The following is a 56418-nucleotide window of genomic DNA, read 5'->3' as shown; positions in this document are numbered from 1 at the left end:
GACCAGCGCCATCGTCAGGCGCACGACGAAGTCGATGCGGCGCTGCAGCGGCGTCGCGTCCGTCGTCGCCCGGCGGGCGTCGAGGGTCAGCCGGCCCGCGTAGCTGCCGGCGCCGACGGCCTCGGCGCGCTGCCGGGCCTCCCCGGCCACGCAGTGGCTGCCCGACCGGAGGACGTCGCCGGTCTCCTTGACGACCGGGTCGGACTCGCCGGTCAGCAGCGACTCGTCGGCCTCGGCCCGGCCGGTGAGCACCGGCCCGTCGACGACGATCTGGTCACCGGCCCGCACGAGGAGCACGTCCCCCGCGACGACGTCGGTGCCCGCGACCCGCTGCTCGGTCCCGTCCCGGACGACGGTGACACCGGCCTCGTCGAGCAGCTGGAGGTTGTCGAGCTTGCGCTTCGCCCGGATCTCCTGGACGGCGCCGATCACGGCGTTGATCAGGCCGAGCCCGACGCTGACCAGGGCGTCGTTGTAGCGGCCGAGCACCAGCAGGATGGCGCCGATCGCGAACAGGATCGAGTTGTAGAACGAGAAGACGTTGGTGCGCAGGATCGTCGCGTAGGTGCGCAAACCGCCCGAGACCGGCGCGTTCACCAGTCCGGCCCGGCGCTGTGCCGCCACCTGGCCGGCGGTCAGGCCGTGCTCGGGCGGTGCCTCGAGGATGCCGGCGGTCATGGTCCTCCCCAGCCGATGTGCCGTGCCGGGGGCCGATCATGGCAGGTGAGGCTGTGGCCCACCTGTGCGCGCACACGGACCTCAGCGGAAACCGGATGAACCGCTCGGATCGTGCGGTTAGGCTGCTCCCATGAGACGAGGCATCTGGGCCCAGAGGCTGCGCACCGCCTGCTGACGGCGGCGCCCTCTCCCCGTTCGATCCGCGCCCGCCGTCCCGGTCCCGCCGGGCGGCCGTCCCGTGCTGCCCGGCCCACTGCGAGCCGCGGAGCGATCGTTGCACCCCATCTCCGAACCCATCCTGTCCGCCCCCGCCGTCGAGGCGGGCGGCAGCGCCCACGTCCGCGCCGAGAACGTGTCCGTGACCCGCGGGTCCCGCCGCGTGCTCGACGACGTCTCCGTCACCGTCGCGGCCCGGTCCCGGATCGCCGTCGTCGGCGAGAACGGACGCGGGAAGACGACCCTGCTGCACGTCCTCGCCGGGATCGTCCGGCCCGACGAGGGCACCGTCCGCCGGGCCGGCACGGTCGGCCTCGCCCGTCAGGAGCTCCCGGCGGGAGCGGGCGAGACCGTCGGCACCCTCACCGGCCGGGCGCTGGCCGCGAGCCTCGGCGCGCTCGGCGCGCTCGACGAGGCGGCCCGTGCGATGGCCGCGGGCGACCCGGCCGCCGGCGACCGCTACGCCGCGGCGCTCGAGGCCACGACCCGGCTCGACGCGTGGGACGCCGAGCGTCGCGTCGACGTCGCGCTCGACGCGCTGGGCGCCTGCACCGACCGGGACCGCGAGCTGACGACCCTGTCGGTGGGGCAGCGCTACCGGGTCCGGCTGGCCTGCCTGCTCGGCGCCCGGCACGACGTGCTCCTGCTCGACGAGCCGACCAACCACCTCGACGCCGACGGCCTGCACTTCCTGACCCGGACGCTGCGCGCGCACCCCGGTGGGCTCGCCGTCGTCAGCCACGACCGGGCCCTGCTGCGCGACGTCGCCGACCGCTTCCTCGATCTCGACCCCACCCGGGACGGGCGGGCCCGCCTGCACGCCGGCGGCTACGACGCGTGGCAGGACGGCTGCCGCCGGGAACGGGAACGCTGGGAGCAGGACGTCGTCGAGCAGCAGGCCGAGCACCGGCGTCTCCGGGAACAGGTGTCGCAGGCCCGTGACCGGCTCAGCACCGGATGGCGCCCCGACAAGGGCACCGGGCGACACCAGCGCCAGTCCCGGGCCCCGGGCGTGGTGCAGGCCCTGCACCGCAGGCAGGAGGAACTGGAGGCGCACCGGCTCGAGGTGCCGGTCCCGCCGCCGGTGCTGCAGTGGCCCGACCTCGGCGTCCGGCCGGGTGCCCCGCAGCTCCGGGCGCACGGCGTCGCCGTCGACGGGCGGCTCGGCGGCCCGGTCGACCTGACCCTCGACGGCGGCGACCGGCTCCTCGTCACGGGCCCGAACGGGGCCGGGAAGTCGACCCTGCTGGCGGTGCTGGCCGGTGCGCTGACGCCGTCGTCGGGGGAGGTGCGGACGGCGCCGGGTGCCCGCGTCGTCCGGGTCACCCAGGAGACCGCCGCACAGGACCCGGACCGGACCGCCTGGGAGGCGCACCGCGCGCACGCCGGGCGGCTGGTGTCCCGCGGCGTGCTCGCCGAGTCCGACGTCGTCCCGCTCGGGTCGCTCGGCCTGCTCGACGCCGAGGCGGCGAGTACCCCCGTCGGCCGGCTGTCGGAGGGTGGGCGCCGCCGGCTCGACCTCGCGCTCGCACTGGCCGGACGGCCCGGGACGGTCCTGCTGGACGAGCCGACCAACCACCTGTCGGCGGTCCTCGTGGACGACCTGACCGCGGCGCTCCGGCGGACGGGCGCCGCCGTCGTCGTCGCGACGCACGACCGGCAGCTGCTGCGCGACCTCGCCGGCTGGCCGCGGCTGGAACTGCGCGCGGGAACCGGGAGAATCGGGCGGAGCACCGGTGTCCGATCCGGCCCGGCCCGTTCGTCAGCAGGGTGACCGCACCGAGAACGAGGGAAGGATCCACCGATGGCCCGCTACGTGTTCCTGATGTACGACGCCGAGGACTGGTACGACACCGCCGACGAGCAGGGTGTCGCCGACGAGGTCCGGCTGCACGAGGAGTTCATGGCGGCCGTGCGCGAGGCCGGCGCGGAGGTCGTCGGCGGGGAGGCGCTCGAGCGCTCCGCCACGGCGAGCACCGTGCGGCGTGCCTCCGGCGGCGACCCCCTGGTGACGGACGGCCCGTTCGCCGACACCAAGGAGGCACTGGGCGGCTTCTACGTGATCGAGGCGCCGGACCTCGACGTGGCGCTCCGGCTGGCCGCGGTGTGCCCGGCCGGGAACGTCGAGGTCCGCCCGGTCATGGACCTGCCCGACGACGGCGGCACCGGCTGACCACGGTGCCGGACGCCGCGACGGCCGTCCGGCGGGCGTACCGGGAGTCGTGGCGGGTGGTCGTCGCCGCCACGGCCCGGTCCGTCCGGGACCTCGACCTGGCCGAGGACTGCGCGCAGGAGGCGTTCGAGCGGGCGCTGCGCAGCTGGCCGGACGGGGTCCCGGAGAACCCGGCGGGCTGGCTCACCACGACCGCCCGCCGGATCGCGCTGGACCGGCTGCGCCGGGACACGGCGATGCGGCGGAAGCTCCCGCTGCTCGTCGAGCCCCCGCCCGGCGGCGGCGACGACGACGGCAGCGACGACGACGGCGCACCCACCGATCCGCTGCGCCTGGTGTTCACCTGCTGCCACCCGGCGCTCGCCCGCGAGTCGCAGGTCGCGCTGACCCTGCGCCTGGTGTGCGGGCTCGACGTCCCCTCGATCGCCGCGGTGATGCTGAGCGGGGAGGCGGGCGTCGCACGGCGGATCACCCGGGCCAAGCACAAGATCGCCGCTGCCCGGATCCCGTTCCGCGTCCCGCCCGACGACGAGCTGCCCGCCCGTCTCGACACCGTGCTGACCGTCGTGCACCTCGCCTACACCGCCGGGCACGCCGGATCCGGTGAGCGTCTCGCCGACACCGACCTGACCGGACGGGCGACCGGGCTGGCGCGGATGCTCGTCCGGCTGCTGCCCGGCGAGCCCGGCCCGCGCGCACTGCTCGGTCTGGTGCTGCTCACCGAGGCACGCGGCGGCTCGCGCACCGACGACGGCGGGGACCTCGTCCTGCTCCCCGACCAGGACCGGTCGGGCTGGGACCGGCGCCTGCTCGCCGAGGGGCTCGCGCACACCACCGCGGCGCTGCGGACGGGCCCGCCGCACGGCAGGTTCGCGTTGCAGGCCGCGGTCGCCGGTCTGCACGCGGTGGCCCCGACCTGGGCGGACACCGACTGGGCCCAGCTGGCACGGACCTACGACGCGTTGCTGGCGGTCTGGCCGTCCCCGGTCGTCGCCCTCAACCGGGCCGTCGTCCGCGGGCGCCTGCCCGATGCCGATCCGGCGGCGGTCCTGCGCGAGATCGACGGGCTCGCGCCGGGGCTGGCGGGCTACCCGTACCTCCCGGCGGCGCGGGCCGACCTGCTGGCCCGGCTGGGGCGGAGCGGCGAGGCCGCCGCGGCCTACGGGACGGCGCTGGAACTGACGACGAACCCGACGGAGCGGCGGTTCCTGGAGCGGCGCCGTTCCGCGCTCGTCGCCGCGAGCGACCCGGAGGTCCCGGAGGTTCCTGGAACGACGGGGTGACCGCTCACCGGCCCGCGCCGCACGGACGGTCCGGCTCCGCACCGTGAACCCGGCGGCGCCCAGCCGGTCCGCCGGCTCGTCCGGTCACGGTGCGGGCTCGACGGCGTCGAGTGTCCGGCGCAGGCCGCTGTCGAACAGCGGCTCCGCGCCACCGGGCCCGCGGACCGCCGCCCCGCCGAGCAGCCGCGCGAGCACCGGCAGCCCGTCGGACCGGCCGGAGCGTTCCAGGTCGTGGGCGGTGGGGAGCCGGTCCCCGGCGAGCGCGGCCGCACCGCGGACGTAGCCGTGCACCAGGTGCAGCACCTCCACCGCCTCGGGCAGTGGGCGGCCGCGGTCGACGGCGTGCGCGAGCAGCGCCTCCGCCCACCCGCACTCGGCCGGCCCCGCGGTGCGGTCGCCCGCCATCAGCGGCACCGCCCACGGGTGCTCGGCCAGCACGTCGCGCAGCGCCGTCGCCCACCGCTCGCAGCCCGCCCGCAGGGACCGTCCGGCCAGCTCGGGCGGTGCGCCGAGTGCCTCGTCCAGCACCAGATCGCCCAGGGCCTCCTTGCCGGGGACGTGCCGGTACAGCGACATCGGCGCGGTCCCCAGCTCGCGGGCGAGGCGGGGCATCGAGAGGGCGGCCAGCCCGTCGGCGTCGGCGACCGCCAGCGCCGTGGACACGATCGTCGCCCGGTCCAGCGACGGCCGGGTGGGGGCGGGCGGCGCGGCCCAGCGCAGGTCGGCGGTCACGAGATGATCATGACACGCAGTGCGTGGAGGGACCTACGCCTGTGGCGTACGCCTTACGCACGACCGGTCGTCCCGTCGCGCAACGGCCGCTTCGTAGGGTGGCGGTCATGGAGTGGTGGGAGGTCGCGGTCATCGCGCTGGCCGGGCTGTGGGCCGGGTTGATCAACACGGTGGTCGGCTCCGGGACGCTGGTGACCTTCCCGGTGCTCGTCGCGCTGGGCTTCCCGCCGGTCACCGCGACGACGTCGAACGCGGTCGGTCTCATCACCGGGAGCATCACCGGCGCGGTCGGCTACCGCGCCGAGCTGGCCGGGCACGGCCGGCGCCTCGCGCGCTACGCGGTGGCCTCGCTCCTCGGCGCGATCGTCGGTGCCGCGCTGCTGCTGACACTGCCGCCGGACGCGTTCGAGTCGATCGTCCCCGTGCTCGTCGGCCTGTCGGTCGTCCTGGTCGCGGTGCAGCCCCTCATCGCCCGGCGGCTGCGGAACCGGGAGCGGCCGGACCGGACCTCGTCGCCGCTGGTCTACCTTGCCGTGTTCCTCATCGGGATCTACGGCGGCTACTTCACCGCCGCCCAGGGGATCATGCTCGTCGGGGTGCTGGGGCTGCTCGTCGCGGACCCGCTGCAGCGCCTCAACGCCTTCAAGAACGCGTTGTCGTCGGTGGTGAACCTGGTCGCCGGGATCATCTACGCGGTCGTCGCGCCGGTGGACTGGGCGGTCATCGGGATCATCGCCGCGAGCTCGATCGTCGGCGGGCTGCTCGGTGCCCGGATCGGGCGCAGGCTCCCGCCCACCGTGCTGCGCGGGATCATCGTCGTGATCGGCGTGACGGCGATCGTGTTCCTGCTTCTGGAGTGACCCGGCGGTGACTGTCGGTGGCCCGTGCTCTGCTGGTCACCGGCACACCGAGCGAGGGGCCCGGCCACGTGGAGGACGAGCGGGCCGCCGAGCTGGCCGTCGCGTTCGCGGCGCTGGCCGGGCGGGAGATTGGTGGCGCCGAGGCGCGGGCCGCGGTCGCGCACGCCCGCGGGCTCGGCCCGGCCGAGGCGAACGCGATCTGGGCGCGGCACCGGCGCGCTCCCCGCACCGTCGCCCTGCGCGACTACCTCGCGATGACCCTGCGGTTCGTCGAGCAGGATCCGGCACAGCGCTGATCCCCGTTCGGGTCGTTCCGTGCGCCGCACCGCCCCGGTGGTGCGAGCATGATGCTCCGACCGACGACCCCCGCGAGGAGACCGCGTGACGCACGCCCTGCTCGACGCCGCGGAGGCGGCCCTGCCGTCGATGCTCGACGACCTGCGCGGCTACGTCGAGACCGAGACACCGAGCGACGACCGCCCCAGTCTGGAGAAGGGCCTGGCCTGGCTGGACGGCCTGGTCGCCGAGCGGTGCGGGCCCGCGTCGTCGTCGGAGTCGGTCGACGGCGGTCCGTACGGCGACGTCCGGGTGCTGGACCTCGCGGGCTCGTCCGCCGCGCCGGTGCTGCTGCTCGCGCACTACGACACGGTCTGGCCGGTCGGGACGCTGGCCGGCATGCCCTTCGCCGTCGACGGCGACCGGATCACCGGCCCCGGTGTCTTCGACATGAAGGCCGGCCTGGTGCAGGCGCTGTGGGCGATCCGGATCGCCCACAGCGCGGGGCTCGCGCTCCCTCCGCTGCGCCTGCTGCTGACCGGGGACGAGGAGATCGGTTCCCCGGCGTCGCGCCCGGTCATCGAACGGGCCGCGGACGGCGTGCGCGCGGCACTGGTGTTCGAGGCCGCCGGTCCGGGCGGTGAGGTGAAGACCGCGCGCAAGGGCGTCGGGATGTTCCGGGTCGACGTCGACGGCGTCGAGGCGCACGCCGGGCTCGACCCGACCGCCGGGACCAGCGCCGTCGACGAGCTCGCCCGGGTGGTGCTGGCCCTGCACGGCGCCCGCGACCTCGACGCCGGGACCAGCGTGAACGTCGGCGTGGTGGGCGGCGGGAGCCGGTCCAACGTCACGGCAGGGCGCGCCTGGGGCGAGATCGACGTCCGGGTGTCGAGCGCGGAGGAGATCACCCGGATCGAACGGGTGCTCGCGGAGCTGCGGCCGGCCGACCCGGCGGCGGCGCTGCGGATCTCGGGGGAGTGGAACCGGCCCGTGATGGAGCGGACCCCGCGGACGGCCGAGCTGTACGGGATCGCGCGGTCGGCGGCGTCCGGGATCGGGGTGGACCTGCCCGAGATCGCCGTCGGCGGCGCGAGCGACGCGAACTTCCTCTCCGTGCGCGACGTCGGCGTGCTGGACGGGCTCGGCGCGCTGGGGGCGGGGGCACACGCACGGCACGAACACGCACTGGTCTCCGGGATGGTCCGCCAGACGGCCCTGACCGCGGCGCTGCTGCACGCACTCGCCTGATCTCACCCGGCCGGGCGACCGGCGGCGGTGCTTTCACCGGCGTCACACGGGACGCGCGGTGGGATGGCACGGTGAGCACGACTGGGCCGAACGCCACCGACGACACCTCCGCGGCCGGTTCCCCGGCCACCCCCGCGCGGGACGCCGAGCGGCTCGAGCGCGCGGTGCTCGAGGTGAAGCGGGTGATCGTCGGCCAGGACCGCCTGGTCGAACGGATGCTCGTCGGCCTGCTGGCCAAGGGGCACCTCCTGCTGGAGGGTGTCCCGGGCGTCGCGAAGACCCTGGCGGTCGAGACCTTCGCCCGGGTGGTCGGCGGCAGCTTCTCCCGGCTGCAGTTCACCCCGGACCTGGTGCCCGCCGACATCCTGGGCACCCGCATCTACCGGCAGGGCCGCGAGGAGTTCGACATCGAGCTCGGCCCGGTCGTCGCGAACTTCGTGCTCGCCGACGAGATCAACCGTGCACCGGCGAAGGTCCAGTCCGCGATGCTGGAGGTCATGGCCGAGCGGAAGCTGTCCCTCGGCGGCCACGACCACCCCATGCCCGACCCGTTCCTCGTGCTCGCGACCCAGAACCCGATCGAGAACGAGGGCGTCTATCCGCTGCCCGAGGCGCAGCGCGACCGCTTCCTGTTCAAGCTCCTGATCGAGTACCCGGGCGTCGAGGAGGAGCGGGAGATCATCTACCGGATGGGGGCGACCCCGCCGGAGCCCACCCAGGTGCTCAGCCCCGCCGAGCTGGTGCGGCTGCAGCGCACCGCCGCCGACGTCTTCGTGCACCACGCCCTGGTCGACTACGTCGTCCGGCTGGTCGTCGCGACCCGGCTCCCGGGTGAGCACGGGCTCTCCGACGTGGCGTCCTGGATCGCCTACGGTGCCTCGCCGCGGGCGTCGCTGGGCATCGTGGCGGGCGCCCGTGCACTCGCGCTGGTCCGGGGCCGGGACTACGTGCTCCCCCAGGACGTGCTGGAGGTCGCGCCGGACGTGCTGCGGCACCGTCTCGCGCTGTCCTACGACGCCGTCGCCGACCAGGTACCGGTCGACCACATCGTCTCCCGTGTCCTGCAGACCGTGCCGTTGCCGCAGGTCAGTGCCCGTCCGGGCACGGCGCCCGCGCCCGCTGCGGCACCGGCCGGTCCGGCATGGCCGCAGGCAGGCGGCCCGGACCAGGCCGGTCCCGGCACCGGAGCGGCGAGCGGCCCGGCAGGTGGCCCGGCGTGACGGCGGGGGAGCCGGCGGGCGGTGCGACCGCCGATCTCGCCCGGCTGGAGGCGTCGCTGCGCACCCTGGAGCTGACCGTCCGCCGGCGGCTCGACGGCCTGCTGCAGGGCAACCACATCGGCCTGCTCCCCGGGCCCGGCAGCGAGCCGGGGGAGGCACGCGCCTACCAGCCCGGTGACGACGTCCGCCGGATGGACTGGTCGGTCACCGCCCGCACCACCAGCCCGCACGTCCGGGAGACCGTCGCCGACCGGGAGCTGGAGACCTGGGCCGTCGTCGATCTGTCCCGCAGCATCGACTTCGGCACCGCCGACACCGACAAGCGCCACCTCGCCCTGGCCGGGCTCACCGCCGTCGCCCAGCTCACCGTCGGCGGCGGGAACCGGCTCGGTGCCGTCGTCGCGAACGGGGCCGAGACGATGCGGCTGCCCGCGCGCGGTGGCCTGGTGCACGCCCGCGGCCTGGTCCGCCGGGTCGCCACCGCCCCGCCCGCCCCGGAGGGGGTGCGCGGCGACCTGACCGCGGCGCTCGACCAGCTGCGCCGCCCGCCCCGCCGCCGGGGCCTCGTCGCGGTGGTGTCGGACTTCCTCGGCGAGCCGGTGTGGGAGCGCTCGCTGCGGGCGCTGTCCGGGCGGCACGACCTGCTGGCGATCGAGGTCGTCGACCCGCGGGAGCTGGAGCTGCCCGACGTCGGCACCGTCGTGCTCGCCGACCCGGAGACCGGGCGCCAGCGCGAGGTCGCGACGACGCCGCTGCTGCGCCGCGAGTTCGCCGCCGCCGCGTCGGCGCACCGGGACCGGGTCGCGGCCGCGCTGCGCCGCTGCGGCGCCGCGCACCTGACGCTGCGCACCGACCGGGACTGGGTCGCCGACATCGTCCGGTTCGCCGTGGCCCGCAAGCACGCCTGGTCCGGCGGCGGGGCGACGCCGCGCGCGGGGAGGCCCGCATGACGTTCGCGAGCCCCTGGTGGCTGCTCGGTCTCCTCGCCGTCGCCGGGCTGGTCGCCGGCTACGTCTGGCTGCTGCGCCGGCGCCGCCGCGACGTCGTCCGGTTCACGAACCTGGAGCTGCTGGAGACGGTGGCGCCGGAGCGCCCCGGCCGGTGGCGGCACCTCCCGGCGATCGCGATGATCGCCGCGCTCGCGGTGCTGACGGTGGCGCTGGCCGGCCCGCAGGCGATGGCGAAGGTCCCGCGCAACCGGGCCACGGTGATGCTGGTGATCGACGTGTCGCTGTCGATGAAGGCCACCGACGTCGCCCCGACCCGGCTGGCGGCGGCGCAGGCCGCGGCCAAGCAGTTCGCCGACCAGCTGACCCCGGGCGTCAACCTGGGTCTCGTCTCGTTCGCGGGGACGGCCGCCGTGCTGGTCTCGCCGACGACCGACCGCAACGCGGTGAAGAACGGCGTCGACAACCTGCAGCTCGCCGAGTCCACCGCGACCGGCGAGGCGATCTTCACCGCCATGCAGTCGATCGACACGTTCTCCCGGTCGCTGCAGGGCGGGCCGGACCAGCAGGGGACGCCGCCGCCGGCCCGGGTCGTGCTGCTCTCCGACGGCACCCAGACCGTCCCCGGCCCGGACGGCGAGAACGAGCCCCGCGGCTCCTTCACCGCCGCGTCCGACGCCCAGCGTCGCGGCATCCCGGTCTCGACCATCTCGTTCGGCACCAGCTACGGCTCGATCGAGCTCGACGGCGGGCGCACCCCGGTCGCCGTCGACGACGCGTCGATGGAGCGCATCGCGTCGCTGTCCGGCGGCCGGTTCTTCACCGCCGCCACCGAGTCGGAGCTGCGCGCGGTCTACTCGGACCTGTCCGAGGAGCTCGGCTACGAGGAACGCGAGGTCGACGCGAGCAGACCCTGGATGATCGGCGGGGTGCTGCTGCTCATCGGCGGGCTCGGCGCCGGGATCCTGCTCGGGCGGCGGCTGCCGTGACGGGGTGAGCCATGTCCCGTGGTGATCTCCGCCGGTACCGGCCGGTAGTGCGTTAGGTTCTGCCCCCGTGGGACGCAGCGTGCTCGTGACCGGAGGAAACCGCGGCATCGGCCTGGCGATCGCCCAGGCGTTCGCCGCCCAGGGCGACCAGGTGGCGGTGACCTATCGCTCCGGCAAGGACGGGGTGCCCGACGGCCTGCTCCCGGTGCACTGCGACGTCACCGACGCCGAGTCGGTCGACGCCGCCTTCACCGAGGCCGAGGCCGCGCACGGCCCGATCGAGGTGCTCGTCTCGAACGCCGGGATCACCGACGACGGCCTGCTCATGCGGATGAGCGAGGAGTCGTTCACCGGGGTCGTCGACGCCAACCTGACCGCCGCCTACCGGGTCGCCAAGCGCGCCTCGCGGGGCATGCTGAAGGCCAAGGCCGGCCGGATGGTCTTCGTCTCGTCGGTCGTCGGGCTGTCCGGCTCGGCGGGCCAGGTGAACTACGCGGCGTCCAAGTCCGGGCTGGTCGGTCTCGCCCGATCCGTCGCCCGCGAGCTCGGCAGCCGGGGTATCACGGCGAACGTCGTCGCCCCCGGGTTCGTCGACACCGACATGACCCGCGCGCTGTCCGACAAGCGCCGCGAGGAGATCCTCGGTTCCGTGCCGCTGGGCCGCTACGCCGAGCCGGCAGAGATCGCCTCGGTCGTCACCTTCCTCGCCTCGCCCGGCGCGGCCTACGTCACCGGGGCGGTCGTCCCGGTCGACGGCGGCGTCGGCATGGGCCACTAGACACCCCGAACCCGCGCCACCACCCCGAAAGGACGACATGGGACTGCTCGACGGCAAGCGCCTGCTGATCACCGGAGTGATCACCGACGCGTCGCTGGCCTTCCACTCCGCCAAGATCGCCCAGGAGCAGGGCGCCGAGGTGGTGCTCACCGGGTTCGGCCGGATGCGCCTCGTCGAGCGGATCGCGCAGCGGCTGCCGAAGCCGGCCCCGGTGGTCGAGCTGGACGTGTCGGACCAGGAGCAGCTGGACTCGCTCGCCGACCGGGTACGCCCGCACCTGGGTGACGACCCGCGCCTCGACGGCGTCCTGCACTCGATCGGGTTCGCGCCGGCCGGTGCCCTCGGCGAGGGCGCGTTCCTCACCGCCGAGTGGGAGGACGTCGCCACCACGATCCAGGTCAGCGCCTTCTCGCTGAAGTCGCTGGCCATGGCGTGCAAGCCGCTGATGGGGCCGGGCGCCTCGATCGTCGGGATGGACTTCGACAACCGGCAGGCGTGGCCCGCCTACGACTGGATGGGCGTCGCGAAGTCGGCGCTCGAGTCCGTCACCCGCTACCTGGCCCGCGACCTGGGCAAGGACGGGATCCGGGTCAACCTGGTCGCCGCCGGGCCGGTGAAGACGATGGCAGCCAAGTCGATCCCCGGCTTCGGCGCGTTCGAGGACGTCTGGGACAAGCGTGCCCCGCTGGGCTGGGACATGAACGACCCGGTGCCGGTCGCGAAGACCGTCTGCGCGGTGCTGTCGGACTGGATGCCGACCACCACCGGCTCGATGGTGATGGCCGACGGCGGGGTGCACGCGGTCGGCGTCTGACGCCGGGCGCGCGGGCGCCGGGGCCGGGGTCGATAATCGGACCCGTGCCCGAACACCCCTGCACCGACCCCGACGCCATCCTGGTGCTCAGCTTCGGCGGTCCCGAGGCCCCCGACGAGGTCCGTCCCTTCCTGGAGAACGTGACCCGGGGCCGCGGGGTCCCGCCGGAGCGGCTCGACGCCGTCGAGGAGCACTACCAGCACTTCGGGGGCGTCTCGCCGATCAACGCCCGCAACCGGGAGCTCGTCGAGGCGATCGCCGCCCGCACCGAGCTGCCGGTGTACTTCGGCAACCGCAACTGGCACCCGTTCGCCGAGGACACCGTCCGTGAGATGGCCGGGGCGGGCGTCCGGCGGGCACTGGTGTTCGCCACCAGTGCCTACGGCGGCTACTCGGCCTGCCGGCAGTACCACGAGGACATCGCCCGGTCCCGCGACGCGGTCGGCGACGTGGCACCGGAGCTGGTGAAGCTGCGGCACTTCCACGACCACCCGGACTTCGTGCGGGCCAACGCCGACGCCGTCCGGGCCGCGCTGCTGGGCCTGGACGACGGCCGGCGCGAGCACGCCCGCCTGGTCTTCACCGCGCACTCGATCCCGAACTCCGCCGACGCGGCCGCGGGCACCCCCGCCGAGGGCGGGCACCGCTACTCCCGCCAGGTCGCCGAGACGTCGGCGCTGGTCGCGGCCGAGCTGGGTGTCGACGACTTCGACGTCGTCTGGCAGTCGCGCTCCGGTCCGCCGCAGGTGCCGTGGCTGGAACCCGACATCGTCGACCACATCGACGACCTGCACGCCAAGGGCGTCCCGGCGGTCGTCGTCGCGCCGGTCGGGTTCGTCTCCGACCACGTCGAGGTGATCTGGGACCTCGACAACGAGGCCGCCGAGCGGGCCGCGGAGCACGGCATGGGCTTCGCCCGCGCCGCGACCGCCGGCCCGGACCCGCGGTTCGCCGACATGGTGATCGCGCTGGTCCGCGAGCACACCGACGGCGCGGACGCGCCCCGGCTGGGCGTCGTCCCCGCCGCCGGGTGCACCCGCGACGGCGCGCCGTGCGCGGTGGACTGCTGCGTCCCGCAGCGCCGTCCGGCCCGGCCGAGCTGAACCCGGGCCGTCAGGCGCGCACGATGCGGGCGAGGTGCGCGGGCACGTCGACCCGGGTGCCCGCCGGCTCGCCGCAGGACGCCGCCAGGTCCGGGGTGACGACACCGCGGTAGGTGGTGCGGCCGACCGACACCACCGACCAGTCCGGCCCGGCGAAGGCGGTGCGGATCTCCGACTCGTCGATGACCGGCCCGAACTCGGCGTCCGCGCCGGTCCGGGCCAGCGCCAGGAGGTGCACGACGCCGCCCGGTCGCACGATCCCCGCGAGCGCGCGGGCGTAGCGGGCCTGGTCGCCGGCGTCGAACACGTGGAACAGGGCGCTGTCCAGGACCGTGTCGAACGGCCCCGGCCCGGCCGGGTCGAGGGCGTCGGCGACGGTGAACCGGGCGGTGACGCCGGCGGCCGCGGCGCGGGCCGCGGCCCGCTCGACGGCGGCGGCGGAGCCGTCCGCGCCGAGGACGTCGTACCCGCGGCGGGCCAGCAGGATCGTGTGCTCGCCGGTACCGCAGCCGAGGTCCGCGACGGCTCCGGTGAAGGCGCCCGCGTCGGCGAGTGCGACGACCGCGGGCTGCGGCTCGCCGATCACCCAGGGCGGGTCGCCGTCGCGGTAGGCCTGCTCGAACCGGGCGACCGGCGGGGTGACGTCCATGGTGTCCTCCTCCTCGAACGGATCCCGGCCAGCCTGCGAGCTGAAGCCGGGTCGAGGTCAAGTCGCCGGGTGACGACCGCGTAACCGTTTGCGCCTTCCATTGCCTTTTGTCCGTCTTTCGGGTGAGGTGCCGGATCATGACGACAGTGCTTCCCCCGGGTGCGGCCACGAGCTCTCCACCCGCCGACGTCCTCGCCGCCGCCCCGCCACCGGCCGGGGTCCTCGAGAGCATCGAGAACGCCGTGAACACCGTGTTCGACCCGATCTCCTCGGGGCTGTCGAGCATCGTGTTCTACGAGGTGACCGTCTTCGGGATCAGCTTCCCGTGGATCGTGGCCTGGCTGATCCTCGCCGGGATGATCTTCACCGTGTACTTCGGATTCGTGCAGTTCCGGAGCCTTGCACTCGCGGTGCGGATCGTGCGCGGCCGCTACACCCGCAAGGACGAGCCGGGTGAGATCACCCATTTCCAGGCGCTCGCGTCAGCGCTGTCCGGGACGGTGGGGTTGGGCAACATCGCCGGCGTCGGTGTCGCGGTGACCATCGGCGGCCCGGGTGCGACGTTCTGGATGATCGTCGCCGGGCTGCTGAGCATGGCGACGAAGTTCGTCGAGTGCACCCTCGGCGTGAAGTACCGTGAGGTGCACGCCGACGGCACCGTCTCCGGCGGACCGATGCACTACCTGCGGCTCGGTGTCGCCGAACGGATCCCGAACGGCTTCGGCCGGGGGCTGGGCAAGGTGCTGGCCGCGGGTGCGGCGGTCATGATCCTCTTCTTCGGCGTGGCCGGCGGGAACATGTTCCAGGCCAACCAGACCTTCGCCCAGCTGCGCGAGGTGACCGGTGGCGAGTCGGGGCTGCTCGGCAGCAGCGGTGCCGCGCTCGGTTTCGGCGTGCTGCTCGCGCTCGTGGTCGGCGCGGTCGTGTTCGGCGGGATCCGGTCGATCGGCGCCGTGACCGGCCGCCTCGTCCCCGCGATGGCGATCATCTACGTGGCGGCCTGCCTCGTGGTCATCGCCGTGAACATCGCCCAGGTGCCCTCCGCGATCGGACTCATCCTCGCCGGTGCGTTCAGCGCCGAGGGCGTGGTGGGCGGCGCGATCGGCGCGTTGATCGTCGGTTTCCAGCGGGCGGCGTTCTCCAACGAGGCCGGGCTCGGATCGTCCCCGATCGCACACTCCGCCGTGCGGACCCGGAACCCGGCGACCGAGGGCTATGTGGCGATGATCGAGCCGCTCGTCGACACCGTGCTCATCTGCACGATGACGGCGCTGACCATCGTGATCGCGGGTACACCGTTCTGGGCGGAGGCCCGGGCGACGGCGTTCGCGAGCGGCGGCGACGACGTGCCGGACGGCGTGCTCGTGACCTCGGACGCGTTCGCGACCGTGCTCCCGTGGTTCCCGTACGTGCTGGCGCTGGCAGTGCTGCTGTTCGCGCTCTCGACGATCATCACGTGGGGGTACTACGGCCAGAAGGCCTGGACCTACCTGTTCGGGAAGAGCCCGGTCAGCGAGCGGATCTACCAGACCGTCTTCTGCCTGTTCGTGATCGTCGGTTCGGTGCTGACGCTGGGCAGCGTGCTGGACTTCGCCGACGCCGTCCTGTTCCTGCTGGCGGTCTTCAACATCATCGGCCTCTACCTGCTGGCCCCGATCGTGAAGCGTGAGGTGCGCGCCTTCCGGGAGCGGCTGCGGCAGGGCGAGATCACCGAGGTGGAGCCCTCCGAACGTTCCATGCTGTGAGGACCCGTCACCGGTCCGGTCGCGGATCGGTGACGAGCCCGGTGACCAGGTCCGCTGCGCTCCCGGACCGGGAGCGCAGCGACCGGTCGTAGTGCCGGGTGGTGGCGATGCTGGCGTGCCCGACGTCGGCCTGCACGTGCTGGATCGGGGCGCCCGCCTCCAGGGCGAGGGTGACGTAGGCGTGCCGCAACGTGTGCGGATGTATCCGCTCGGCGACGTCGGCGAGCGCGGGCCCGGCCGCCCGGGCGATACGGCGCAGCAGATGGTGCAGGTCGTGGCGCGAGCAGCGCCCGCCGTCGCGGGTGGCGAGCAGCGGTGACCGGCGGTCCGCGGAGCCGCGGGTCGGGAGCGGGTCGCCGTACTCCCGGTCGCGCAGCAGCAGGTAGCCGGTGAGGGCGTCGATCGTGGCGTCGCCGGGGAAGACCTCCCGCACGGTGCCGCCCTTGCCCCGCACCCGCAGCACCCGTTCACCGCCGGAGACGACGAGATCGTCGCGGTCGAGGCCGGTGATCTCGGAGATCCGCAGCCCCAGGCAGAGCAGCGCGACGAAGGCGACGGCGCGGGCCGCGTACAGCTCGCGGTGCCGGGTGCGGTTCGGAAGGTCCGCGGCGGCCGTCCAGAGCTCCCGCACCTGGCCGGCGGTGAGCCGGATCGTCGGCGACGGGTCGCGGGACGTGCCCGCCAGTCCGAGCCGGCCGCGGTGCAGCGCGGCCGGGTTGCCGCCGAGCACGCCCTCCTGGGCGAGGAACGCGTAGAACGCCGACACCGTCGACAGCATCCGCGCGCGGGTGCGCTTGCCGGCGCCCGCCGCGTCCAGAGCGTGCAGCCAGGTCGTGACGTGTGCGGCCGTCACCGCACGCGGGTCGAGCCGGTGCCCCGCGCACCACCGGAAGAAGGCGAGACGGTGCAGCCGCCCGCGGCGGGCCGGCGGGGGAGTGCGGCCGTGCCCCGGCCGCTCCGGCCGCGGCACACCGGTGACGGCGTCGGCCCACTCCGGGGGCAGGCCGAGCGCGTAGGCGTAGGTGCGGCGGGTCTGGGCCGTCCCGTACCCGGCGAGCCAGCGGGCGACGAGTGTCCGGAGCTCCGCGGGGTCGTCGACGCCCGGCCAGTCGGCGCCGGTGCCGTCGTCGTGCGGGCCGGGGACCTCCGGGGCCGGACGCGCGGGCAGCGCGGCGGACGGGGTGGGATCGGCCATCGGAGGTGATGCTCCCACCGGTCGCGCGCCGGCCGGTGTTCCCACGCCAGGGCCGGGTCCGTGAGGACGGCGACGAGCGGGGTGATCGGACTTTCGGCCGAGCCCCCACGGCCCGTTTCCACCGGACGGCCGATCCGCGCGCCCGGACGCGCCGATCATGCTGCGCGGGTCCGGTCACCGTCCGAACGGGAGAGTCCATCGTGAGCCGCACCGCCGTCCTGCCCGTACCGGGGGTGGGCGTCCCGTGAGCGAGCGGCTGCGCGTCCTCGACGTCCTGCGCGGGATGGCGATCGCCGGGATCGTCCTGGTCAACGTGCCGGACATGCTCCTGCTCGATCCGCTCGGGGCCGGGTCGGCGCCGCTGCGCACCGGGCTCGACCTCGTCGTGCAGGGGCGCCTCGTCCCGATATTCGAGGTGCTGTTCGGCGCCGGGATGTTCCTCGTCGCCCGCTCCGCCCTCGACCGCGGCCGCTCGCCGTGGCCACCCCTGCTGCGCAGGCTGCTCGCCCTGCTCGGGATCGGTCTGCTGCACCAGCTCGTGTATCCCGGTGAGATCCTCGCGGTCTACGCGGTCGTCGGGCTGGTGGTCCTCCTGGTGCCCCGGGCGGTCCAGCTCGCCCTGGGGGTCGTGGCCACGGCCGTCGTCGTCGCCGTGGCGGGGAGCTCGGTGCTGGAGACCCCGGGCCTGTTCCTGATCGGTGCGGCCGGTGCGGCCTACGGGGTGCCGGCCGTGCTGGAGCGGGCCGGGCCCCCGGTGTGGTGGGCCATGGCGATCGCCGTGCCGGTCGCCGCGGTGGCGCTGTACCTGCAGATCCTCGAACCGGGCGACCCTCGTTTCACCGTCGCCGGCGGCCGGGCCGGGTTCGCGCTGGCGGTCGTGTACGTCCTGGCGGTCGCGCTGGTCCTGTCCGGTCCGCTGCGCCGGGCGGTGTCCGTGGTGTTCGCCCCGCTCGGCCGGATGGCGCTGACCTGCTACCTGACGGCGTCGCTGGTCGTGGTGCCGGTCGGAGCCCTGCTCGCGCTGCCGGGATCGGGGAACCTGCCCGCGGCACTCGGGCTCGCGGTCGCCGTCGTCACCGCGCAGTCCGTGGCCTGCCGGTTCTGGCTGCGCCGGGCGGACCAGGGGCCGGTCGAGTGGTTGTGGCGGGTGGTGACCTGGGGCTCGTGGCGGCGGACCACGGCGGCGCCGTCGTCGTCGTGAGTCCGGGTCTCAGACCGCCCGCCAGGCCCTGGCGATCAGTTCGGTGGACCGCAGCCGGTCCTCCAGCGTCGGCGCCACCGTCTCGACCACCAGCTCGTCGGCCTCGACGGCGTCGACGATCGCGGCCAGCCGCTCGGCCACGGCGCGCGGGGTGCCGGTGACCCGGGTCCGCAGCCGGTCCTCCAGGGCGACGGCGTCGTCGGTGTCCAGCGGCGGCATGAGGGCCCGCTCGTCCGCCGTCGGGTGGTAGGACGGCCCACGGTCCCGGTCGAGACCACGCAGCCAGACGTCGTACCCGGCGGTGAGATCAGCGGCCTCCGCCCCGGTGCGCGCGGCGAGCGCCGACACCGCGACGGCCACGTGCGGCCGGTCCCGGTACGGGCCGGGGGTGAACCGCGCGCGGTAGTCGTCGACGGCCTCGAGCGCCGTCGTCGGGCGGGCGAAGTAGGCGATGCCCAGCGGCAGTCCGGACCGCGCCGCGTAGCCGGAGCTCTCCCCGGCCGCCGTCGCGTGTACCCAGACCTGCGGCGGGACGGCGTCGAGCAGCCGCACCGGATCGCCGTGCAGCCCCGGCTCCTTCCCGTCGAGCAGCCGCAGCAGCTGGTCGCAGCGCCCGGAGAAGGTGCCCAGCCCGCGTTCCAGGAGCCGGGCCTCGACCCGGGAGCGGTCCTGGTCGCCACCCACGGTGCGCGGGATGCGGTCGGCGTCGGACCGGCCGAGCCCCAGGTCGGTCCGGCCGCCGGAGAGCGCGGAGAGGAGCAGCGAGTCCTCGGCGAGCCGCAGGGGCGGGTGGTGGGCGACCGGTGTCGCGGCGACGCCGAGGCGGATCCGCCCGGTGCGGGCGGCGAGGTGCGAGAGCAGGACCATCGGGCTGGTCGAACCGAGTCCGGGGGTGAGGTGGTGCTCACCGACCCAGTAGCGCAGCAACCCGAGCGACTCGGCGTGCTGGGCCATGGTGATCGCGCCGTCGACGACGTCGGCGGCGGACCCACCGGGCCGCACCGGGGACAGGTCCAGGCAGGACAGCGGGATCGTGGACAGCGGTGCTCCTCGGGCGGCCGGGCGCGGGGTGCGGTGGCACGGACGGCAGGCGAATCCTGGGCCCGCACCCCGGCGGGGTCAATCCGGCGGACGGAGCCACGTGGGTGCCGCCGGACGCCACTCACGGGGCGCGGCCTCACGGCCCCCGACCAGCATGGTCGCAGGGGCGGCCGGGTACGGCCCCGCCGGGGGAGCGGCCCGGACCGGCGCACGGTCTCACCCGCCGCAGGTGATCCGCCGACCCGGTGGGCCGACCACGATGACCTGCGACCGGACCGGGTTCGGCAGCGGAGGGGCCGGTATGGACGCGATCCCGAGCGGCCACGGCGACGTGGCCCCCGCCGGTGAACTCGGACCGCTCGCCCGGGCCAGGGTCCGGTCCCTGCTGACCGGGTCGATCTTCGCGATGGCGGTGCTCGTCTACCTCGGTGACCGGGAGACGACACTGGTGGCGGCGGTCGGCACGGTGGCAGGCACGGGTCTGGTGGTCTTCTTCGGGGAGGCGTACGCGGGTCTGCTCTCGGCCTCGCTCGCGTCGGTGCGTGCGGTCCCGTGGACCGAGGTGCGGGACGAGCTCGGTGCGAGTTCGGCGGCGGCGGCGCCCGGTGTCCTGGCGGGGGCATCCTGCTGCTCGTGGACCTGGCGGGTTCCACCGTGCAGACCGGCATCGACATCGCGTTGTGGGCGGGCGTCCTCACGCTGACGGTGTGCAGCGTCCTCGAGGGCCGGGGCTCGCACCGGCCACTGCCGGTCCGGATCGCGGCCGTCGCCGGCTCGGTCCTGCTGGGAATCGGAATCATCGTCCTGAAAGCCGCACTCCACTGACGGTGATCACGGATCGGGAAGCAGGGTGGCCGTATCCGGCCGGTTCCCTTCCCGATCCGTGATCACCGGGGTCCGGTCAGGCGGGGCCGAAGCGGAATGCGGGGTGGGTGCCGGTGGACCGGGCGGTGAAGGGGTGGAGGAGGCGGATCACCTCCGTGCGGGCCGTGGCGGGGTCCACCGCCCCGTCGCCGAAGGGGGCCAGGGCGTTCACCAGGTACGCCGCGTCGCGGCCCCGCACCGAGTCCGGGACCCGCGGGGCCCGGCCCGCCGCCCCGCCGAGGTGCCGGATCCCGGTCACCGCCATCGGGCCGGTGCGGGTCGCGACCCGGTCGAGGCCGGCCGGGTCGAGCCCGTCGACGAGGACGCAGTCGCCCAGGTAGACGTGCGGGAACTCCGGCTCGGCATACACCCGCGCGGAGTCGACGGGATCGAGCGGACCGACCGTGTCGTCGTCCCAGCCGACGGCCGCGCGCAGCGGCGCGAGCCACCGGTCGGCCTCGGCGGTCGTCCCGGTGACCGTGACGCCGGACCCGCAGCACCCGGCGCCCGCGGAGGTGCGGCGGCAGGAACGGCAGGTCCGGGTAGGGCACGACCGAGACGCCGGACGTCACCGCGTCGGGCAGCCCGGCCGTCCACGAGGCCCAGGCGTGCAGCGGAGCCGGGTCGCCGGGCTCGTCGGCGGGGCCGAGGACCGTCACCAGCCCGCCACCGGTGAGGGGGTCCGCGGGGAGCAGGCCGATCGTCACCGCGGTCACGACCTCCCCGGGCCGCAGACCGGTCCCGCGCAGCCGCGTGAAGACCTCCCCGCCCGTGACCTCGCGGACGCCGTCGCGGTCCACCACCTCGATCGACCGCACGTGGTCGGCCGCCCAGCCGTCGGACCGGACGGCGAGGCCGAGACCGCCGCCGGACAGGTACCCGGCCACCCCGACCGACGGGGCGCTGCCGCTCGGCGCCCGCAGGCCGTGCGGTGCCGTCGCGGCCGCCACGTCCGCCCAGGTCGCGCCGGCCCCGACCCGTGCCGACGCCGTCGCCGGGTCGACACCGACCCCGCTCATCGCCGAGGTGTCGAGCAGGACCCCGCCCGCGGCGGGGACCCGGAGCCCGTGGCCCGACGCGTGCACCGTCACCGGCGCGCCGTGCCGGTCGGCGACGTCGAGCACGGCGGCGACGTCCGCGGGACCGCCGGCGGCGACGGTGACCTCGGACCGGTGCGCCGTCCCGGTCTGGAAGCAGGTGCCCGGCGCGGCGCCGGTGACGACCCGGCCGGTGACGCGGGCGGAGAGAGCGGTGTGCAGGGACTGTGTCGTCGTGGTCATGGCAACGAGCCTGCGACGCCGAGCGACATAAGTCGAAGAGCTGGTTCATCTAGCCGCTAGCATTCTCGTTTATGGAACTGCGGCATCTGCGCTACCTGGTCACCGTGGTCGACGAGGGCACCGTCACTGCGGCCGCGGAGAGGCTGCACGTCGCGCAGCCCGGCGTGAGCGCGCAGCTGCGGCAGCTGGAACGGGAGCTGGGGGAGACCCTCCTCGAACGCGGTCCCCGTGCCGTCGTGCCGACCGAGGCAGGACGGGCGGTGCTGCCGCACGCCCGGGCCGCGCTGGCCGCCGTCGAGGGAGCCCGGGACGCCGTCGCCGCCCTCCGCGGGCTCGTGCAGGGCCGGGTCGCGGTGGGGATGGCCAGCTCGCTGCCCGACACCGTGCTCGCCGACCCGGTGGGCGACTTCGCCGCCGAGCACCCCGGGGTCGAGGTGACACTGCGCGAGGGCACCACCGACGAGCTCGTCACGGATCTGCGTGCCGGTCGCGTCGATCTGGCGGTCCTCGGGTTCCCCACCGCACCGCCCGACGGGCTCGACGGCCGGGTGCTGGTCGAGTCCGAGCTGGTCGCCGCCGTCGCCGCGGACGACGCCGTCGCCGGCGACGCGGTGCTCCCGCTCGCCGAGCTGGTGCGGCGCCCGTTGATCTGCCTGCCCCGCGGCCACGGACTGCGCACCGCGCTGGACGGCGCGCTCGCGGCGCACGGCCTGACCGCCCGCGTGACGTTCGAGTCCGGTGCGATGAACCTGCTGCTGCGCCTCGCCGCCCGCGGGGCGGGGACGGCCGTCGTCCCGGCACCGGCGCTGCGGGCCGCCGCGGTGCAGGTGCTGGAGCGGCCGCCGGCGGCGCTGGCGCTCGAACCGGAGGTGCGGACCCGGCTGCACCTGGTGTGGCGCTCGGGCGGGCCCGGGGGACCCGCCGCGCGCGCGTTGCTCGACCGACTGCTCGGCTGACCCCGCGGCCGCTCAGGTGCGGGGGACCGACACCAGCACCCGGACGGCCTCGGCGACGGCGGCGCGCCGTGCCACCCGGACCGCGGACGCGATCGGCCGCAGCGCGTCGGAGCGGGCCACCGCGGCCGACGCCGACAGCGCGCCGCCCGGGGCGTCGCCGTTCGCGGCGGAGAGGATCGCGTCGACCTCGTCGGCCTGCTGGAGCACCCGCAGCGCCTGCGGCGGCATGCCGTCCGGCCACAGTGCACGCGGCCGGCCGCGCAGCGCCGCGGCGATCTCCTCGCGCACACCCGGCCGGTGCCGGGCGACGCCCATGTCGGACAGCGCCGCCGCGGCGTTGCGGACCTGTCCGCGCAGGTCCCGCTCGGCCTCGTTCAGCGCCACGTACTCCGGCACCGGCCCGCTGTCGGGCACCGCGTGGACGGTCCAGCGGACGACGCCGTCGGCGATCGGGGACGGGACGACGCCGAGCCCGGCGTCCGGGAACAGGACGCCCTCGCCGGCCGTCGTCGCCTCGCGGGAGAACGGGCCGGGGCCGGGCAGCCCGCGCACGTCACCGGGGGCGGGCAGCACGACGCGGGCCGACCCGCGCGGCGCCGCCCGGCGGACGGCGGCCAGCAGCAGCGTGGTCGACGTCGGGGTCGTACCGGGGCCGGGAAGGTCGGTCAGGGCAGCCGTCCCGTCGTCGGCGGCCAGGACGTCGTGCGCCTCCGACCACGGCGCGAGCGCGTCGAGGACGTCGTCGGGGGCGGCGGTCCCGGCCAGCCAGGCCGAGGCCCAGACGGCAAGGGTCGCGGAGGCACTGGACACGGCCGTCAGGCTAACGATCGTGGGCGCCGTGCACACCCGGCAGGAGGGTGACGCTGAGTGCCCACGAGTCAGCGGGGTGTGACCACGACCGGGTGGGCGTGTCGTACACCGGTGACGGGCGGGTCCCGCGGCGATACTCGACGACCATGAGCCGGACCCACGACTACCGCGGCGCGTTCGACGCCGCAGGCACCCGTGCCGCGCGCCCGTCCCGCGTCGCGGAGGTCCCGGCCGAGCCCGGCCTCGTCGTGGAGGACCCGGCGAGCGGGTTCTGCGGAGCGGTCGTCGGGATCACGGGGTCCGAGGTGACGCTGGAGGACCGCTTCGGCGGGCGGCGGATCTTCCCGCTGCGGCCAGCTGCGTTCCTGTTCGAGGGCGCTCCGGCCACGCTGGTGCGCCCGAAGGCCGCGCCGGCCGGGCGGACGCTGTCGGCGTCGGGGTCGGTGCACGTCGCGGGCCACCGGGCCCGCACGGCCCGCGCCGCCCGGATCTGGGTCGAGGGCCTGCACGACGCCCACCTGCTCGAGCAGGTGTGGGGGCACGACCTGCGGGTGGAGGGTGTCGTCGTCGAACCCCTGCACGGCGTCGACGACCTGGCCGCCGCCGTCCGCGACTTCGCACCCGGGCCGCACCGCCGTCTCGGGATCCTGGTCGACCACCTCGTCGAGGGCACCAAGGAGACCCGGCAGGCGCGCGAGGCGTACCGCGCCACCCGGGAGGCGCAGCACCACGTGCTCGTCACCGGTCACCCGTACGTCGACGTGTGGCAGGCGGTGAAACCGTCCGTGGTCGGGATCCGGGAGTGGCCGGTGATCCCGCGGGGGACGGACTGGAAGACCGGGGTGTGTGCCCGGCTCGGCTGGGGCGAGCCCGCGGACGGCGCGCGCCGGGTGCTGGGCGCGGTCTCGAGCTACCGCGACCTGGAGTCGCCGATGATCGGGGCCGTCGAGCGGCTGATCGACTTCGTGACGGCGATCGAGGAACCGGACGCGAGGGCCTGAACCGGCTGCGCCCCAATAACGATCAGGCCAACCGACGGTGGATCCGCGCCGCCGAATGTCCGATTCTGGCACCCTGGACGCATGACACCGGCACTGATCTGGCTGCTCGTCGGGGTGGTCCTGGTCGGGGCGGAGTTCGTGTCCGGCGAGCTGTTCCTGGTGATGCTCGGCGGGGGTGCGCTCGCCGCGGCCGGGGGCGCCGCGCTCGGACTGGGGCTGCTGCCGAGCGCGGGACTGTTCGCGATCGTGTCCGTGCTGTTGCTGCTGGCCGTCCGGCCGGTCGCGAAACGGAAGCTGCAGGAACGGATGGGGTCGCTGGAACGCCACCAGGACCGGTTCGTGGGCTCCGCCGCCGAGGTCGTCCAGCGCGTCGACGGCGAGGGCGGCCAGGTCCGGATCGGCAAGGAGGTCTGGTCGGCCCGCGCGATGGACGGGCGCGAGGTCCTCGAGGCGGGCACGACCGTCACCGTCCTGCAGGTCACCGGCGCTGCCGTGCTCGTGACCGGCCGGGGGGAACTGCCGGCGTCCTGAGCGCCGGCGATCGAGCCCCGGGGACTCCGGGGCGTACGTGAGCGCCGGTCCTCCGGCGCGCATCGAGGGGAGGCCGGATGGATGCCGGTGTGATCATCGCGATCGTCCTGCTCGTCCTGGTCGTGACGATCGTCGTCAAGTCGATCGTCATCGTGCCGCAGGAGTGGGCGTACATCATCGAGCGGCTCGGCCGCTACCACAGCACCCGGGAGGGCGGCCCCGCCATCCTGGTGCCGTTCGTGGACCGCACCCGGGAGCGGGTCGACCTGCGGGAGCAGGTCGTGTCCTTCCCACCGCAGCCGGTCATCACCCAGGACAACCTGACGGTGAACATCGACACGGTCGTCTACTTCAAGGTCAACGACGCCAAGGCCGCGGTCTACGAGATCGCCAACTACATCGCCGGTGTCGAGCAGATCACCACCACGACCCTGCGGAACGTGGTCGGCGGGATGACGCTGGAGCAGACCCTGACCTCGCGGGACCGGATCAACACCGCTCTGCGCGGCGAGCTCGACGAGGCCACCGAGCGCTGGGGCATCCGGGTCGCCCGGGTCGAGATCAAGGCGATCGACCCGCCGCCGTCCATCCAGAACTCGATGGAACAGCAGATGAAGGCCGACCGTGAGAAGCGGGCCATGATCCTCACGGCGGAGGGCCAGCGGGAGTCGGCGATCCGCAGCGCCGAGGGTCAGAAGCAGTCGCAGATCCTCACCGCCGAGGGTGCCAAGCAGGCGTCCATCCTGGAGGCCGAGGCCGAGCGGCAGGGCGAGATCCTGCGCGCGCAGGGCCGCCGGGCCGCGCAGTACCTCGAGGCACAGGGTGCGGCGAAGGCGATCGAGAAGAAGTTCGCCGCGATCAAGGCAGGCCGGCCGACCCCGGAGCTGCTCGCCTACGAGTACCTCCAGACGCTGCCGGAGATGGCGCAGGGCGAGGCCAGCAAGATGTGGGTCGTGCCGTCCGACTTCGGCAAGGCCCTGGAGGGCTTCACCCGCATGCTCGGGGCGCCCGGCGACGACGGCGTCTTCCGCTACACCCCCAGCCCGGACGACGGCACGGTGTCGCGTCCCGCCGCCGACGACGACTCCGTCGAGGACTGGTTCGACACCTCCACCGACCCGGAGATCGCCCGGCAGGTCGCCGAGGCCACCGCGGCGGCCCAGGCGGAGGTGCCGCCGGTCGGCGACCGCCCGGCGTCCGGGGGCGACGGTGGCGGGTCCTCCCCGTCGCAGATCGAGGCGTCCCGCCAGGTCCCGGGACTGAGCACCACCCCGGGCGACGTGCAGCCGCACCCGAACGGTGAGCACCAGGGCTGACGCCCCGCTCCACCCGTCCCCTCAGCGGCCCGGGGAACCGCCGTCCGGCACCGCCGGACCGCGGCTCCCCGGGCCCGCTCATGCCAGGACGAAGCCGTAGGGCAGTTCGAGGCGGTGCCTCGCCAGCAGGGCATCGTCGGCGAGGAGATCCCGGGTCGGGCCGTCGGCGGTGACCACGCCGCCGTCGAGGACGACGCTGCGCGGGCACAGCTGCAGTGCGTACGGTAGGTCGTGGGTGACCATCAGCATCGTCACGTCCAGCCCGAGCAGGACCTCGGCCAGTTCGCGGCGGGCCACCGGGTCCAGGTTCGACGACGGCTCGTCGAGAACCAGGATCTCCGGGTCGCAGGCGAGCACCGTCGCCAGCGCCACCCGGCGCCGCTGGCCCCCGGAGAGGTGCAGCGGGGACCGGTCGGCGTGCCCCTCCATCCCGACCGCGCGCAGCGCCGTCCGGACCCGGTCGGTGAGCGCGTCGCCGCGCAGCCCGAAGTTCGCGGGCCCGAACGCGACGTCCTCGCCGACGGTGGGCATGAACAGCTGGTCGTCCGGGTCCTGGAAGACGATCCCCACCCGGCGCCGGATCTCCTGCAGGTTCGGCCGCTCCACCGCCAGCCCGCCGACCTCGACCGACCCCTCGCCGCCGCCGAGGATCCCGTTCAGGTGCAGCACGAGCGTCGTCTTCCCGGCGCCGTTCGGACCGAGGAGCGCGACCCGTTCCCCACGGGCGACGGTGAGGTCGACCCCGTAGAGGGCCTGGTGGCCGTCGGGGTAGGCGTAGGCGAGATCGTGCAGGCGCAGCGACGGGATCACGTCGGCAACCAGCCCGATCCGGCGAGCACCAGCGCGACGGCCGCCGCCGACAGCCCGGCGACCCACTGCCGGGCGGTGGTCCGGGTGCCGCCCAGCGGCGGCATGGTCCCGGTCCAGCCGCGGGACAGCATCGCTAGGTGCACCCGCTCACCACGCTCGTAGGAGCGGACGAACAGGGCTCCGATCCCGCGTGCCGTGGCCGCGGCCTGCCAGAGGAACCGCGGGTCGTGCCCGCGGGAGATCCGGGACAGCCGCATCCGGCGGGCCTCCCCGGCGATCACCTCGGCGTAGCGCAGCATCAGCGTGGCGATCGTGGTCACGATCGCCGGGGCCCGCAGCCGTTGCAGGCCGACGAGCAGGTCGCGCATCGGTGTCGTCGCGGCGAGGGTCAGCGAGGTCAGGACGCCGAGGGTCCCCTTGACGAGGATGTTCCACGCCCCGAGCAGGCCGGGCCCGGACAGTGCGAACCCGAGGACGTCCACCGACGGCGGCGGGCCGGTGAGCGGCAGCAGCACCGCCAGCACGACGAACGGCAGCTCGATCAGCGACCGCCGCAGGATCCAGCCCGGCGGGATCCGCGCCGCGGTCCAGACCGCCACGAGAAGCAGCGCGAACCCGCCGAACACCGCGAACGCCTCCCGCGGCGTGGCGACCACGCACACCACGACCAGGAACGCCGAGACGATCTTGACCTCGGGCGGGAGCCGGTGCACGGGGGAGTCGTGTCCGAGGTGCAGCGGGTGGGTGTGCCCCGCTCCCATCAGACGGTCCCCGCCGGCCGGCGCCCGGTCACCGGGACCGGCGGCGGAGCAGCAGGAACACCCCGCCCGCCACGACGACCGTCACCACCACTCCGGCGACGCCCGCGATCCCGGTGGTCCCGTCGGCACCGCCGACCGCGTAGCCGGCCAGCGGGCTCGACGCCGTCGCGTGCTCGCCCTCGTTCTGCGCGATGCAGCTGCCCTCCAGGCGCTCCTCGCCCTGCGGGGTCTCGACGACCGTGCAGCCGTCGCGGGCGACCGTGTCGAGGCCGTCGGGGTCCGGGGAGGCCAGGGAGGACAGCAACCCGGCGACGAGCAGCGACACCAGGAGGAACCCGGCGAGGAACACCGCGGTGCGCCGGCCGGTGGCGGGGGTGGTCATCGGGCCGTCCCTCCGGTCCCGGACGGGGACCGGCGCACGAGCGGCACCGACGTCCCCCTGAGCAGGTACACGAGATCGGGCCGCACCGCGGCGACCGCGCCGACGGTCGCCGCGGTGATCACGCCCTCGCCGATCCCGATCAGCACGTGCAGCCCGCCCATCAGCGCGAACACGGTGCCGAGCGTCGCGCCCCCGGCTCCGCCGATCGCGTACTCGGCCACGAAGCCCACCGCCGCGACGACGGTGTTGAGCAGGGCCGCCACGAAGGCGACGCCGACGAGACCGCCCCGGGACCGGAGGGCGAGCGGGCGCAGTGCCCTGGCGACGAGCCAGCCGACCGTCACGCCGATCACCGCCATGTTGGTGATGTTGAGCCCGAGGGCCGTGAGACCACCATCGGCGAACAGCAGGGCCTGCACGACCAGGACGATCGAGATCGAGATCATCCCGACCCACGGGCCGACGAGGATCGCGACCAGGGCGCCACCGAGCAGGTGCCCGCTGGCACCGGGCAGGATCGGGAAGTTGATCATCTGGACGGCGAAGACGAACGCCGTCACCAGCCCGGCCATCGGGGCCGTCCGGTCGTGAGGTCGGCGCGGGCCCGGACGACGGCCAGTGCGAGCGCGCCGACCGCCACCACGCCGAAGAGCAGCGCGGTCGGCCCGTTCACCAACCCGTCGCTCATGTGCATGGCGACCGCATGGGTCTGCATCGCGCCCCCTCGCCGGGTCCGGTGGACCGGCCGCCACCCGGCCGGGTGAGGGGATTGAACGCGACACGGGTGCTGCTGCACAGAGCTGGCAGCAGGTAAGGACCTGCATGTCCGGAATGTCCCCTCGGGACCTGCCGGAACGGAGAGTGCGCAGGGCCCTACCGGGCCGAGGCCGCCTCCTCCTGCTCGGCCATGAGCTTGTCGTCCTTACGGGCGGCGATCCGCGAGACCCGGAACAGCGCCTTGCGGCGGGCACGGCCGAGCGGGAGCGCGATCCGGCCGATGCGGACGTCGAGCGGGCGGACGTCGAAGGTGCCGGACTCGCCGAGCTCGTCGATCAGCTGCTGCTGCTCGTCGGAGATCTGCTGCTCGTACTCCGAGGACACCGAGCCGCGGGCGATGCGGAACGCCGCGAGGGTCTCCGGCACGCCGAGGAAGTCGCCGTACTGAAGCAGCCGCATCCAGAGGTCGAGGTCCATGATGAACCGCCGGTCGGCACGCCAGCCGCCGGCCGTCACGAACTGCTCCTGCCGGAACAGGACGTTGCCCGGCTCGCCGATCGGGTTGGCGCCGTTGCGGATGACGCGACGGGCCACCTCGCTGCCCGAGTGCAGCCCGACGAGTCCGGCGCCCAGCCCGCGCCGGGGCACGAGGACGCGGCTCTGCTCGTCGATCATGTGCCGGCGGGACGCGACGAGGGCCAGCGACGGGTCGTCGCGCATCGGCGGCACCTGCAGCTCCAGGCAGCGCGGGTGCAGCAGGTCGTCGGCGCACACGAGCTTGACCAGGGGAGCGCGGCACAGCTGCACCGCACGGTTCCAGTTCTCGCCCTGCGACAGGGTCTCGCGGTTGCGCTCCACCCGGATCCGCGGGTCGCGGAACGACGTCGCGATCTCCCAGCTGCGGTCGGAGCTGTTGTTCTCCAGCACGACGAGCTCGAAGTCCCGCCAGGTCTGCTCCAGGACGCTGCGGATGGTCTCCGCGAGGTAGCTCTCACCGTTGTAGACCGGGATGCAGACGGACACGCTGGGCAGGAAGCCGCCGGGCCTCATCGGGTACCTCGCGGGATCGGGGACAGGACACGGACCGATCACGGTACCCGCCGGGGGACCACGTCCGGACGGCGGCGGCCGGGAACCGGCGACGGTCGCCGGGCGGGAGACGAAGGTCGACCCACCGCCCGTCCGTTCGTCGTGATCGACTGGCCGTTCGTCGGTAATTCGGCGTACGGCCCGCTACGCAGCGGCGTACGGGCGGTCCCGGGGACCACCGAACGGCGCACCGTCCGTACTATGAGGCGCTGTGTCCACCGGGTCGGAGCGCCTGCGGACGGCTCGTCGCGCAGCGGCGCTACGCCGTCCGGATGACACCCGCTGCGGTACGGGTCACGTAACGCAAGCGGCGGGGGCGCAGATAAGCCCTATGCCCCCCGTTGTGGGGGAACGCCACGATCCGGTGCCGCTGACGCCGCCGGACACCACCACATGCACGCCGAACCGCGCGCGCCCAGACCGATCGATTCGGGGGAGAGACCGGTGAACAAGCGCCCTGACCACGGAACCCACCGTCCGGACAGACCACGGGTGTCGGTGATCGTGCCGACCCGTAACGAGGCCCGCAACCTGGAGATCGTCCTCCCGGCCATCGCCGCCGTGCGGCCCGCCGTGCACGAGGTCCTCGTCGTCGACGGGAACTCCAAGGACGGCACCGTCGAGACCGCCCGGCGCGTCCTGCCCGGTGTGCGGATCGTCCGCCAGACCCGCAAGGGCAAGGGAAACGCCATGGCCTGCGGTTTCGCCGCGGCCAACGGTGACGTCCTGGTCATGTTCGACGCCGACGGCTCGGCCGACCCGCAGGAGATCCCGCGCTTCGTCCAGGCACTCGTCGAGGGCGCCGACTTCGCCAAGGGCAGCCGCTTCGCCAAGGGGGGCGGCAGCGACGACATCACCCTGCTGCGCAAGAGCGGCAACGCCGGTCTGAACCTGGTCGCGAACACGCTGTTCGGCACCCGCTACACCGATCTCTGCTACGGCTACAACGCGTTCTGGGCGGACATCCTGCCGCAGCTGGAGCTGCCGGCGGTCGACATGCCCCCGCACCCCGACGACGGCATGTACTGGGGCGACGGGTTCGAGATCGAGACCGTCCTGAACTGCCGGGTCGCCGCCGCCGGTCTGTCGATCACCGAGGTCCCCTCGAAGGAGCGGGAGCGGATGTTCGGCGAGACCAACCTGCGGACCTTCGCCGACGGCACTCGGGTCCTGCGCACCCTGGCCGCCGAGCGCCGCCGGGCCGGGCGCGAGCCCGGTGCCGCCGCCGCGCTGCCGGCCGCCGTCACCCCGCCCGCCGGGCACCCGGTGGCGCCGCAGCCGGGCCGGACCAACGGTACGAACCCGGCACCGCCCGTCTCCGGAAGCGCCCCGCCCGCCGCTGCGCCGGAGCGTCCGCGCCCGGCCCCGCGGCCGGCGGAGGCCGACGCGCCGACCCTGCCGCCCTACCGTCCGCAGCCCTCGTCGCAGCCGGTCGCCCGTGATCGCCGTGGTCAGGAGGCCGGTGCGACCGGTCTGTCCGGCCGCGCCGCCGCGGCGCCGGGTGGCGCGGACCGGGACGGGACCGCGCGTCCCGACCCGGCCGGCGTGCGGTACGCATGGGGTGAAGAGGCGTCCTGAGGACCGGTCCCCGGGCCGGACCAGGCCCGGTGACCGCAGACCCGTGACCGTGCGGGTCCTACGACACACCACCGGCGCTCGTCCGATCGGACGAGCGCCGGTCATCGGAGGAAGGGGAGTGCCGCGGTGAGCGTGCCGTCCGCAGCAGAGCTGACCCGGGCGAGGACCGCGCGTCGCTACGTGGCGATCCTGCTCGTGGCGGCGGGGGTACTCGCCTGCGTGCTCAACATCGCGAACGTCAGCGGGGGCGGGCTCGGCGAGTTCCGGCTCCTGCTGACGATCGGCTTCCTGCTGCTCGGTCCGGGGTGGGCCGCCGCGGGCTTCCTGCGCCGCGCGCCCGCCGCACACGTGTGGCTGCTGACGCTGGGCGTCGGGACCGCCGTGACGCTGATCGGCGGGCAGCTGATGGTGAGCCTCGGGCTCTGGTACCCGAGCGTCGCCCTGTTCGTCGTCACCCTGCTCAGCATCCCGTTCCTGCTACGGCACGCGGTGGTCGCACAGTGAGGCCGGTCGGGCCGGCGCACACCCGCCTCGGTGCGGGTGCCGCCGGTCCCGGCCCGGCCTCCGGTCCCGAGCGGAACCCGGCGGTGCCGGGCCGGCACGCCTCCGACTCCGGGACCCGTGCGATGCCCTCCCGTCCGACGGGCGGCCCCGGCCCGCACGACCCGTACGCGGACCCGACGACGCGGGCGCTGCCCACCGCGGCGGGTGCACCGGGCCCCGACACCGGCCCGGACGCGCCGACCCAGCGCCTCGAGCCCGCCCGCGAACGCGTGCGGTCGCGCGAGCTCTCCGAGCAGCGCACCGAGTACATCCCGCTCGTGGGCCTGCGCGGCCCGGGCGAGAACCCGCCGCCACTCTCCGACCACGGCCCCGACACCGACGGCGACGACGGTGGGCACGGGAAGAACGGCGGGATCGGCGACGGGATCGCCCTCACCCTCTGCTCCGGCTTCGGCTCGGTCGCCGGCCTGCTCGGCGTCCTGATCGCGGCGCGGATCATGCCGCAGGAGGAGGTCGGCCGGGCCTCGGAGTTCGTGTCGGCGTTCCAGCTGATCGGCGGGATGGCCCAGCTCAACCTGGGTCTCGGCCTGATGCGCTGGCTGCCCGGGGCGGGCCGGAGATCGGTCCGGCTGACCTTCGGCGCGTTGCTGCTGATCATGCCGTTGTCCGGCCTCATCGGCCTGGTGTACGGCGTGATCGTGCCGCGCATCGCCGAGACCGCCGGTGGCGGGAGTCTCGGGCTCGGCCTGCTGGTTCTGGTGCTGACCTGCGCGGGCTGGGGCGTGTTCGTCGTCCACGACTTCGTCATGGTCGCGATCGGGAAACCCTGGGTCGCGGTCTGGCGGAACGGGACGTTCGCCGTCGTCCGGATCGTGCTGCTGCTCGCGCTCGGTGCCTCGCTGCACTCGCAGGCGATGGTCCTGTCCTGGGCGATCCCGGTCGCCCTCTGGGTGGCCGCCGGCACCGCGATGCTCTGGTACATGACGCGGCGGTTCGCCGCGGCCGGCGGTCCCGGCATCGTCCCGAGCCGTGCCGAGGCGATCGCGTTCCTCGCCCCGACGGCCCTGGCCCAGTGCGGGAACGCGCTGCTCTACAACCAGGTGCCGCTGTTCGCGAACATCCGCATGGGCAACGAGATCGGCGCGGTGTTCTTCATCTGCTGGCAGGCGGTGACGGTCATCGACCTCGCCGCCACGTTCTTCACGAACTCGCTGGCCGTGCAGACCGCGCGGGAGCCGCACCGGGCCGACGAGTTCGCCCGGCTCGCGCGGCGTCGCATGCTCCTGTTGTTCCTGCCCGCGCTCGGCGTGGGAGCCGTCCTCGGCTACCCCGTGCTGTCGCTGCTGGGCGAGGGCTACGCGGCCGGTGCGCCGGCCCTGGCCGTCCTGATGGCCGGCCTGCTGTTCCGGCTGCTCGTCGTGTTCGAGCTGGCCCGGCGCCAGGCCGACGGCGACGGCATGGGCTACGCGAAGATCCAGTTGCTCAACACCGGACTGGTCGTCGTCTTCGCCGGCCTGGTCCCGCTGCCCGACCCGGCGACCACGTCCGTCAGCATGGTCATGCTGCCGATGGTGCTGGGCTATGTCGGCGCACAGGTGCTGTGCGCCCTCGCTCTCAGATTCGTCCCGGCGTGGAACCGCCGGCCTTCCACGGAGGTGAAGTCGTGACGTCGGAGACCCGCCGGACGGGCGGCCCCGACCCGTCCGCCCGGTCCCGCGGCGAGCAGGGCCGGGCCGGTCGGACCACGCAGGTCGAGGAGAGCCCGAGCGAACGGACGCAGTTCGTCGCGCCGCCCGGGCCGGACTCGCCCACGACGGCCGTGCGCGGACCCGTTCCGCGCCCGGGTGGCGACGGGCCGGTCCCGCCGCCGCCTCCCGGCCCGGGTGGGCAGCCCCCGCCACCGCCCGGGCCCACCGGGCCGGTCGGCCCGTTGTGGACCTGGGCCGCGCCGGTGCTGGCTGTGCTGGCCGTCGTGCTGCTGCCGCTGGCCGCCGCGACGACCGACCTGTCGGACATGGGCGGCTGGGGTCTCGCCCCGGTCCTCAGCCCGCTGGCCTGGGTCGCGTTGCTCCTGGCGATCGCCTGCTGCGTGGTCGAGCTGTGGTCGCCGCGGCCGCGGATCCCGATGCTCGGCGCCGCGACGGGTGTGCTCGTCCTGTGCTCGACGGGCATGCCGTCGGTCGTGGAGCCGCAGGCCCGGTTCACCACCGCCTGGCTGATCTCCGGCTTCGTGGACGCGGTCTCGGCGAACAACGGCGTCCCGCCCACCGGCGTCGACGCCCGGTTCTACTGGCCGGGGTTCTTCGCCCAGTGGGCCTGGTTCCGTGACGCCGGCGGTGCGGACCAGCTGGACACGATCCTGCGCTGGTACCCGCCGGCCGTCACCGCGGTCTGGGCGATCGGCGTGTACGCGCTCGCCCGCTCGATGCTGGGCGGCACCCGCGCACCCTGGGTGGCCGCGTGGCTGTTCATCGGCCTCAACTGGATCGAGCAGGACTACTTCTCGCCGCAGGCCACCGCGATCGTGCTGCAGCTGACCGTCCTGACCTTCGCGCTCGGCCCGCTGGCGACCCGCCGGGTCGACAACGCCGGCATCGGCGGCTGGCCACGGTCGCACCGCGGTGCGCCACCGCTACCCCGGTGGCGGCGCTGGCTGGTCAGCGCGATGACCCCGCCGAACAGTCCGACGCTGCCGCCCCGGCAGCTGCTGCTGATCTTCTTCTGCGCCGCGCTCTGCGTGATCGCGGTCGCCCCGACGCACCAGCTGACCCCGTTCGCGATCATCGGCCAGCTCGTCGTGCTGGCGCTGGTCGGCCGGTTCCGGGGCCGGGGCCTGGTGTTCATCGCGATCCTCGCGGTCACGGTGTTCATCCTGATCGCGGCCCGGGACTTCTGGATGACCCAGATCAGCATGATCATCGGCAGCAGCGACGAGGGTGGTGCGCTCGCGGCCGGCGTCACGGACCGGCTGCAGGGCGACACCGGCCAGATCGCGGTGAAGTTCATGCGGGCCGGCATGACCGGCCTCATCTACCTCATCGGGTTCGCCGGGGCCTGGGTCTACTGGAAGCGGCGCCGCGACCTGGTGCCGATCCTGCTGGCCGTCATCCCGATGGGCATGGCCGCGGTGCAGAGCTACGGCGGCGAGCTCTTCCTGCGCATCCTGCTGTTCGGCCTGCCGATCCTGACGATCCTCGCGGTCGACGCGCTGCGGGCGTTCGTCCGGGTCGACCGCGCCCGGGAGAAGCTGCTCGCGGTCGCGATGGTCGCGGTCTTCGGGCTGCTGATCCTCATCCGTGGTGGCAACGAGGCCTACCTCGACGTCACCACCGAGGACGTCCAGATGACCCGGCAGGCCTACGACCAGGCTCCACCCGGGGCGACCGTGCAGCCACTGTCCACCATCGGCCCGTACGCGCTGGAAGGCGTCGGTGAGCACAACAACATGGCCTCCGGCGGTGAGGGCTGCGCGATCCTCGCGGCGGACGAGTTCCGGTGCATCGACCAGGTGCAGCCGCAGACGATCCTGTTCTACGGGTCGATCGAGAAGCAGGGGGTCGTGCTGAACGACCGTCAGCCGGGTTGGACGATCGCGATCCGCGACCAGCTGATCGCCTCCGGCCAGTACCGGGCGACCTACGAGAAGGGGTTCAACGCCGTCCTCGTCCGCAACGAGGTCGCTCCGGCCCCGGGTGTCCCGGCACCGGCCCCGCCGGCCGGGGACGCCCCGGCACCGGCTGCAGGGGAGGAGGTGCCGGCCCCGTGACCGGATTCGCACTCACCTGGATCGTGTTCGCCCTGGTGCTGGCCCTGTTCGGGGCCCGTGCCTGGGTGGTGGAGACCAACCGCGGTCGGCTGAGCACCGGAGGTGCGGCCCAGCGGAGCATGACCGTCGCCGTCGTGGGGTCGGTCGTGCTGCTGGCGGTGATGCTCGTCCTCAACGGCGGGGTCGAGCTGGTCCAGCTCGTCATGACCGGGCACACCGACATCACCGCCCCGGCCGAGCCCCTCCCGGGGCAGGACCCGGCCGTGCCGGTGCCCCCGGGCGGGGCGCCCGCTCCTCCGGCGAACTGACCCGCCGCACACCACGAGGCCCGTTACCCGAACTCGGGTACCGGGCCTCGTCGTCCCCGGGTCCGCGGACCCCGGGGGATCAGCCGGAGAAGCCGATCGCCACGTACTTGGTCTCGAGGAACTCGTCGATCCCGACGTTGCCGCCCTCCCGGCCGAGCCCGGACTCCTTGACCCCGCCGAACGGTGCCGCCGGGTTCGACACCAGGCCGGTGTTCAGGCCGATCATGCCGCTCTCCAGGTTCTCCGCGATGCGCAGCGCCCGGTTGATCTCACGGGTGTAGACGTAGTTGACCAGGCCGAACTCGGTGGCGTTGGCCGCGTCGAGTGCCTGCTGCTCGGAGTCGACGACCGTGATCGGCGCGACCGGCCCGAAGATCTCCTCGTGGTTGAGCCGGGAGTCGGCGGGCACGTCGGTGAGCACGGTGGGCGGGTAGAAGTAGCCCGGCCCGTCCTGGGCCTTCCCACCGAGTGCGACGCTCGCGCCGTTCGCGACGGCGTCGGCGACCAGGTCGGTGACCTTGTCCCGGCCCTTGGCGTCGATCAGCGGCCCGACGTTGACGCCGTCCTCGGTGCCCCGGCCGACCTTCAGCGCGCCCATCCGCTCGGCCAGCTTGGTCGTGAACTCCTCGACGACGCCGCGCTGGACGTAGAACCGGTTGGCCGCGGTGCACGCCTCGCCCATGTTCCGCATCTTGGCGACCATGGCGCCCTCGACGGCGGCGTCGACGTCGGCGTCGTCGAGCACGATGAACGACGCGTTGCCGCCCAGCTCCAGCGAGCTGCGCAGCACCTTGTCCGCGGCCTGCTCGAGCAGCTTCTTGCCGACCGGGGTGGAGCCGGTGAAGGAGATCTTGCGGGCGCGGCCGTCGCGGATGATCGGCTCGATCACGGCGCCGGCGTCGGTCGCGTTGATGACGTTGAGACCGCCGTCGGGCAGGCCGGCATCGGCGAGGACCTGGGCGAACGCCAGCATCGTCAGCGGCGTCTGCGGGGCAGGCTTGATGATCGACGCGCAGCCGGCCGCGATCGCCGGCGCGATCTTGCGGGTGCCCATGGCGAGCGGGAAGTTCCACGGCGTCACGAACACGCAGACACCGACGGGCTGGCGGATCGTGAGGAACCGGGTCTGCCCGTTCGGCGCGACCTGGTAGCCGCCGTCGATCCGGACGGCCTCCTCGGCGAACCAGCGCAGGAACTCGCTGGCGTAGACGACCTCGCCGCGCGCCTCGGCGACCGGCTTGCCCATCTCCAGGGTCATGAGCAGCGCCAGGTCGTCGGCGCGCTCGTGGAGCAGCTGATAGGCCCGGTAGAGGATCTCGCTGCGCTGCCGGGGCGGCAGTGCGGCGATCCCCGGCTGGGCGGTGTGCGCGGCGGACAGCGCGTCCATGCCGTCGGCCGGGGAGGCGTCGGCGACCTCGGTCAGCACCTCACCGGTGGCCGGGTCCTCGACCTTCGCGGTGGCCCCGTTCGCGGCCGGTCGCCACTGCCCGCCGATGAACAGCCCGGTCGGGACGGCCTCCAGAACCCTGCGCTCGTCAGCATTGGTGGTCATGGCCGCAACGTACCCCGGTGAGAAGCGGCATGGACACCGGCGAGCCGCGCCGTCGTGGGTGATGATGGCGGTCGTGGCAGGAGCAACGACGACGCTGACCAGACTGCCGGAGCTGGTGCCCGACCCGGTGGAGCTGCCGGGGCACCTGGCCGGCCTGCGGGCCGAGGTCCGGGAGTTCCTCGACGCCGAACGCGCGGCCGGGGCGTGGACCCCGCGGGCCGACGTGTGGCTCTCCGGCTGGGACGCCGGCTTCTCGCGACGGCTGGGGGAGCGCGGCTGGCTGGGCATGACGATCCCGGCGGAGTACGGCGGGCACGGCCGCTCCGCGCTGGAGCGCTACGTGGTGACCGAGGAGCTGCTCGCCGCCGGTGCCCCGGTGGCGGCGCACTGGATCGCCGACCGGCAGATCGGGCCCTCGCTGCTCCGGCACGGCACCGAGGAGCAGCGCCGGGCGTTCCTGCCCGGCATCGCCCGCGGCGAGGTCTACTTCGGCATCGGCATGTCCGAACCGGACTCCGGCTCCGACCTCGCGTCGGTACGGACCCGGGCGGAGAGGGTCGACGGCGGCTGGGAGCTGTCGGGCACCAAGGTCTGGACGTCCGGTGCGCACCACGCGCACGCGTTCTTCGCGCTCGTCCGCACCGAGCCCCGCGACGACGGCAACCGGCACGCGGGATTGTCGCAGTTCCTGGTGGAGCTGGACCGGCCCGGCGTCGAGATCCGGCCGATCCCGCTGCTCACCGGCGCGCACCACTTCAACGAGGTGCGGTTCGACCGGGTCTTCATCCCGGACGAGCGGGTCTTCGGCGAGCTGGGCAACGGTTGGGCGCAGGTCACGGGCGAGCTCGCCTTCGAGCGGTCCGGGCCGGAACGCTTCCTCTCGACCTACCCGCTGCTCGCCGCGCTGGTCAGCGAGCTGACGGCCCGCGGTGACGTGGACGCGGGCACCCGCCGGCGCATCGGTTCGCTGGTGTCCCGGGTCTGGACGCTGCGGTCGATGTCGCTGGCCGTCGCCGGAGCCCTGGAGTCGGGGGAGGCCCCCGAACTGGCGGCGGCCCTGGTGAAGGACCTCGGCACGCGCTACGAGAACGAGATCGTCGATGCGTCCCGGCTGCTCGTCGACGTCCCGCCGGATCCCGGCGCCGAGGCCGGTTTCGCCCGGCTGCTGGCCGACGCGGTGCTCCACGCACCCGGCTTCACACTGCGGGGTGGTACGAACGAGGTCCTGCGCGGCATCGTCGCGCGGGGGATGGGACTGCGCTGATGGCACGCAACGCCGAGCTGGCCGAGCTGGCGGAGTCGATCTTCGCGGACTCGTACGACAAGGACGCCGCCGGATTCGACGCCGCGGCCTGGAAGGCGTGCGCCGGGTCCGGGCTGACGACGCTCACCGCCCCGGACACGGGCGGCACCCTGGACGACGCCGCCGTCCTCCTGGAGGCGGCCGGGGCCTGGGCGGCGCGGATCCCGCTGGCCGAGACCGACCTGCTCGCGGGATGGCTGGCCCGGGCCGCCGGCGTCACCGTGCCCGACGGGCCGCTGACCGCGGTGGTCACCGGGCCCGCCCCCGGAGGATCCGGGCCCGGCGGGACCGCCGGGGGGACGCTGACCTCCACCGGTGACACGGTGTCGGGCACCCTCACCCGGGTGCCGTGGGGGCGGTCGCTCGCCGCGGTCGTCGTCCTGGACGAGGACCGGGTGCTGGTGCTGGACACCTCCGCCGCCGCGGTCACCGAGGGCGTCAACCTCGCCGAGGAGCCGCGGGACACTCTGACCCTGACGGGCGTGACGCCGCTCGCGTCCGGTGCGGCGCCGTCGGGTGCCGCGGAGGAGCTCGCGCTGCGCGCCGCGCTGGCCCGGTCGCTGCTGCTCGCCGGTGCCGCCCGCGGGGCGCTGGCCCGGGCGATCGGCTACGCCGGGGAGCGGCAGCAGTTCGGCCGTCCCATCGGGAGGTTCCAGGCCGTGCAGCAGATGCTCGCCGAGGCGGGCTCCGAGGTCGGCGCGGCGTCGGCCGCCTCCGCCGCCGCGGCCCGCACCGCACAGAACGCGGGGTTCGCCGACCCGGCGACCGGGTTCGCCGTCGCCGCCGCGAAGGCCCGGTGCGGGGAGGCCGCCACCGCGGTGGCCCGGATCGCGCACCAGGTGCACGGCGCGATCGGCTTCACCCGGGAGCACGACCTGCGGCTCGTCACGACCCGGCTCTGGGCGTGGCGCGACGAGGACGGCGACGAGTCGTACTGGACCGACCGGGTCGGCACCGCGGCCCTCGCCGCCGGCCCGGACGACCTGTGGCCCCTGGTGACCGGCCGCCCCTGACCCACCGCGCTGCCACCGCCCTCGCCGCCACCGCCCGTCGCTCCCGCTCCTCGGGCCGCCCGGCTCGTGGCGCTCACCAGATGCGTGTCCGCTCGCCCGATCGCGTGAGCATCGCCGCATCCGGTGAGCGTCTCCGGGACAGCGGTCCGTGAGTGAGTGGTCCGCGGATGGGCGGTGCGGGGTGGGCGGTGGTTCGGGAGGGGCGGGCGTCGGTGGGTGGCTCGGGGTGGCTCGGGGCCGGTTCTGTGGCGCTCAGGCCTGGGCGAGCTTGCGGAAGTCCCAGCTGCTGATCTTCTCGGGGCGCAGCCGCAGCCACGCGTGCCGCCCGTCGATCAGGACGTGCCCGCCGGTGTAGCGGTCCGCGAAGCCCTGCTCGACGCGCTCCAGCTCCGGGTTCGGCTCCCCGGTCCGCGGCACCTCGCCGACGATCTCGACCGAGCCGCGCAGCTCGACCCCGCGCAGCTCGTCGTAGGCGTGCCCGGCGTCGACGACGACCGCGATCCGCGGGTCCCGCTCCAGGTCGGTCCACCGCTGGGACCGCGACAGCGAGGTCAGCCACAGTGCCCCACCGTCGGCGCCGTCCCAGAGGTACCAGAGCGGGGTGGCGTGCGGGCCGTTCGTGCCGTTTGGTCGCCACCCGGCAGGTCCGCTCCCCGGCGAGGAACGCGGCGACCTCCTCGGGGGTCATCGCGATCTTCCGTGCGCGGCGTTGCGGCTTCGGTGCGGTCATACCCCGAACCTAGATCACCACCGGCCGCCCCGAGCGTTGCGTCCGGGTCCGCCGGACCGCCCGGGTGTCACGCCCGACGGGTCGTCCGGCTCACCTGGACGGTCGACGGCGGACGTGGGGCGGACCCGGTGCTCGGCGGATGCGCCGGACGGTCCGGCGCCGGCCTGCGGGAGCAAAGGCCCCGCCCGATGGTGACGGCGCCGGCGGCCGGCATCCGCGCGGCGCCCCGCCCGCGCCCGTCCGGAGGGCCCGGGAGAGCATCGGGACCGTGCTCAGCCCCGGTCTCGAGTCGATCCTCGCGCGCCTCCGTCCCACGCCCTTCCTCGCGCTCGACCCGCAGGTCGTGCGGGAACGGCACGCCGCGCTCGCCGCGGCGTTCGGCGACGCGCGGATCCTGTACGCGGTGAAGGCCTGCCCGGAGCCCGCGGTCCTGCGGGTGCTGGCCGACGCCGGTGCCGGGTTCGACGTGGCCTCCCAGAACGAGATCGCGCTGTGCCTGGCCGCCGGCGCCGACCCGGCCTCGCTGCAGCACGGCAACCCCGTGCGCGGTCCCGGCGCCGCGGCCCGCGCGGCCGCCGACGGGGTGCGCCGGTTCGTCACCGACAGCGCCGAGGACGTCGACGCCCTCGCCGCCGAGGTCCCCGGGGCCCGGGTGCAGGTCCGGCTCTCCGTCGACGACGCCGGGTCGGCCACCCCGTTCCACGGCAAGTTCGGGGCGCTGCCCGGCGAGGCTGTCGCGCTGCTCCGCCGCGCGGCCCGGCTCGGGCTGGAACCGGCAGGGGTCACGTTCCACGCCGGGTCGCAGCAGACCCGCCCGGCGACCTACGCCGAGGCCGTCGCCGTCGCCCTCCGGACGGCCGGACGGGCCGGACTGCGCCGTCCCGAGCTGGACCTCGGTGGGGGCTGGCCGGTCACGTACCGCGCGGACGTCCCCGGGCCGGGCGAGTACGCGGCCGCCGTTCGTGCCGCGGTCGCGGGCGCGATGGCCGCCGGGCACGTCGACGGCGCGGACCTGCTCCTCGAACCGGGACGCGCGATCGCCGGCCCCGCCGGGGTGCTCCGGGCGACCGTGCTGCGGGTGTCGCGCCGGCCCGGCATCGACCACCGTCGCTGGGTCTACCTCGACGTCGGCCGCTACCAGGGCCTCGCCGAGACCGAGGGGGAGGCGATCGGCTACCCACTTCGCGTGCCGGGCCGCAGCGGGCCGGACGGGCCGTGCGTGCTGGCCGGCCCCACCTACGACGGCGACGACGTCATCTACCGGCGGACCCCGGTGGCGCTGCCGGGTGACCTCGCCGCGGGCGACGTCGTCGACCTGCTGCACGCGGGCGCCTACACGTCCAGCTACGCCTCGGTCGGCTTCAACGGGTTCGGCCCGCTCGACGTCGTCGTGGCCGGGACGGCATGAGGCGTGCCACCGCCCGGCGCGCAGAGGGGGCACACGTCCCGCCGGGCGTTTAACGTGTCCGGACGTGTCACTCTCGACTTCGCCGACCCCGCCCGCGCCGTCCGAAGCGGCCGGAGAGCTCCATCCGAGCGTCGCGCTCACCGGATCGGAGAGTCCCGCGCTGCCGAGCACGGCGTCACCGGTGGGCCGGCACGTGCTCGCCGAGCTGGGCGGCATCGCGCCGGCGGTGCTCGACGACGTCGACCGGCTCCGTACCGAACTCGCCGGCGCGCTGACCGAGGCCGGTGCCCAGGTCCGGCAGATCGTCACCGAGCGCTTCGAGCCGCAGGGCGCGACCGTCGTCGCCGTGCTTGCCGAGTCGCACGCGTCGATCCACACCTGGCCCGAGCACGGCGGCATGCACGTCGACGTGTTCACCTGCGGTGAGAGCGCCGACCCGGTCGCGGCCGTGCGGAACCTCGCCGCGCGGGTGGACGCGTCCGACACCGCCCTGCAGGTCGTCGACCGCGGCGGCGCCCCGCGCACCGTCACCGAGCCGATCTCCGACGACCTGACCCGGCGCTGGCAGCTCGGCACCGTGCACCACGTGTCGCACACCGGGTTCCAGAAGGTCGTCGTCGCCGACACCGCGCACGGCGTCACCCTGTTCTGCGACGACGAGCGCCAGTCCGCCGAGCACACCCAGCTCACGTACCACGAGGCGCTCGTCTGGCCGGGCGCGCTGCTGGCCCGCACCCTGGACCGGGTGCTGATCGTCGGCTCGTCCGAGGGCGTCGCGTCCGAGATGGCCGTCGCCGCGGGCGCCCGGCACGTCGACCACGTCGACATCGACACCGAGGCCGTCCGGATCTGCGCCGAGCACCTGCCCTACGGCTACACACCCGAGACGCTCGCCGCGGCCGAGCGCGGTGACGGCCCGGTCCGGCTGACCTACGCCGACGGCAGGCGGTTCGTTCTCGACGCGACCGAGCACTGGGACCTGATCCTCGTAGACCTCCCCGACGAGCGGCCCGACGAGCCCGACGCCCAGATCAACCGGCTCTACGACGAGGAGTTCGTCCGGGCCTGCTCGCGGCGGCTGACCGAGGGCGGCGTGCTCGTGTTCCAGGCCGGCAGCCCCGCCGTCTGGCGCGACGCGACCCTGCACGCGGCCTGGCAGCGCTTCCGGTCCGTGTTCGGCGAGACCGGCGGGCGCGGGGTCTACATCGGCTGCGAGGAGCACGAGTGGGCGTTCCTGGCCGGGGTCCGCGAGCCGCTCGACGACCCCGGTGCGACGGCCGCCGCCCGCCTCGCGGAGATGCCCTCGCGTCCCGCCCTGTGGGACGAGGTGTCCCTCCGCCACCGGCTCGTCGCGCCGCTGGCGCTGCGCCGCCTGGGGGAGTGAGCCGAGCACCCCGCCGCTCCGCCGCCTCGGCCGCCCGGCCGCCCGTTCCGCGGCCCGGGGCACCCCGTCGCCCGGTGCCGCACCCCTCGCAGCGGGTGCGGCACCCGGGTACGGGGTGCCGGGCCCAGGGAAGAGGTGCGGTGGCCGCGGACGGGGTGCCGCACGCGGGGACGTGTGCCGCGCCCAGCACGGGGCGCGCGGCCGGGGAGGAGAGCGCGTCCCGGTCACCGTTGGCGTACGTGGCGTAACCGCGGCTCCCGATGATCGTTGGGCGGGACAGGCCGGTGCGGTGAGCTCCGGTCCCCCCCACGACCGGAGGTCCGAGAGCTCGTGCGCCGTCCCCGTCCCGCCCGGTGGCTCGCCGTGGCGACCATGACCCTGCTGAGCTCGGCGGGGATGGGTGCTCTCGCTCCCGCCCAGGCGGAGGCCCCGACGACGTTCGCCGAGACGACGATGTCGGCGCGCAACCTGGACACGGCCCCGGTCGGGCGCTACGTCGCCCTCGGCGACTCGTACGCGGCCGGGCCGCTCGTGCCGCTGCAGACCGGGCAGCCCGCCGGGTGCCTGCGCTCGGACCACAACTACCCGTCGGTGCTGGCCCGCTCGGCCGGCTTCGCGGACTTCACCGACGTCTCGTGCAGCGGCGCGACCACCGAGGACATGACCGCCGCGCAGGAGGTGAAGCTCGGCCCGAACCCGCCGCAGCTCGACGCGCTGGACGGCTCGGAGTCCCTGGTCACGCTCACCATCGGTGGCAACGACATCGGCTTCGGCGAGATCATCCAGGAGTGCGCGACGCGGTCGTCGACGAACCTGCTCGGCTCCGCCTGCAAGGACTTCTACACCGAGGGCGGTGACGACCAGCTCGCCGCGCGCATCGACGACGCCTCCTCGAAGGTCGCCGACGTGCTCTCCGAGATCCGGGACCGGGCGCCCGCCGCGCGGGTCGCCGTCGTCGGGTACCCGTCGATCCTCCCGGACACCGGCCCCGGCTGCTACCCGGTCGCGCCGTTCAGCGCCGGCGACACGGCCTACCTACGGGACACCGAGAAGCTGCTCAACGGGATGCTCGCCGAGCAGGCCGCCGAGGCGGGCCTCGACTACGTCGACACCTACGGCCCGACGGTCGGCCACGACATCTGCCAGCTCCCCGGCGTGAAGTGGACCGAGGGGCTCGTCCCGACCTCGCCCGCGGCACCCGTGCACCCGAACGCGCAGGGGATGCGGGCGATGGCGGCCGCGACCGGCGCGGTGATCGGCGTCCCGGTGGCTGCGCCGTCCTCGCAGCCGGTCCCGGCCGAGGCCGCGGCCGCCCGCACGAACGGCTGACGATACCCGGTCCACTGTCGGGGCGGCGTGTCAGACTCGCCGCCGTGAGCGGGTGGACGAGCGGGCAGAGGCCCGCGTGGTGGGCCGAGCTGCGCTCCCGGGCGGCGGCCGTCGATCCCGGGCACACCCGCCTGCACCTCGCGTCGGTGGCGACGGCGTCGATGATGACCGCCGCGCTCGTCATGAGCGGGCTGCGGGCGCTCACCGGGCAGCCGGTGACGATCGTGCTGTTCGCCGTCGTGCTGGCGATGGTCGGCAACCTCGCGGTGAACGAGCCGGAGCTGCGCCGCCGCCGGGTGACGACGGCGCTCATGGTGCTCCCGGCCTGCGCCTCGGCGACGCTCTCGGCGCTGTTGTCCGGGCACCGGGTCGTCGCGGACGTCGTGTTCGTGCTGGTCATGATCGTGGCCGTCGCGGTCCGGCGGTGGGGCCCGCGCGGCGTCGCCCTCGGCATGGCCGCGTTCATGCCGTACTTCTTCGTGCAGTTCCTGCAGGCCGGGCCCGCCCAGCTGCCCTACCTGCTGGCCGGCGCGGTGGTCGGCATCGGCAGCACGTTCCTGCTGCGCTGCGTGGTGTTCACCCGCCGGGTCGAGGTCGTGCTCGAGGCGCTCGTGCGGTCCTTCGAGGCCCGCCTGCACGTGCTGCTGCTGGCCGCCGTCGACGTCCTCGAGGAGCCGGGGGCGGTCTCGCCGACCCGGATCTCGATCCGCTGCTCCGTGCGCAGGCCCGGCTCAACGCGACGGCGCTGGCCGTCGCGGACCGCCTCGACGACGCCGACGACGACCCGGCCGCCCGGCGTCCGGTGTACCTGCCCGGCGGCGCCCGTCCCGGCGGACCGGACGACGCCGAGACCGAGATCGCCGGGCTGCGGCAGTGGATCGTCGACTCCGAGCTGGCCGCCGAGCGGGTCGCGATGTCGATCCGGCGGACCGTCGAGCATCACGACCCGATCCCCGGCCCGGACCGCGAGGCGCTCGCGGCGGGGGTGCGGGCGCTGGCCGCGGCGACGGCCGTCGGGACCCCGCGCGCGATCGCCGCGAGGCTCTACCAGGAGGCTCGGGAGGCGGTCGGCGAGATCGTCGGACGGCCCGGTGGCACCGGGGCGGAGGCCCGCGAGCAGCGGATCGGGTTCGCCGTGCTCCGGCTCGCCGACGCCGTGCAGTCCACCATCGAGGAGGCGTGGCGGGGGATCGCGCGGCGCCGCGACGCACCCGGGGAGGACCCCTCCGACGACGACACCGGGGGCGCGGGCCTGCAGGGCGGGCCCGAGCTGCACACCCGGCAGGCGGTGCAGGTGGGCGTCGCGACCAGCCTCGCGATCGTCGTCGGCGAGCTGATCTCCCCGGCGCGCTGGTACTGGGCGGTGATCGCGGCGTTCGTCGTGTTCGCCGGTACCGCGAGCCGCGGTGACGTCCTCAGCCGCGGCTGGGCCAGGGCGGTCGGGACCGCGGGCGGGGTGGTCGCCGGGATGCTGCTGGCGCTGCTCGTCGCCGGGAACCTCGTCGCCAGCCTCCTGCTGCTCTTCGCCTGCGTGTTCCTGGCGCTGTACCTGGTCCGGATCTCGCAGGCCATGATGGCGTTCTGGATCACCGCGGTGCTGGCGCTGCTCTACGGCGTGATCGGCCAGTTCAGCGTGGAGACGATGCTGCTGCGGGTCGAGGAGACCGTGGTGGGCGGCGCGCTCGGCATGCTCGCCGCCTACCTGATCCTCCCCACCCGGTCCCGGACGGCGTTCGCCGAGGCGCTCGACGACGCGCTGACGGCCGTGGACGTCTCGCTGCGGTGCTCGGTGGACCGGGCGCTGGGCCGGCCGGGGGAGAACCCGCTGGAGAAGGCGCGGGAGGTCGACGAGGCCGTCGCCACCGTCCGGGAGCGCGCCCGGCCGCTGGAGGACCCGGTCGCCCGCAGGCCGCTGCGCCGCGGGGTGCACCACACCGTGTGGGTGGTCGGCGCGCTGGACCACTACACCCGGCTGCTCGCCGCGCAGGCCGCCGTCGCACACGTCCCGGAGTGGGCCACGAGCCTGGACCCGGCCACCGACCGGGTCCGGCAGAACGTCGACGGCCTGCGCCGGATCCTCGTCGACGGCTGGGGCCCGGCGGCCCGCCGCGAGCACGCCCCGGGCACGAGTCCCGCCGACTACGGCGTCGGGTCCGCCGAGGACCTGATCGACGCCGCGGAGGCCGACGCGGCGTCCTCCGGTCCCGCGACCGGCCGGACCGGCGGGGCGGTGGACCCGTTCGGCGCGCTGCCCGCGGGCCACGGTGCCACGGACACCGCGGGCTGGGTCGCACCGGCCGATCCGCGGACCCGCGACAGTGCCGCCGGCGCCCCGCCCGGGGACCGGCTCCGGCGGCTCGCGGCCGCCCGGCTGCTGGGGCGGATCGACCAGCTCGCCGTCGGGCTCGCCCGGGAGCTGAGCGGCGGGACCCGGCACGAGGCGCCGGAGCCCCGGACCGGGACCGACGGGACCCGCAGCGGCCCGGGTTAGGCTCCGGTGCGTGATCACCGTGAGCACCACCGACGGCGTCGGGCTGATCGAGCTGAACCGCCCCGAGCGGCGCAACGCGCTGGACATCGCCACCTGCAGGCAGCTCGTCGGGGCGGCGGAGCAGGTCCGCGCGGACGGGGCGCGGGCGGTCGTCGTCGCGGGGAACGGTCCGGCGTTCTGCTCCGGGGCCGACTTCGGCTAGGTCTACACCGAGGAGTTCCTCGACGCCCTCTACGCGGGCCTGCACGCGGTCGCCGACCTGCCGATGCCGGTCGTCGCGGCGGTCACCGGCCCCGCGATCGGCGGTGGCCTGCAGCTCGCGCTGGCCTGTGACCTGCGGGTCGCGGCCCCCGAGGCCGTGTTCGGGCTGCCGACGGCGCGGCTCGGGCTCGCCGTCGACCCCTGGACGATCGAGCGGCTGGTGCAGATCGCCGGCGGGGGCACCGCACGGAGCCTGCTGCTCGCCTGCGCGACGCTCGACGCGACGACGGCGCACGCCCGCGGACTCGCCGACACCCTCGGCGACCGGGACACCGCCCTGGCACTGGCCGCCGACATCGCCACGATGGCCCCGCTGACCCTGGCCTACAACAAGCGGACCGCGAACGCGTTCGGCCGCGGCGGGGACACCGCCCCCGGTGTCGTCGCCGACCTGCAGGCCGAGTTCGACGCCTGCTGGCAGGCCGAGGACATCACCGAGGGCCGGACGGCCCGCGCGGAGAAGCGCACGCCGGCCTTCCGGGGCCGCTGACGCCCGTCCGGACGCGTGCGGACCCCCCGCACGGATGAAGATCCTCTTCGACTACCCTCCGGAAGCAGACGATCGCGGAGGGCGTCGAGTCCGCGTGGTCGTCGCCCCGGAACGGACGGCAGTCGCCGCCGGCCGGGCTCGACAGGAGGACGGGACGGATGCAGCGACGGATCCGGCGTGGCCGGTGGATCGGTTCCCTGGCCGGGGTGCTGGCGCTGGCCGCCGCCCTCACCGCGGGCGTCGCGATCGCCGAGCCGTCGTCCGACTCGGCCGAGCCGGCCCCCGCGTCCGCACCGCAGGTCGCCTCCGGTGCGCTCGTCCCGGGCACGCCGTGCACGGCGTCGGCGCGGGCGTGCGTGGACGTCGCCGTCCGCTCGACCTGGCTGATCGAGGACGGCGCCGTCGTCACCGGGCCGGTGCCGATGCGCCCCGGCGACGCGTCCGACCCGACCCCGCGCGGGACGTTCGGCGTGCAGTGGAAGGCCGAGCAGTGGACCAGCCGGGAGAGCTGGACGCAGATGCCCTGGTCGGTGTTCTTCGCCGAAGGCGGCGTCGCCTTCCACCAGGGCCGGATGGACACGCCGTCGGCGGGGTGCGTGAAGCTCGACGAGGCGAACGCGAAGGTCTGGTTCGACGGCCTCCAGGTCGGCGACCAGGTCCAGGTGCACTGAGCCTCCTGTCCGCACCGGACCGTGGGTGACCGGCGGATGTCCTGCCGTGCAACCGGGTGTGACGTTTCTCTCGGAGCCTTTCTGCACACCGTAGAACGGTTCGCGTAGGATGAGTCGCGTGACGAGTCTGGGGGAGCTGGAGCGAGCGGTCATGAACGTCCTGTGGGAGACCGACCGGGACATGACCGCGCGTGAGGTGCAGGACCAGCTCGCCGACCGCGACCTGGCCACCACCACCGTGCTCACGGTGCTGGGCCGCCTCGAGCGCAAGCAGCTGGTGCAGCGGATCCGCGACGGCCGGGCGCACCACTACCGCCCGGTGGCCAGCCGCGAGGACCACGTGGCGGAGCTGATGAGCGACGCCCTGGACGACGCGTCCGACCGTGGCGCCGCGCTCGCCCGCTTCCTCGGAACGATGTCCGACGAGGAGCGCTCGCGGCTCCGGGACCTGCTGGGCTGAGCGCACGCGGCCACCGGTCCGGCCGCCCGGCTCCCCGTCGAATCGGAGGGGTCGTGCAGCGCGCCGCCGCAGGTTCGGCCACGATGTGACGCGATGGAGCTGATCGCGCTGGGACTCGGGCTGCTTGGCCTGGCACTCGCCGAGCCGTTCAGTCGTGCGCTCGCGGGGGCCCGCTGGCCCGCGCGGGACCCGGTGGGGGCCCTGCTGTTGTGGCAGGCCGTCGGGCTCGGCGGGGGGATCTCGCTGTTCGGTGCCGGGCTGGCCTACGGGCTGTCCCCGATGGGCGACAGCCTCCCGGCCGCCGCGTGGGCGTTCCGGGAGTCGCTCGCGTCGGGCGGCTGGCCCGCCGCGATGGACCCGCTGCACGTGGGCGCGCTGCTGATCGCGCTCGGCCTGCTGATCCGGCTGCTGGCGGTCCTGCTCGTCACCACGGTCCGGACGCTGCGGGCCCGCCGCCGCCACCGCGACCTGCTCGACGTCCTCGCCACCCCCTGGCCGTACGCCTCCGGTACCCGCGTGCTCGACCACCCGGTCCCGGTCGCCTACTGCCTGCCCGGGCGCAGCTCGCGGCTCGTCGTGTCGGCCGGGGTGCTGGACGCCCTCGACACCCCCGGTGTCGTCGCCGTCCTCGCCCACGAGCGCGCCCACCTGCGGGAACGGCACGACCTGGTGGTCCTCCCGTTCGTCGCGTGGGGCGCGACGGCGCCGTTCGTGCGCGGGATGGTGTGCGCCCAGCTCGCCGTCGCCCGGCTGATCGAGATGCGGGCCGACGACGTCGCCCGCAAGCTCTGCGACCCCACGGAACTGGCGACGGCGCTCAAGGCCGTCGGCGGGTCGGCCCCGGCGGCGGCGCTGTCGTCGTTCACCGACGCGCTGGAGGCCCGGATCGACCGGGTCACCGCCCCGCCGGCGCCGCTGCCCGCGGCGGTGCGGTGGCTGGTCCGTGTGGTCGCGGTGGCACTCGTCGCCGGGCCGCTGTGGCTGCTGCTGGCCCCCTGATGACCGCCCGCGGGGCCCCCTGATCACAGCTCGCGCCGATACGCTGCCCGGCATGACGCTGCCCGACGCGCACGGGTTCGAGGGCCGTACCCGCGCACTGGCCGACCGGGGCGTGGTCGGCGTGACGATCGGCTGGGCCGACAACAACGGCGTCCTGCGCTCGCGCACGGTGCCGGTCGAGAGCCTGTCCGACGTGGCCCACCGCGGCGTCGGGGTGACGTCGCTGTTCGCCGTCTTCGACACCGGCGACGCCATCACGTTCGACGCGCCCGGGATCTCGACGCCGTCCGGCGACGTCCGGCTGGTCCCGGCGGCCGGCCCCGACGCCGTCGTCCCGCTCGCCCGGCGGCGCGGCCTGGGCTGGTCGCCGGGCCGGCTCGTCGCCGACGACGGGGCCGCCTGGCCGTACGACCCGCGTGGGGTCCTCGAACGGCAGCTCGCTGCCGCCGACCGGGCCGGCGTGACCGTGCGCGTCGGGTACGAGCTCGAGTTCGCGCTCTACCTCGACGACGGCGCCGAACCCCCGGTGCCCGCCTTCACCGGACCGGTCTACGGGCCGAACGCACTGGTCGGCCTGGACGGCTTCGTCACCCGGCTGCTCGGCGACCTGCGCGACAACGGGGTCCCGGTCGGGCAGTTCCACGCCGAGTTCGGGCCCGCCCAGATCGAGCTGAGCATCGAGGCCGCCGATCCGCTCACGGCCGCGGACCGCCAGCTGCTGGCCCGCCAGACGGTGCACGCCGCGGCGGCCGCGCACGGGTTCCGGGCGAGCTTCGCGCCCCTGCCGTCGACGTCGTCGGCGGGCAACGGCTGGCACCTGCACACCTCGGTCTCCCGCGGCGACGTCCCCCTGCTCGCCGGTGGTGAGGGCCCGGCGGGGCTGACCGGCGACGGGGCCGCGTGGCTGGCCGGGCTGCTCCGCGACCTGCCCGCCGTCGCCGGGGTGACCGCGCCGAGCGTCGGGTCGCTGCACCGGCGCCGTCCCGGCCACTTCGCCGCCGCGTACGCGTTCTGGGGCGTGCAGAACCGGGAGGCGGCGCTGCGGATGGTCCCGGCGACCGGACTGCTCGGTGCGGCGCACGCGAACGTCGAGCTGAAGGTCTCCGACGCCTCCGCCAACCCCTACCTCGCCCAGGCCGTGGTCATCGGCGCCGGGCTGGCGGGGCTGGCCGACCGGCCCCCGCTGCCGGACCCGGTGCAGAGCGATCCCGGTACGTGGACCGCCGCCGAGCGCGACGCCGCCGGGATCGTCGCGCTGCCCGCCACACCGGAGGGGCAGGCGGCTGCGCTGCACGCGAACCCGCGGATCACCGGGGTGCTGGGGGAGGAGCTCATCGGGGCGTTCCGCGCCGTGCGGGCCTCCGACGCCGCGTCCGCCGAGGGCCGGGCGGTCGACGACGTGCTGGCCGCGCTCCGCTTCCGGTACTGACGGCCCCGCCCATGGCCTTCGTGCCCTTCACCGCGGTCGACCTGCTCCTGGCCGAGCACGCCGCGGCACTGCCCCAGCCCGACCAGCTGTGCGGGCCGTTCGTGGCGCGGCTCGCGGTCTCGGCGCTGACCGGAGCACCGGCCCCGGACGTGACGGCGTTCGCCCGCGCGGCCGGGAGCGCCGTCCTCGCCGAGGACGTCGTGTCCGCCCGGCCGCCCACCGCCCCGTCGCGGACCGACGCCTGGACGGGCGTCGGCCGGGCCGCGTCGGCCGAGCGCGCCGGGACGTCGGCGCCCGGCGTCGGCCGCGCCGTCGAGGAGCTCTCCGGCGGCGCGCTCGCGGCGGTCCCGGCCACCGGGACGTGGAGCGCCGACCGGCTGCGCGTCCTGCTCGACAACGTCGTCGGCATCCCGCTGCTGCCGATCGCGAACGTCCTGACCAGGTGGTTCGTCTCGTCGCACACCCCGACGGAGGATCTCGAGGCGTTCCTGGAGACCGGCGACGACAGCGGGCTGCCGCGCGCGGACTGGCGGGTCGGGCACTTCGTCGTGCTCTACGGCCGGGAGGACGGCCCGGGCGGGACGCTGCTCGCCGTCGCCGACACCTACCCGCAGCTCGGCGAGCGGGGGACGCACCGCCAGCCGTTGCCGCGGGTCGCGGCGGCGCTGGCCCGCCGCCGTCGCCGGGCGGGTGGCCTGGTGCTCGTCACCCCCGCGGACCGGCGGGGGGGAGGCCGAGGCCGCGGTGCGGGCGGCCGGCATGCGGGTCGAGTGGTGGGACAACGGCACCCCGGACCCGGGGCCGGCGGACTGACCCGTGGTGGGCGTCGTCAGCTCCGGGCGGGTTCGGACGTGTCCGGCCGGTACGTCTGGAACAGCGCGGGGGCGCCGTCCGCGGCGAGGATCGCGCGGGTCGCGGCGACGTGACGGGCCCGGGTCCGTTCCAGCGCGCCGGGCCGTCGGCGGATCCACGCCCGCCGGGCCCGCACCACGCGCGCACCGGCGCCGAGGAGCGCATCGAGCCCGGCGTTGCGGCGCAGACCCAGCGCGTCTGCGGTGGCCGGCCCGTGGAAGCGGCGGCCCAGGACCTCCAGCAGGAGCCGCCCGGCCGGGAGCGGGAGCCGCAGCGGCTCGCGCAGCAGCCCCGCGACGGCGTCGACGGTGGCGGCCGCGAGCGTGCGGGACTGCGGGGCGAGCGGCCCGGTGACGGCACCGACGAGCGCGTCGAGCCGGGCGGCCCCCGCGTGGCCGGTGATCCCCTCGAGCTGCTCCGGCTCGATGCCGAGCTGGTGGGCGAGCACCTGCCAGTAGGCGTACACCTCGGCGGTCTCCGGACCGGTGAGCCCGAAACCGATGGTCTCCTCGGCGGTCAGCGAGACGAGGGTGAAGTCGAGCCAGGTCCGGGCGAGGTCGATCTGGTTGATCGCGACACCGTGCACCGTCTCGTCGTAGCCGCGGGTGCGCGCGAGCTCCCGCATGTGTGCGTGCAGCATCCGGACCTGCAGCGTCGTGACGTAGCCGGGGCTGCCGGGACGCAGCCCGCCGGGCAGGGTCGCCGAGAGCAGCCAGCGGCCGGTCTCGGCGAGGCGCCGCTCCGCCCCGTCGACGAGCCGGCCGGTGGTGTCGAGCAGGACCGCGATCGACGGCGACCCGTAGGTGCGCAGCAACGCCCCGGCGGACAGCGAGAGGGTGTGCACGGGCGGCGGTGAGGTGAACAGCGGCCGCGCACCGGTGTCGAGCAGCGCCGGGTCGGCGCCCGGGGGCAGCGACTCCGCCGACGCCAGCAGTGCGGCGACGGCGGGCGGCGGGTCCTCCAGCGCGGCGAGCCCCTCCCGGATGCCGAGATCGAGCCGGGCACGGACCTCGCGACCGCCGTCCCGGATCTCGGCGACGACGGCGTCCGCGAGCGGGTCACCGGTGCGCAGCGCGCGCCCGGCCATCTCGGCCCGCTCCGCACCGACGCGTGCGGCGAGATCGGTGCGGGTGATGCGGCCGGTGGGCCAGTGCGTGCTCACGAGCGTTCTCCCTCCGCGGTCCGCGCGGGTTCCCGGGCCAGGCCGTGGCTGTCGAGGAGGCGGGCCATGTGGTCGCGGATCCGTGCGGGATCCGGTTCGGCCGGGTCGAGCGCACCGAGGGTGGCCAGCCCGACCACCGAGGCGAACAGCTCGCGGGCCCGGTCCCGGTTGCGGAGGTGGTCCTGGATCAGGTCGACGACGGCGTCCTGCCCGCCGGGCGGCGCCACCCGGCTGGGATCGCGGGCGGCGCGGATCCGCAGCTCCAGCATGGTCAGGTACGCCCGACGACCCGGGCCGAGCAGGTCGACGAGGTAGGTCGTGCAGGCGTCGAGCAGGGTGAGCTCGCCGGCCCGGCTGCGCCGGGTCAGGTCCGCGAGCCGTGCGGTCGACCGGTCGTCCAGCTCCGCGACGACGGCGGCGAGCAGGTCCGCGACCGTGCCGAAGTGGTAGCTGGCCGACGCGGGGGAGACCCCGGCCCGGGACGCGACCTCGCGCAGGGTGAGCCGGTCGAACCCGCCGGTGGTGACGACGTCGACGGCTGAGTCGACGAGTGCGCGGCGGGTGTCCGCACCGCGACGGCGACGCCCGTCCCGCGTGCCCTCCATCGGTCCTCCCGGAGCCGCCCGACAAACTATCTGTACAGCCAGACAGTATTCTCTGCCGCCGGGCCGGCGCACCGTGGCGCCGGTCACCCCGGACCTTCCGCCCGGGGCACGACGCGACCGCGCGCCAGTCGCCGCGACCGGGCGTAGCGTGGAATCCGTGCCCGTCACACCTGACCTTCCCCGTACCGTCGGCGCGCTGCGTACGTCCGGCCACGAACTGCGGGGCGTGAAGCAAGAGATCCGCGACAACCTCCTGGCGGCCCTGCGCGAGGGCCGCGATCCCTGGCCCGGCATCGTCGGGTTCTCCGACACCGTCGTCCCGCAGCTGGAGCGGGCCCTCATCGCCGGCCACGACCTCGTCCTGCTCGGTGAGCGCGGCCAGGGCAAGACCCGCCTGCTGCGGTCGCTGGGCAACCTGCTCGACGAGTGGGCCCCCGTCATCGACGGCTCCGAGATCGGTGAGCACCCCTACGAGCCGATCACCCCGGCGTCGGTCCGGCGGGCGGAGGAGCTGGGCGACGACCTGCCCGTCGCCTGGGTGCACCGCTCGCACCGCTACACCGAGAAGCTCGCCACCCCGGACACCTCGGTCGCCGACCTGATCGGCGACGTCGACCCGGTCAAGGTCGCCGAGGGTCGCTCGCTGGGGGATCCGGAGACCATCCACTTCGGTCTCGTCCCGCGGGCGCACCGCGGGATCGTCGCCATCAACGAGCTGCCCGACCTGGCCGAACGCATCCAGGTCGCGCTGCTCAACGTGATGGAGGAGCGCGACATCCAGGTCCGCGGCTACACGCTGCGGCTGCCGCTGGACGTGCTGCTCGTCGCGAGCGCGAACCCGGAGGACTACACCAACCGCGGGCGGATCATCACCCCGCTCAAGGACCGGTTCGGCGCCGAGGTGCGCACCCACTACCCGCTGGAGCTGGCGCCCGAGGTCGAGCTCGTCGCGCAGGAGGCCTCGCTGGAGGCCGAGGTCCCGCGGCACCTGATCGAGGTCGTCGCCCGGTTCACCCGGCACCTGCGGGAGTCCTCGGCGATCGACCAGGGCTCCGGCGTCTCGGCCCGGTTCGCCGTCGCCGCGGCGGAGACCGTCGCCGCCGCCGCGCTGCGCCGGGCCGCGCTGGTCGGTGAGGACCGCGCCTACGCCCGCCCGGTCGACCTGGAGTCGGTGCCCGCCGTGCTGCGCGGCAAGCTGGAGTTCGCGGCCGGCGAGGAGGGGCGCGAGGACGAGGTGCTGGAGCACCTGCTGCGCCGCGCCACCGCCGACACCGCGCGGTTCGCGCTGCGCGGCGTCGATCTCGACGAGCTCGCGGTCGAGGTCTCCACCCGCCCGGTCCGTACCGGTGAGCGGGTCCCGGCCCGCGACGTCGTCGCCGCGCTGCCGCAGGTCGGGGCGCTCACCGAGATCGCCGGGAAGCTCGGTGCGTCCGGCACCGAGGACCCGGGCCCGATGGCCTCGGCCGCCGAGCTGGCCCTGGAGTACCTGTTCCTCACCCGGAAGCTCGCGAAGGACGCCGGCGACGACGGGGACACGGTGTCGTATGGCTGATCCGCGCCGCGCGAAGCGGCGTTGGGCCTACGGGCCCTACACCGGCGGGCCCGACCCGCTGGCGCCGCCGTTCGACATCCGGTCCGCGATGGACCAGATCGGTCGCGACGTCATGGAGGGCAGCTCCCCGCGGCAGGCGCTGCAGGAGCTCATGCGGCGCGGTCTCGACGGGCGTCGCGGTCTCGACGACCTGACCCGCCGTGTCTGGGAGCAGCGTCGCGACCTGCAGCGGGACAACCGGATCGACGGCACGCTGCAGGAGGTCCGCGAGCTCCTGCAGCGTGCCCTCGACGCCGAGCAGGAGTCCCTGCGCAACGAGGACTCCGACGACGCCCGGTTCCGCGAGATGCAGCTCGACGCCCTGCCGTCCGACACCGGCGGTGCCGTCCGCGAACTGGGCTCCTACGACTGGCGGTCCGCCGACGCCCGCGAGGCGCACTCCGAGATCCGCGACCTGCTCGGCCGGGAGATGCTCGACCAGCGCTTCGAGGGCATGAAGCAGGCGCTCGAAGGAGCGACGCCGGAGGACGTCGAGCGGATCAACGAGATGCTCGACGACCTCAACGACCTCCTGGAGCACCACGCCCGCGGCGAGGACACCACGGAGCGGTTCGCCGAGTTCATGGGCAAGCACGGTGACCACTTCCCGGAGAACCCGCAGAACACCGAGGAGCTGGTCGACGCGCTGGCCGCCCGGTCCGCGGCCGCCCAGCGGATGATGAACTTGATGTCGGCCGAGCAGCGGGCCGAGCTCGCCGAGCTGGCCCAGCAGGCGTTCGGCGACCCGCGGCTCGCGCAGTCGCTGGCCCGGCTCGACGCCCAGCTGCAGGGCATGCGGCCCGGTGAGGACTGGTCGGGGGAGGGGAACTTCCGCGGCGACAACCCGATGGGCATGGGCGAGGCGAC

General features: G+C 75.0%; 52 protein-coding genes and 3 pseudogenes (2 of these 55 cut by a window edge). 38 read left to right on the top strand and 17 right to left on the bottom strand.

The genetic code is table 11. From position 1 onward, the window contains the following. Positions 1-678 carry the 5' end (the start) of an HAD-IC family P-type ATPase gene (locus tag Ae150APs1_RS02845; RefSeq protein ID WP_075295581.1) on the bottom strand. The gene continues 1827 nt to the left of window position 1, outside the view, so only the first 678 of its 2505 coding nucleotides appear in the window; the start codon lies at positions 676-678; its stop codon lies off the left edge, out of view. A 283-nt stretch (positions 679-961) separates the two neighbouring features. Here Ae150APs1_RS02845 and Ae150APs1_RS02840 point away from each other — a divergent pair, with 283 nt between their 5' ends. The 3 genes from Ae150APs1_RS02840 to Ae150APs1_RS02830 are packed head-to-tail and all read left to right on the top strand — an operon-like array spanning position 962 to position 4350. Next, on the top strand, positions 962-2668 hold the full coding sequence (locus tag Ae150APs1_RS02840; protein ID WP_349289902.1) for an ABC-F family ATP-binding cassette domain-containing protein: 1707 nt from the start codon (positions 962-964) through the stop codon (positions 2666-2668). A 30-nt stretch (positions 2669-2698) separates the two neighbouring features. Next, positions 2699-3067, top strand: a complete 369-nt coding sequence (locus tag Ae150APs1_RS02835) for a YciI family protein (RefSeq protein ID WP_010229691.1) — start codon at positions 2699-2701, stop codon at positions 3065-3067. Positions 3068-3072: 5 nt separating this feature from the next. After that, positions 3073-4350 (top strand): DUF6596 domain-containing protein, encoded by a 1278-nt coding sequence (locus Ae150APs1_RS02830; protein ID WP_075295577.1) that lies wholly within the window; start codon positions 3073-3075, stop codon positions 4348-4350. A gap of 84 nt (positions 4351-4434) precedes the next feature. Here the strand turns inward: Ae150APs1_RS02830 and Ae150APs1_RS02825 are convergent, their stop codons facing one another. After that, complete coding sequence (locus Ae150APs1_RS02825) at positions 4435-5082, bottom strand: TetR/AcrR family transcriptional regulator (protein ID WP_083679897.1); 648 nt, start codon at positions 5080-5082, stop codon at positions 4435-4437. 107 nt (positions 5083-5189) lie between these two features. Here Ae150APs1_RS02825 and Ae150APs1_RS02820 point away from each other — a divergent pair, with 107 nt between their 5' ends. The 9 genes from Ae150APs1_RS02820 (at position 5190) to Ae150APs1_RS02780 (ending at position 13317) form a co-directional block, all read left to right on the top strand. Further along, positions 5190-5942, top strand: coding sequence for a sulfite exporter TauE/SafE family protein (locus Ae150APs1_RS02820; RefSeq protein ID WP_010229696.1), 753 nt, complete (start codon positions 5190-5192; stop codon positions 5940-5942). Between the two features lie 17 nt (positions 5943-5959). Further along, positions 5960-6238, top strand: a complete 279-nt coding sequence (locus Ae150APs1_RS02815) for a hypothetical protein (RefSeq protein WP_075295575.1) — start codon at positions 5960-5962, stop codon at positions 6236-6238. Positions 6239-6323: 85 nt separating this feature from the next. Continuing rightward, on the top strand, positions 6324-7466 hold the full coding sequence (locus Ae150APs1_RS02810) for a M20/M25/M40 family metallo-hydrolase (protein ID WP_083679896.1): 1143 nt from the start codon (positions 6324-6326) through the stop codon (positions 7464-7466). Positions 7467-7537: 71 nt separating this feature from the next. Further along, on the top strand, positions 7538-8686 hold the full coding sequence (locus tag Ae150APs1_RS02805; protein ID WP_075295573.1) for a MoxR family ATPase: 1149 nt from the start codon (positions 7538-7540) through the stop codon (positions 8684-8686). Next, positions 8683-9636: a DUF58 domain-containing protein gene (locus tag Ae150APs1_RS02800; RefSeq protein ID WP_060576622.1), complete on the top strand. Its 954-nt coding sequence runs from the start codon at positions 8683-8685 to the stop codon at positions 9634-9636. Before Ae150APs1_RS02805 ends, Ae150APs1_RS02800 begins: the two co-directional genes overlap by 4 nt. Beyond that, a complete protein-coding gene (locus tag Ae150APs1_RS02795) occupies positions 9633-10622 on the top strand; it encodes a VWA domain-containing protein (protein ID WP_010225225.1) in 990 nt (329 codons plus the stop codon). Before Ae150APs1_RS02800 ends, Ae150APs1_RS02795 begins: the two co-directional genes overlap by 4 nt. A 67-nt stretch (positions 10623-10689) precedes the next feature. After that, entirely contained in the window at positions 10690-11400 is a 711-nt protein-coding gene (gene fabG / locus Ae150APs1_RS02790; RefSeq protein WP_060575884.1) for a 3-oxoacyl-ACP reductase FabG, read from the top strand. Positions 11401-11437: 37 nt separating this feature from the next. Next, positions 11438-12214, top strand: a complete 777-nt coding sequence (fabI, locus tag Ae150APs1_RS02785) for an enoyl-ACP reductase FabI (protein ID WP_010225228.1) — start codon at positions 11438-11440, stop codon at positions 12212-12214. Positions 12215-12258: 44 nt separating this feature from the next. Beyond that, complete coding sequence (locus Ae150APs1_RS02780) at positions 12259-13317, top strand: ferrochelatase (RefSeq protein WP_075295571.1); 1059 nt, start codon at positions 12259-12261, stop codon at positions 13315-13317. Positions 13318-13327: 10 nt separating this feature from the next. Here the strand turns inward: Ae150APs1_RS02780 and Ae150APs1_RS02775 are convergent, their stop codons facing one another. After that, positions 13328-13966, bottom strand: coding sequence for a class I SAM-dependent methyltransferase (locus tag Ae150APs1_RS02775; RefSeq protein WP_075295569.1), 639 nt, complete (start codon positions 13964-13966; stop codon positions 13328-13330). A gap of 137 nt (positions 13967-14103) precedes the next feature. Between Ae150APs1_RS02775 and Ae150APs1_RS02770 the strand changes: the two genes are divergently transcribed. Next, complete coding sequence (locus Ae150APs1_RS02770) at positions 14104-15711, top strand: alanine/glycine:cation symporter family protein (protein WP_075295567.1); 1608 nt, start codon at positions 14104-14106, stop codon at positions 15709-15711. A 7-nt stretch (positions 15712-15718) separates the two neighbouring features. Here Ae150APs1_RS02770 and Ae150APs1_RS02765 read toward each other — a convergent pair whose 3' ends face one another. Beyond that, a complete protein-coding gene (locus tag Ae150APs1_RS02765; protein ID WP_075295566.1) occupies positions 15719-16906 on the bottom strand; it encodes a tyrosine-type recombinase/integrase in 1188 nt (395 codons plus the stop codon). A 244-nt stretch (positions 16907-17150) separates the two neighbouring features. Between Ae150APs1_RS02765 and Ae150APs1_RS02760 the strand changes: the two genes are divergently transcribed. Continuing rightward, positions 17151-18107 carry a DUF418 domain-containing protein gene (locus tag Ae150APs1_RS02760; protein ID WP_075295564.1) on the top strand — a complete coding sequence of 319 codons (957 nt, stop codon included), beginning with the start codon at positions 17151-17153 and terminating at the stop codon, positions 18105-18107. 9 nt (positions 18108-18116) lie between these two features. Here Ae150APs1_RS02760 and Ae150APs1_RS02755 read toward each other — a convergent pair whose 3' ends face one another. Next, on the bottom strand, positions 18117-19124 hold the full coding sequence (locus Ae150APs1_RS02755) for an MsnO8 family LLM class oxidoreductase (protein WP_256385608.1): 1008 nt from the start codon (positions 19122-19124) through the stop codon (positions 18117-18119). A gap of 657 nt (positions 19125-19781) precedes the next feature. On the opposite strand from Ae150APs1_RS02755, the gene Ae150APs1_RS30920 reads away from it, so the two are divergent. Beyond that, positions 19782-19973 carry a hypothetical protein gene (locus Ae150APs1_RS30920; RefSeq protein ID WP_139316787.1) on the top strand — a complete coding sequence of 64 codons (192 nt, stop codon included), beginning with the start codon at positions 19782-19784 and terminating at the stop codon, positions 19971-19973. A 76-nt stretch (positions 19974-20049) separates the two neighbouring features. On the opposite strand, the gene Ae150APs1_RS33225 is transcribed toward Ae150APs1_RS30920, so the two are convergent. After that, on the bottom strand, positions 20050-20382 hold the full coding sequence (locus Ae150APs1_RS33225) for a hypothetical protein (RefSeq protein WP_249266185.1): 333 nt from the start codon (positions 20380-20382) through the stop codon (positions 20050-20052). 981 nt (positions 20383-21363) lie between these two features. Between Ae150APs1_RS33225 and Ae150APs1_RS02740 the strand changes: the two genes are divergently transcribed. Next, positions 21364-22248, top strand: coding sequence for a LysR family transcriptional regulator (locus Ae150APs1_RS02740; RefSeq protein WP_075295555.1), 885 nt, complete (start codon positions 21364-21366; stop codon positions 22246-22248). Positions 22249-22260: 12 nt separating this feature from the next. On the opposite strand, the gene Ae150APs1_RS02735 is transcribed toward Ae150APs1_RS02740, so the two are convergent. Further along, on the bottom strand, positions 22261-23058 hold the full coding sequence (locus Ae150APs1_RS02735) for a hypothetical protein (protein ID WP_060633731.1): 798 nt from the start codon (positions 23056-23058) through the stop codon (positions 22261-22263). 146 nt (positions 23059-23204) lie between these two features. Between Ae150APs1_RS02735 and Ae150APs1_RS02730 the strand changes: the two genes are divergently transcribed. The 3 genes from Ae150APs1_RS02730 (at position 23205) to Ae150APs1_RS02720 (ending at position 25906) form a co-directional block, all read left to right on the top strand. Then, a complete protein-coding gene (locus Ae150APs1_RS02730) occupies positions 23205-24059 on the top strand; it encodes a DUF3097 domain-containing protein (protein WP_050802182.1) in 855 nt (284 codons plus the stop codon). 81 nt (positions 24060-24140) lie between these two features. Continuing rightward, entirely contained in the window at positions 24141-24590 is a 450-nt protein-coding gene (locus Ae150APs1_RS02725; RefSeq protein WP_075295553.1) for an NfeD family protein, read from the top strand. Between the two features lie 77 nt (positions 24591-24667). After that, entirely contained in the window at positions 24668-25906 is a 1239-nt protein-coding gene (locus Ae150APs1_RS02720; protein WP_075295551.1) for an SPFH domain-containing protein, read from the top strand. Between the two features lie 78 nt (positions 25907-25984). On the opposite strand, the gene Ae150APs1_RS02715 is transcribed toward Ae150APs1_RS02720, so the two are convergent. The 5 genes and pseudogenes from Ae150APs1_RS02715 to Ae150APs1_RS02695 form a co-directional block, all read right to left on the bottom strand. Next, positions 25985-26716, bottom strand: a complete 732-nt coding sequence (locus Ae150APs1_RS02715; RefSeq protein ID WP_075295549.1) for an ABC transporter ATP-binding protein — start codon at positions 26714-26716, stop codon at positions 25985-25987. Beyond that, positions 26713-27477 carry a cobalt ECF transporter T component CbiQ gene (cbiQ, locus tag Ae150APs1_RS02710; protein WP_075295547.1) on the bottom strand — a complete coding sequence of 255 codons (765 nt, stop codon included), beginning with the start codon at positions 27475-27477 and terminating at the stop codon, positions 26713-26715. The genes Ae150APs1_RS02715 and cbiQ overlap by 4 nt, the downstream gene beginning before the upstream one ends. Positions 27478-27505: 28 nt before the next feature. Next, on the bottom strand, positions 27506-27859 hold the full coding sequence (locus Ae150APs1_RS02705; protein WP_075295545.1) for a PDGLE domain-containing protein: 354 nt from the start codon (positions 27857-27859) through the stop codon (positions 27506-27508). Then, positions 27856-28574: pseudogene (locus tag Ae150APs1_RS02700) on the bottom strand (energy-coupling factor ABC transporter permease). Before Ae150APs1_RS02700 ends, Ae150APs1_RS02705 begins: the two are co-directional and overlap by 4 nt. 158 nt (positions 28575-28732) lie before the next feature. Further along, positions 28733-29626 (bottom strand): glycosyltransferase, encoded by an 894-nt coding sequence (locus tag Ae150APs1_RS02695; protein WP_010224347.1) that lies wholly within the window; start codon positions 29624-29626, stop codon positions 28733-28735. Between the two features lie 432 nt (positions 29627-30058). On the opposite strand from Ae150APs1_RS02695, the gene Ae150APs1_RS02690 reads away from it, so the two are divergent. From Ae150APs1_RS02690 to Ae150APs1_RS02665, 5 genes are all read left to right on the top strand, one after another. Continuing rightward, entirely contained in the window at positions 30059-31243 is a 1185-nt protein-coding gene (locus tag Ae150APs1_RS02690; RefSeq protein WP_256385568.1) for a glycosyltransferase family 2 protein, read from the top strand. A gap of 126 nt (positions 31244-31369) precedes the next feature. Further along, complete coding sequence (locus tag Ae150APs1_RS02685; protein WP_139316786.1) at positions 31370-31747, top strand: hypothetical protein; 378 nt, start codon at positions 31370-31372, stop codon at positions 31745-31747. 122 nt (positions 31748-31869) lie between these two features. Then, entirely contained in the window at positions 31870-33414 is a 1545-nt protein-coding gene (locus Ae150APs1_RS02680) for a hypothetical protein (RefSeq protein WP_139316785.1), read from the top strand. Next, complete coding sequence (locus Ae150APs1_RS02670; RefSeq protein WP_083703236.1) at positions 33411-35513, top strand: hypothetical protein; 2103 nt, start codon at positions 33411-33413, stop codon at positions 35511-35513. Before Ae150APs1_RS02680 ends, Ae150APs1_RS02670 begins: the two co-directional genes overlap by 4 nt. Continuing rightward, on the top strand, positions 35510-35821 hold the full coding sequence (locus Ae150APs1_RS02665) for a hypothetical protein (RefSeq protein ID WP_075295537.1): 312 nt from the start codon (positions 35510-35512) through the stop codon (positions 35819-35821). Before Ae150APs1_RS02670 ends, Ae150APs1_RS02665 begins: the two co-directional genes overlap by 4 nt. Before the next feature lie 79 nt (positions 35822-35900). On the opposite strand, the gene Ae150APs1_RS02660 is transcribed toward Ae150APs1_RS02665, so the two are convergent. After that, positions 35901-37373 carry an NAD-dependent succinate-semialdehyde dehydrogenase gene (locus tag Ae150APs1_RS02660; RefSeq protein ID WP_010226856.1) on the bottom strand — a complete coding sequence of 491 codons (1473 nt, stop codon included), beginning with the start codon at positions 37371-37373 and terminating at the stop codon, positions 35901-35903. On the opposite strand from Ae150APs1_RS02660, the gene Ae150APs1_RS02655 reads away from it, so the two are divergent. Both Ae150APs1_RS02655 and Ae150APs1_RS02650 read left to right on the top strand, forming a co-directional pair. Continuing rightward, positions 37372-38637, top strand: coding sequence for an acyl-CoA dehydrogenase family protein (locus Ae150APs1_RS02655; RefSeq protein ID WP_349289868.1), 1266 nt, complete (start codon positions 37372-37374; stop codon positions 38635-38637). The two genes, Ae150APs1_RS02660 and Ae150APs1_RS02655, sit on opposite strands and share 2 nt — an antisense overlap. Continuing rightward, the gene (locus Ae150APs1_RS02650; protein WP_075295533.1) at positions 38637-39689 is read left to right on the top strand and encodes an acyl-CoA dehydrogenase family protein; all 1053 of its coding nucleotides are present in this window, start codon (positions 38637-38639) and stop codon (positions 39687-39689) included. The genes Ae150APs1_RS02655 and Ae150APs1_RS02650 overlap by 1 nt, the downstream gene beginning before the upstream one ends. Positions 39690-39941: 252 nt before the next feature. On the opposite strand, the gene Ae150APs1_RS33220 is transcribed toward Ae150APs1_RS02650, so the two are convergent. Together Ae150APs1_RS33220 and Ae150APs1_RS33215 are read right to left on the bottom strand one after the other, a co-directional pair. Further along, positions 39942-40106, bottom strand: coding sequence for a hypothetical protein (locus Ae150APs1_RS33220; protein ID WP_249266183.1), 165 nt, complete (start codon positions 40104-40106; stop codon positions 39942-39944). Positions 40107-40166: 60 nt separating this feature from the next. Next, positions 40167-40250: pseudogene (locus tag Ae150APs1_RS33215) on the bottom strand (pyridoxamine 5'-phosphate oxidase family protein); the annotation flags it as partial. A 437-nt stretch (positions 40251-40687) separates the two neighbouring features. Between Ae150APs1_RS33215 and Ae150APs1_RS02640 the strand changes: the two are divergent. The 10 genes and pseudogenes from Ae150APs1_RS02640 to Ae150APs1_RS02595 all read left to right on the top strand — a co-directional run bounded on the left by Ae150APs1_RS02640 (position 40688) and on the right by Ae150APs1_RS02595 (position 52267). Beyond that, positions 40688-41827 carry an ornithine decarboxylase gene (locus tag Ae150APs1_RS02640; RefSeq protein ID WP_075295531.1) on the top strand — a complete coding sequence of 380 codons (1140 nt, stop codon included), beginning with the start codon at positions 40688-40690 and terminating at the stop codon, positions 41825-41827. 64 nt (positions 41828-41891) lie between these two features. After that, positions 41892-43211, top strand: coding sequence for an adenosylmethionine decarboxylase (gene speD / locus Ae150APs1_RS02635; RefSeq protein WP_249266182.1), 1320 nt, complete (start codon positions 41892-41894; stop codon positions 43209-43211). 372 nt (positions 43212-43583) lie between these two features. Then, positions 43584-44540, top strand: a complete 957-nt coding sequence (locus tag Ae150APs1_RS02630) for an SGNH/GDSL hydrolase family protein (RefSeq protein WP_139316784.1) — start codon at positions 43584-43586, stop codon at positions 44538-44540. Between the two features lie 802 nt (positions 44541-45342). Next, positions 45343-47031, top strand: a complete 1689-nt coding sequence (locus Ae150APs1_RS02625; protein ID WP_075295526.1) for an FUSC family protein — start codon at positions 45343-45345, stop codon at positions 47029-47031. Positions 47032-47041: 10 nt separating this feature from the next. Beyond that, positions 47042-47782: pseudogene (locus tag Ae150APs1_RS02620) on the top strand (enoyl-CoA hydratase). Between the two features lie 158 nt (positions 47783-47940). Further along, the gene (locus tag Ae150APs1_RS02615) at positions 47941-48453 is read left to right on the top strand and encodes a L,D-transpeptidase (RefSeq protein WP_075295524.1); all 513 of its coding nucleotides are present in this window, start codon (positions 47941-47943) and stop codon (positions 48451-48453) included. Positions 48454-48571: 118 nt separating this feature from the next. Next, positions 48572-48913, top strand: a complete 342-nt coding sequence (locus Ae150APs1_RS02610; protein WP_010229669.1) for a BlaI/MecI/CopY family transcriptional regulator — start codon at positions 48572-48574, stop codon at positions 48911-48913. A 93-nt stretch (positions 48914-49006) separates the two neighbouring features. Next, complete coding sequence (locus Ae150APs1_RS02605) at positions 49007-49912, top strand: M56 family metallopeptidase (RefSeq protein ID WP_075295520.1); 906 nt, start codon at positions 49007-49009, stop codon at positions 49910-49912. 52 nt (positions 49913-49964) lie between these two features. Then, entirely contained in the window at positions 49965-51341 is a 1377-nt protein-coding gene (locus tag Ae150APs1_RS02600) for a glutamine synthetase family protein (protein WP_075295518.1), read from the top strand. 11 nt (positions 51342-51352) lie between these two features. Next, on the top strand, positions 51353-52267 hold the full coding sequence (locus tag Ae150APs1_RS02595) for a hypothetical protein (RefSeq protein WP_075295516.1): 915 nt from the start codon (positions 51353-51355) through the stop codon (positions 52265-52267). Here Ae150APs1_RS02595 and Ae150APs1_RS02590 read toward each other — a convergent pair. Then, positions 52171-53355 (bottom strand): oxygenase MpaB family protein, encoded by a 1185-nt coding sequence (locus Ae150APs1_RS02590; RefSeq protein ID WP_075295514.1) that lies wholly within the window; start codon positions 53353-53355, stop codon positions 52171-52173. The two genes, Ae150APs1_RS02595 and Ae150APs1_RS02590, sit on opposite strands and share 97 nt — an antisense overlap. Further along, on the bottom strand, positions 53352-53960 hold the full coding sequence (locus Ae150APs1_RS02585) for a TetR/AcrR family transcriptional regulator (protein ID WP_075295512.1): 609 nt from the start codon (positions 53958-53960) through the stop codon (positions 53352-53354). The genes Ae150APs1_RS02590 and Ae150APs1_RS02585 overlap by 4 nt, the downstream gene beginning before the upstream one ends. 157 nt (positions 53961-54117) lie before the next feature. Between Ae150APs1_RS02585 and Ae150APs1_RS02580 the strand changes: the two genes are divergently transcribed. Both Ae150APs1_RS02580 and Ae150APs1_RS02575 read left to right on the top strand, forming a co-directional pair. Next, positions 54118-55512 carry an ATP-binding protein gene (locus Ae150APs1_RS02580; protein WP_010234048.1) on the top strand — a complete coding sequence of 465 codons (1395 nt, stop codon included), beginning with the start codon at positions 54118-54120 and terminating at the stop codon, positions 55510-55512. Next, positions 55505-56418, top strand: partial view of a VWA domain-containing protein gene (locus Ae150APs1_RS02575; protein ID WP_075295510.1) — the start only. Its footprint extends 1039 nt past the window's final position; the window shows 914 of its 1953 coding nt (coding positions 1-914); it begins with the start codon at positions 55505-55507; its stop codon lies off the right edge, out of view. Before Ae150APs1_RS02580 ends, Ae150APs1_RS02575 begins: the two co-directional genes overlap by 8 nt.

This window comes from Pseudonocardia sp. Ae150A_Ps1, from assembly GCF_001932315.1.
Taxonomy (GTDB): Bacteria; Actinomycetota; Actinomycetes; order Mycobacteriales; family Pseudonocardiaceae; genus Pseudonocardia.
Note: the sequence above shows the minus strand (reverse complement) of the source record. Positions and strands in the feature narration are given on the sequence as shown.

Bases quoted from the DNA above. Each gene is read 5' to 3' on its own strand.
- Ae150APs1_RS02835 (WP_010229691.1), top strand. From the start codon at position 2,699: ATGGCCCGCTACGTGTTCCTGATGTACGACGCCGAGGACTGGTACGAC.
- Ae150APs1_RS02820 (WP_010229696.1), top strand. From the start codon at position 5,190: ATGGAGTGGTGGGAGGTCGCGGTCATCGCGCTGGCCGGGCTGTGGGCC.
- Ae150APs1_RS02795 (WP_010225225.1), top strand. From the start codon at position 9,633: ATGACGTTCGCGAGCCCCTGGTGGCTGCTCGGTCTCCTCGCCGTCGCC.
- fabI (WP_010225228.1), top strand. From the start codon at position 11,438: ATGGGACTGCTCGACGGCAAGCGCCTGCTGATCACCGGAGTGATCACC.
- Ae150APs1_RS02775 (WP_075295569.1), bottom strand. From the start codon at position 13,966: ATGGACGTCACCCCGCCGGTCGCCCGGTTCGAGCAGGCCTACCGCGAC.
- Ae150APs1_RS02770 (WP_075295567.1), top strand. From the start codon at position 14,104: ATGACGACAGTGCTTCCCCCGGGTGCGGCCACGAGCTCTCCACCCGCC.
- Ae150APs1_RS02765 (WP_075295566.1), bottom strand. From the start codon at position 16,906: ATGGCCGATCCCACCCCGTCCGCCGCGCTGCCCGCGCGTCCGGCCCCG.
- Ae150APs1_RS02740 (WP_075295555.1), top strand. From the start codon at position 21,364: ATGGAACTGCGGCATCTGCGCTACCTGGTCACCGTGGTCGACGAGGGC.
- Ae150APs1_RS02730 (WP_050802182.1), top strand. From the start codon at position 23,205: ATGAGCCGGACCCACGACTACCGCGGCGCGTTCGACGCCGCAGGCACC.
- Ae150APs1_RS02725 (WP_075295553.1), top strand. From the start codon at position 24,141: ATGACACCGGCACTGATCTGGCTGCTCGTCGGGGTGGTCCTGGTCGGG.
- Ae150APs1_RS02720 (WP_075295551.1), top strand. From the start codon at position 24,668: ATGGATGCCGGTGTGATCATCGCGATCGTCCTGCTCGTCCTGGTCGTG.
- cbiQ (WP_075295547.1), bottom strand. From the start codon at position 27,477: ATGGGAGCGGGGCACACCCACCCGCTGCACCTCGGACACGACTCCCCC.
- Ae150APs1_RS02705 (WP_075295545.1), bottom strand. From the start codon at position 27,859: ATGACCACCCCCGCCACCGGCCGGCGCACCGCGGTGTTCCTCGCCGGG.
- Ae150APs1_RS02695 (WP_010224347.1), bottom strand. From the start codon at position 29,626: ATGAGGCCCGGCGGCTTCCTGCCCAGCGTGTCCGTCTGCATCCCGGTC.
- Ae150APs1_RS02690 (WP_256385568.1), top strand. From the start codon at position 30,059: ATGCACGCCGAACCGCGCGCGCCCAGACCGATCGATTCGGGGGAGAGA.
- Ae150APs1_RS02680 (WP_139316785.1), top strand. From the start codon at position 31,870: ATGCCCTCCCGTCCGACGGGCGGCCCCGGCCCGCACGACCCGTACGCG.
- Ae150APs1_RS02655 (WP_349289868.1), top strand. From the start codon at position 37,372: ATGGCCGCAACGTACCCCGGTGAGAAGCGGCATGGACACCGGCGAGCC.
- Ae150APs1_RS02660 (WP_010226856.1), bottom strand. From the start codon at position 37,373: ATGACCACCAATGCTGACGAGCGCAGGGTTCTGGAGGCCGTCCCGACC.
- Ae150APs1_RS02650 (WP_075295533.1), top strand. From the start codon at position 38,637: ATGGCACGCAACGCCGAGCTGGCCGAGCTGGCGGAGTCGATCTTCGCG.
- Ae150APs1_RS02630 (WP_139316784.1), top strand. From the start codon at position 43,584: ATGACCCTGCTGAGCTCGGCGGGGATGGGTGCTCTCGCTCCCGCCCAG.
- Ae150APs1_RS02615 (WP_075295524.1), top strand. From the start codon at position 47,941: ATGCAGCGACGGATCCGGCGTGGCCGGTGGATCGGTTCCCTGGCCGGG.
- Ae150APs1_RS02605 (WP_075295520.1), top strand. From the start codon at position 49,007: ATGGAGCTGATCGCGCTGGGACTCGGGCTGCTTGGCCTGGCACTCGCC.
- Ae150APs1_RS02600 (WP_075295518.1), top strand. From the start codon at position 49,965: ATGACGCTGCCCGACGCGCACGGGTTCGAGGGCCGTACCCGCGCACTG.
- Ae150APs1_RS02595 (WP_075295516.1), top strand. From the start codon at position 51,353: ATGGCCTTCGTGCCCTTCACCGCGGTCGACCTGCTCCTGGCCGAGCAC.
- Ae150APs1_RS02585 (WP_075295512.1), bottom strand. From the start codon at position 53,960: ATGGAGGGCACGCGGGACGGGCGTCGCCGTCGCGGTGCGGACACCCGC.